Below are 53,661 nucleotides of genomic sequence, written 5' to 3'. Positions count from 1 at the left end.
GAAGATAACCTCCCGGCCCAAGGGACAGGCCGACGCGCAGTACTTCGAGCTCATCGTCGACACCGATACGAACGAGCCCGAGATCAGCGTCGACGAGTCCACCTCCTGGGAACGCCCCCACGGCACCCGCATCGAGCTGGAGATGGAGGCCAACATGCGGGCCCGGTCGAGCCTGCAGGACTACATTCAGGACACCGCTGTCGTCAACCCCCACGCCCGCATCGAGTTCAAGGAGCCGGGCATGGAGACGTCGCTGAAGTTCGAGCGCGCCGAGGGCGCGGACCTCCCGGCCGAGACAGAGGAGATTCGCCCGCATCCCCACGGCGTCGAACTGGGGACGCTGCTGAAGATGCTGGACGCCACCGACTCCTACTCCATCTCCGGGTTCATGCAGGGCGAGTTCACCCGCGTCGGCGCCAAGACCGCCGACAGCGTCATCGCCAACTTCAACGACCGCCACTTCGGCCGCGGGATGGCCTGGTCGCCCCCGGCGAACCACGAGGAGGCGGACGTCGAGGCAGCCGTCGAAGACGCGGTCGTCAACAAGGGCGCGACCGCCACCGCCGAGTTCGCCGCGGCCGTCTCCGACGCCATCGAGGAGCGTGGCCGGGTCGCCCACCACGACATCGTCGCCATCGTCGAGTCGGCGGCCGAGGACGCCAAAGCGGACCACGACACCACGTTCGGCTCGACGGTCAGGGCGAACGCGGTCGAGGCGGCCTGGGCCGCCGTGACCGCCGAGCGGTCGAGCGACCTCTACGAACTCGTCGACGCCGCGACGACGGTCCGGAAGGACGACGCGGCCGTCGAGGGACTCGCCTCCCGCCTCGCCGAGAAGTTCACAGCGCCGGCCGACGCCGAGGGCGACGACGAGCGCCGCCACCGGCTGACACGCGAGGGGTTCCGCGAGTACGTCGACCGCGCCGCGGACATGACCGAAGACCAGGACGACGTGACCTTCGGCGAGACGGCGAGAGAGAACATCGTCGACGAGCTGTGGGGCGTCGCCGGCGGCGTCCCCGACGACCCGCCCACGGTCAGCGAGGTCGCGGACGACCGCGACACGGCGAGTGAGTTCCTGACCGCGATGCGCGAGACGGACATCATCGCGCCGCCGACGGACTGTCTGGCACCCATCACCTCGGAGCTCGTCGAGTCCGGCCTCCGCAAGGAGTACGACGCCGACTTCTATGCCGCCTCCACCCGGGACGCGGCGGTCCACGGCGGCGACCCGTTCATCGTCGAAGCCGGTATCGCCTACGGCGGGGACCTCCCGGCCGAGGGCGGCGTCGAGGTGCGCCGCTTCGCCAACCGCGTTCCGCTGGTGTACCAGCGGGGTGCCTGTGCCACGACGGACGTGGTCAAGTCCATCAACTGGCGCAACTACAACCTGGACCAGCCCGGCGGGTCGGGCATCCCGAACGGGCCGGCGGTCATCATGGTCCACGTCGCCTCCACGAACGTCCCCTTCACCAGCGAATCGAAAGACGCCATCGCGAACGTCCCCGAGATGGAAGACGAGATAGAGCTCGCCATCCGGGAGGCCGCCCGCGAGCTCAAGAGCTACCTCAACAAGCGGCGCTCGATGCAACAGCGCCGGGAGAAACAGGACAAGCTGGCGACTATCCTCCCCGAGATGGCCGAGAAGCTCACCGAAGTGACGGGGAGCGACGAGCTGAACATCGACGACTCCATCGCCCGCATCATGAACAACGTCCTGGTCGAGCGGGAGGTCGAGGGCGACACGGTGAAACTCGTCGTCGAGAACAACGACGACACCAACGCCGAACTGGACGTGACCGACATCGTCAGCGTCGAGCCCCGGAAGACCAACGGCGCACAGGTCCTGGAGATGGACGGCGAGTGGTTCGTGAAGTGGTCGCCGACCGTCCCGGCCGGCGAGCGAGCGGTACTGGAGTACAGCGTGGACGACGAGGCCGAGTTCACCGTCTCGGTCGACGGCATCGAAGCGGAGAAACTGACGGTGGACGCCTGACCTATGAGTTCAGAGACAAAGACACAGGAAGAGGTGGCACGCGAGAAGCTCATCGACCTCGCGTCGGAGTTCTACGACCAGTTCGCCGAGGGGGACGTGCCGACGATGTCGATTCCCACCCGGACGAAATCCAACATCGAGTACGACGAGGAGAAATCGGTGTGGGTGTACGGCGACCGGAAATCCACCCGGTCGGCCAAGACCGTCTCGGGGGCCGAGAAGCTGCTGAAAGCGACCTACGCCATCGACTTCCTCGCACAGCAACTGGAGGAGGACCGCTCGTCGACCCTGCGTGAACTGTACTACCTCTCGGAGTCGTGGGACCTCGAAGAGGCGCAGTTCAACAGTCAGGACGAGTCCAACGACCTCATCGAGGACCTCGAAATCGTCTCGGACGTGACCCGCGAGGACTTCCACATGCGCCCGGAGGAGTCCGGTGCGACCATCATGGGCCCGCTGAAACTGCGCGAACAGACCCGCCGGGGCGAACGCGAGATTCACTGTCAGAAAGACGTCGGCGAGGGTGGCTACCAGATTCCCAACAACCCCGACACCATCGAGTTCCTGGAGAACGACGCCGACTTCGTGCTGTGCGTGGAGACCGGCGGGATGCGGGACCGGCTCGTCGAGAACGGGTTCGACGAGGAGTACAACGTCATCGTCGTCCACCTGAAGGGCCAGCCGGCCCGGGCGACCCGGCGCATCACCAAGCGGCTCCACGACGAACTCGACCTCCCCGTAGTGGTCTTCACTGACGGTGACCCGTGGTCGTACCGAATCTACGGTTCGGTGGCCTACGGCTCCATCAAGTCCGCACACCTCTCGGAGTATCTGGCGACGCCCGAAGCCCAGTTCGTCGGCATCCGCCCCGCCGATATCGTGGAGTACGACCTCCCGACGGACCCGCTCGCCGACTCCGACATCAACGCCCTGGAGTCCGAGCTGGAGGACCCCCGCTTCCAGACGGAGTTCTGGAGAGAGCAGATAGAGCTGCAACTCGACATCGGGAAGAAGGCCGAACAGCAGGCGCTCGCCTCGCGCGGGCTGGACTTCGTGACGGACACGTATCTTCCTGAGCGACTGACCGAGATGGGCGTCATCTGACACGCATCGAGGTGTCGCGACTGGAAGAATCCCGGAACGGCTCACTGAGATGGGCGTGCTGTAGGGTCGCTGTCTCGTGAGACGGTGCCGCTGCGTTACCGACCGGCCGACTGCACAGAGTGCCGTTCCGTCCGCAGTTCGCTGTCGATGAGGAGATCCGAGACGCTCTGTCCGTTCGGTTCGATGCGCCCCTGTGCCGTGTCGTAAGTGAGCGTCCCCGAGTCGGCGAGTTTCGGGAGGTGAGTGTGGTGGAGCGACACCCTGACGGACTCGACCGCGACGACGCTCGGTCGGGTCCTGGAGTCGGTATCCTCCCACATCGCGATTCGCTTCGCCAGTGTTTGCACGCTGACAACTCCGTTGCTGTCCTGAAGCAGGTGGAGTACGTACCGGCGCCGCGGGTGGCTGAGCAGTTCGAAGAGCTCCGAAAGGGTTCTGGTATCGGCGACTGACATCAAAACGGACTCGGTGACGAACACGCATTAGTGTTGTTAGTCAGAAACAATTAACTTTTGAGTAATACAACTGTTTTGTCAAGAACTGTGTAAAATCCTGCGTGCCGGACGTGAGATGTACGCTACAGCGTGCCGGTAGGTCGAGGTTCTCAACCGGCAGCTGTGGTAGTGTCCGAAACGGGAGGGTAGCCCCTACGTATCGGAGTCGATGTCCGTGTCCTCCATCCGGGCGAAGTGGTTCCAGGGCTGGACCGACTCGTAGGAAAGGATGTCACTCCGAACGATACGGAGGTCCTCGGCGTCGAGCTGCTCGGATATCTCCTCGATTCGGGTCGTGCTCTCCGCGACGGCCTGGATGTGGAGGTTCTGTTCGCCCGAGAGCAGTTGCTTGACGTTGACGACGCCGCGCACGTCGAGCGAGCGTTGCGCGTGGCGCTCCCGGTCGGCTATCGGCGCCGTACAGATGAACAGCACGACGAGCGGGTAGCCCGCCATCTCGTAGTCGATTTCCGGGTGGTAGCCGCGGATGATGCCGCCCTCTTCGAGGGCGTCGAGACGATTCGCGACGGTCGTGCCGGAGACGTTCAACTCCTTGCCGATATCCGTGTCGGTGCGCCGGCGCGCGTCCACCTGGAGGATGTGGAGAATCTCTCGGTCGAGGTCGTCGAGCTGGTCGGTCATCCGGGGGGGATTTAGTTGTCGATACAAATGAATTTTCAGAATTAGAGATATGTCGGGAAACAGAATAGATGCGCCCGAGCGCTACTGCTCGTCAAGCACGACCGGCACGCCCCGTTTCGCCACGTCCTCTGCGAACGCACCCGAATCGGCTTCGAGCGCCTCGAACGTGTTGTAGTGAATCGGGAGCACCAGGTCCGGGTCGAGCGCCTCGGCGAGGTCGGCGGCGTCGTGGCGGTCCATCGTGTAGCTGCTCGCGATGGAGGGGACAAAGAGCGAGACGTCGAGCTCGGCGTGGCCCGCCAGTACGTCGGTGTCGCCGGGCCAGAACACCCGGGTGTCGGCGAGCGAGAGGAGGAAGCCACAGCCGATGCCTTTCGGGTGTATCGGGTCCCCGTTGGCGTCCACGTTCGGCCCGTCTTCGCGGTTGTACGCCGGCATCGTCCAGATGGGCACGTCGTCGACGAGACACTCGTCTTCCATCGACACCGTCCGGACCTCGTAGTCGAGGTCGGCGAGCCGGTCCAGGTCGCGGTCGGTGGCGTGGACGTTGATACCATCGAACGCGACGACGGTGGCGTCCTCGCTCGCGACCCGTCGGATTGCGTCCGGGTCGTAGTGGTGGACGTGTGTCACGCAGACGATATCGCCGTCCCGGGGCGCGTACTCCCGTGCCGGCGGATGGCCGATATCCGGTGAGTCGGGCGCCCACTCCCCGGTGAGCACGCCGTAGCGGCCGGGGTCGAGATAGACGACGGTGTCGTCGCTCGCCAGTCGGAGCGTCGCGTAACCGAGCCACTCGGCGGTGATATCGTCGTGACGGATGGTCATGGGACGCAGTAGGAGACAGCCGACTAAAGGTCTACGCACCTGCGCCGTCCGAACGCCTGCGTCGCGCCCAGACCCGGCCCGTCGAGGAACAGTCTCGGCGACGTGGCTGGCACTGGCCGTCGACCGGGATGATATTTAAACGGCCGGAGGATTACGGGTCAGGGACTTGCGGAGCGATGCCCGACCGGATGCAGACCGTCACATCGGGAGAGCGGGCCACGTCGGTGTCCAGTCGGCCTCCGAAGCAGTCGCCGCCGCGCTCGACGACCTCTGGGCGTGAGGCGGTCCCCCCGCTGACGCGAGCAGCCCTCCCCCGCTGCCTACTCTTCTTCCCGTAGCGTGACCTCGATAGACGTGAACTCGCTCTGGCCGGCGGCCGCGTACGGACGGTCGGTGTCGCCGGGCCGCTCGAAGTCGTAGTCCAGCTGTCGGTTGTCGTTGGTGTCCTGATGGGCGACGAGGACCAGCGGCTGACCGTCCGGCGGTTGTTTGTCGAGTGTGATCTTCACGTCCGAATGTGAGCCCGCTTCGAGGTACGAGGAGACGCCGATGACCTCGCCGTCCGCGTCCTGTGCGTGGACGACGACGAACCCGCCACTGGACATCGAGGTCGAGTCGACGGTCAGCTGACCGTCCGAGACGCTCGCGTCCTGGACGGTCATCGAGGCCACCGGCGAAGACAGCAGGACGAACGCGACGTACGCGATGCCCAGCAGGACGGCGGCGTGTTTCGCCCCGTCTTTCAGGCTCCCCTCGCCGAGCTGGCCGCCGATAAAGCCGGTCAGGACGGCCTGAATGAGCGCCGTGTGGAAGAACACCATCGTGTACGCGGCCTTGTCCACCTGTCCGAGCCGGGCGAACTGGTCGACGTTGACCGCGAGCCGGTTCGTGGAATCGGGCGTCGGCACGGAGGAGGGCAGCGCCGGGACCAGCACCTCCTGGACGGCCACGATGATAACCAGAAAGACGAAAAAGGAGATGTAGATGACGACCAGATACGTCAGCATCTGTTGGCGCCGCCGGTTGCGGAGCCGGTGGTCGGCACGGGCCTGCGTGGCCGCGATTCGCAGCACCGACCCCAGCTGGCCCGAGGCGTGCATCGCGTTCGTCAGCAGCGTCACCACCCGCGAGATCGACGTGGTGCGGATGCGGCGGCCAAAGCGTACCAGCGCGTCGTCGACGTTCGCTCCCATGCTGATGTCGGCCCAGATGCGGTCGACCTCCGGGGAGAGCACGCCGACGTCGCTGCCGCGGACCCGCCGGAGGCTCTCGACGATGGTCATGCCGGCCTCGTTGAGGCTCGCGAGCCGTTCGAGCAGTTCGGGCGTCGCCGATTCGATCTTGCTGACCCGCCGGCTGTAAATCGTCCGGACGACCGCAAACGAGCCGAGCACCACCAGCAGCGACTGGACCATAAGGTCATCGAGCAGCCGGATGTTGACCGAGCTCGTCTGGAAGGCCTCGGGGACCCGGACGGCAAACAGCAGGAGCGCGACGGGGACCGAGAGGTAGAGCACCCGGGACGGGTGCCAGACGAGCGCCCGTGCCGGCGACCGGGCCATCGCCTTCACCGACTCCAGCCTGTCGTGGAACCGGAGCCGCGCCCAGTTGGGGTCCGCCTCCCGAACGGTGCCGCCGTCGGCCATCCCGGTCGGGGAGGTGGCGTCCGCGGGCCGCCCGAGCGTGGCCGTCTTCGCCCGGTCGAGCGCTGTCGTCGTCCCGGTGTCACCGATGCCCAGCGCGGACAGCTTCTGGGTCAGGTACACCATGAACCCGAGGTTCGCCAGCGGAATGGCCAGATAGCCGAGTAACTGGAGAAAGGCGAGCGTGTCCGTCGTGGTCAGCCCGAACACCAGCAGGATGGTGATGAGAAAGAGGACGCCGGCGACGAAGATGGTGACGTAGGCCTCGGCAATCGTCGCCAGCGACTCCAGTAAGTCCTCCTGGCGCTCGGCGGCCTCCTCCTGGTGGCGCTCGTACTGGTTGTGGAGAAACGACGAGAGCGACTGGCCGCTCTGCAGGACACTGGAGAGGTTCTCCGAGAAGGTCTTGAACCGTTCGCTGGGGGTCCGCGCGTTCATCCGCTTGATGCCCGTTATCATGTCGCGACCGAACAGGTCCATCTCCCGGACGGCGACGCCGAACTCCCGCGCGTTCTCCCCGTATATCTCCTCGTTGTCCGCCAGAACCGCCATCACGTCGGGAAACGACATCCCGCCCCGGGAGAGCGCGTACATGAACGCGATGGTCCGGGCCATCCCCGCGTCGATGTTGCGCCGGCGGACAGCGGCCCTGTTTCTCGGCCGCTCCCAGCGCATTACGTAGGTGAGTCCGGCGGTGATGCCGCCGAAGACGACACCGCTCGCGACGAGGATAGCCAGCGTCTGGGTGCTGGAGAGGACGAGCTCGAACCCCCTGATTCCGAGGGCGTTGACCATCGTCCGGGGCAGCCCCAGCATGAGGTCGACGATGGTGGGGACCAGCAGCAGGAACCCGCCGACAGCGTAGGCGCCGGCGACGGCGCCCCCGACCGCGCCAAGCCCGGTAAAGAGGTACGTCCGGGCGGCGTACGCCCGGTACGACTGGCCGATGTAGGCGGCCTCTAGCTGGCGCTCGCGCTCGGCCGAGGGCGTGACGTATCGGCCGAACAGCCGCCGGGCGATTCGCGTGAGCCGGCGGTCGACCGCGTCGCTGGCCGACGCCAGAAAGGCCAGCGCCAGCACGCCGACGACGAGGACCAGCGGCGCCAGTCCCAGCGGGTTCAGCGCCATCTTACACCGTCTCGGCGGAGCCGATTCGGGCCATCACCTGCTCCTTGTCCGCGTAGTACTTGTTGACCATCGCGGTAAAGCGCCGGTAGTCGTTGACCCCCTGCTCGCGGAGGTACGTCAGGAAGCGCTCGCGGTCGTTGATTTCGGTGAGTAGCCGGGACTGGCTCCACCCCCGTCCCTCGCGGATTTCGTCGAGCAGTTCGCTGTTTCGCTCCTGGAACCGGTCGCCCGTGGCCTGCCAGGCGTAGGTCGTGGAGTAGTCGAGCTCGCCGGTGCGCTGGTCGATGCCTTCGATTTCGGCCAGCGTCTTCGCGCGCCGGACCCGCTCGTCGCCCGAGCGAGCGAGCACCTGCACACAGAGGATGTCGAGGCTCTGAACCATCGGTCTGGGGACGTTGATGGGCTCGTTCTCCAGCCGGTTGATGACCGTCTGGACCGAGTCCGCGTGCATCGTCGAGAACGTCGTGTGACCGGTGTTCATCGCCTGGAACAGCGTGATGGCCTCCTCGCCGCGGACCTCGCCGACGATGATGTACTCCGGTCGGTGCCGCAGCGCCGACCGAAGCAGGTCGTACATCGTGATGTCCGAGTCGTCGAGCCGTTCCCGGGTCACCGAGGAGAGCCAGTTGTCGTGGTACAGCGACAGCTCGCGGGTGTCCTCGATGGTCAGGACTTTCGAGCGCGGCGGGATGAACATCGCCAAGGCGTTCATCGACGTGGTCTTGCCGGCCGCCGTCCCGCCAGCGAAGAGGAGGGACTTGTTGGACTCGATGGCCAGCCAGAGGTAGGCGAGCATCTCCAGGGAGAAGGTGCCAAACTCGAGGAGATCTATCGGAGTGAACGGTTCGTCGGCGTACTTCCGGATAGTGAAGGCCGAGCCGCGGGGGGTGACCTCCTCGCCCAGCGCCAGTTCGATCCGCGACCCGTCGGGCAACGTCGTCGAGACGACGGGGTCCGAGATAGAGACGTGCCGACCCGACCGCTGGGCGAGCTGGATGACGAAGTTGTTCAGCTCCGCCTCGTCGTAGACGATGTTCGTCTCGATGTCGGTGTAGGCGTCGTGATAGACGAAGATGGGGAGGTCAGACCCGTCACAGGAGATGTCCTCGATATCCGGGTCGTACATCAGGGGGTCGATGAGCCCGTACCCCTGAAACGAGCGGTAGAGATAGTAGAACAGCCGGTAAAACGTCTCGGCCTCGATGACCACGCCGTACTCCTCCAGCCGGTCGCGCAGTTCCTCCCGCAGAGCCGTCTCCGGGTCGGCATCGACCGCCTCCCGGTAGATGAGAGGACCGCGGATATCCTCGTAGAGCCGGTCGAGCAGTTCGGACTCGAACTCCGCGAGGGTGGGCTCGACGACTCGATAGCGCTTCTCGTCGGTCTCGGGGTCGCGGTTGATAGAGGCGAAGGCGAAGGGGGCGTTGAGCCAGTACCGGTCTAGCTCCTCGTACCCGTCGAGGCCGTCGAACTGCGTGAGTGTCCCGTGGCGACCGGGGTCGTAGTTGGACTCCGGGACCGCGGTCCCCGACAGGACCGTCGCCGTCCGGGAGAGCCAGTCCTGTATCCGACCCAGCGGGTTCCGGACGCTGTCACCGGGGTCGGGGGTCTCGTGGTCAGACATCGGTCGAGAGATGGAAACCGTGGATGAACACGCTTTGGTGGCCACCTACTTAAAATTCGCTCGCCAATTCTCAGTTGTGTAACTGCGAGTTCCGTCACCCGACACGCCGGTCGCGCCACACGAGTACACGAGCCCGAACTGGCGCTGTCACGCCCGGTCGACGGTGAGCAACAGATACGAGAGAACGGGCGCGAAGAGCGCGCCGACCGGGACCGTCGTCCCGGCGAACCCGCCGGTGAGGTTGAGGAAGACCGTCCCGACGACCGTGAGGAGGCCGACGAGTCCGAGCAGGCCGCCGAACAGTCGGACAGGGTCGAGGGGCAGCGCCGCCGCGAAGCGTTCCTCGCGGACGTAGTAGACGACGCTGGCGAGGAAGGCGACGGCGAACACGGCCAGCCCGACGGTCCAGAGAAGGCCGGCGAGCACGGTGTAGTTCTGCTCGACGACGGCCGTCCAGAGGTACGCGGCGAGTGTGGTGGGTCCCTGCTGAATCGTCGCGGCCTCCCACGCCCAGAGGAAGGTGAGTTCGTTCGGCACCGAGATACCGAACAGATACTGCAGTCGGAAGGGGAGAAAGCGGAAGACGACGCCCGTGAACTGGCCGCCGCCGAAGAGGGAGACGGACCAGGGGGCGATGGCCACGAGCCACGTCGACAACACCGCCAGTTCACCGGCGTACTCGGATTTGACCCACGCCATGCTGTTTGCACGAGTACCGGCGACTGTGTAAAAGCTACCGGTCAGCGGCCAGATAGTGACAGCGCCGATACGTTCTTTGGGACGGCCATCCAAGCACCGACAACCGAATGAGGCGCGACTACTTCACCATCGACGTCCGGCCGGAACCAGGCGATGACGGTATCCCCACGGTAGCGATCGAGTATACGGGCCCGTCGGGCGGTCTCCGGGACCGCCTCACCGAGACGGCGGAAGCGACCCTCGAATCGAGCGAGTTAGACGTCGCCTTCCGCCACCAGGCCGACAGCGAGACCGGGGTCCTCTCGCTGACGGACCGGATGACCGGCGAGTTCATCTTCGAGGTGGCCGCGCCCGTCAGCGAGGTCGACGCGCTCGTCACTGCCGCCCAGCGCCACGACGGCGACGGCGAGTACGAGGTCCGGCTGACCGACAGCGGTGGGAAGTCGCTGGTCTACGAGAAGGAGGTGCTGCTGGTGTACGACGACGAGGGCGGCCTGTTGCGCCAGCGGAGCCTCATCCCGGGCAGCGTCGAGCTCTAGAGCCGGTCCGCGATAGCCGGGAGGACGGCCGTCACGTCCGCCCGGAGCAGGTAGTCCGCGTCCCCGTCGCGGGGCGTTTCCTCGAAGTTGACGACCGCTAGCGTCGCGCCCGCGTCGACGGCGATTCGGGGCAGGAGCGCTGCGGGTCGCACCGACAGCGAGGAGCCGACTGCCAGGAACACGTCGCTCTCGCGAGCGAGCCGCTGGGCGCGGTCGAGCGCCGCGTCGGGCAGCGACTCCCCGAACAGCACCACGTCGGGCCGGTAGACGCCGCCACAGTCACACCGCGGTGGCAGCGAACTCGATTTCGGGCCCGTGGCGTCGATTTCCTCCCGCACTCGCTCGAACACTGGCTCGGCCGGTTCGGTCACGCCGCAGTCGTCACAGCGCACCCGCCGGTTCGTGCCGTGGAGTTCGACGACGCGGTCGCTCCCGGCGGCGGTGTGGAGGCCGTCGACGTTCTGCGTCAGCACGGCATCGAGCTGCCCCCGCGCCTCCAGCGTCGCCAGAGCAGCGTGGGCGGCGTTCGGTTCCGGGTCGTCGCCCGACAGCGCCGACCGGAGGTCGCTGCGGTCCCGCCAGAACCCCGCCGGGTCGGCGTCGAGACGCCGCCGGTGGAAGGCGTCGGGGTCCCACTCCTGCCAGATACCGTCCTCGCCGCGGAAGGAAGGGATGCCCGAGGCCGTCGAGACGCCCGCGCCGGAGAGCGCCACGGTGCTGTCGGCGGTCCGGATGTCGTCGGCGAGGGCATCGAGCGCCTGTTCGTCCATAGCTGTAGCTGTGACAGGACGGACAAAACCGTGACGGACAGCCGAGCACAGCCCCGAGACGGTAGTGTACACCGACGACCACCACGGGAAAATTGGGGTTATAAGGTTGGATGGCCTACAGTTTCACGCTCCAATGGATCGCGCCAAACACGGTGTCTCGGCGTACACCAACGACACGTCCGACGACGGGCCCCGGTACGGCGAGATAACCGAGTGCGAGCTCTGTGAGAACGAACGCCTCTGTACGGACCGGTACGGCATGTGTACCTGCCGGCGCTGTCAGGCCGACTTCCTGCCCTGAACGCGCAGGCAGTTCGGCGGGGATTTACCTTTTCCCGGTCCGTAGCGGTCTCCGATGTGTTTCGACCGGCTCACTGACGACGACACAGCCGAGGCCAGCGTCACCGAGGTCCTCACCGCTGAGTGGTTCTGTGCCCTCCGCAACGGCGCGCTGGCCGCCGCTATCGTGCTCGCCGTGTTGCTGGCCCAGGGGACCCCAGCGTGGGTTGTCTTCGCGAGCGCCGTCGGGGCCGTCGTACTCGGATCGGTACTGCATCAGGCGCTGTTGCTCGTCGGCTGGGGCGTTTTGCGGGCCAGAGCGCGCTGGGGCGACGGCCGGGACCGTTCCGCGGCGTAACTCCGAGTCATCGTCACGAGGACGGTAGTTCCGTATCAGAACGTTCGGTTCTACGCCGTATTTCTGTACGAACCTCGCATCTCCACTGGCGGCCAGCCCGTCCGCGAAAGACGGATTTAAACCGCGCCGCCCCGCCCATCAGCATGACATGCGATTGCATGAATACCAGGCGAAACAGGTCTTCGCCGACGCGGGCGTCCCCACACCCGCGTCCACGTTGGCCGAGACAGTCGACGACGCCGTCGACGCGGCCGAGGATATCGGCTATCCGGTCGCTATCAAGGCACAGGTACACGTCGGCGGCCGCGGGAAGGCCGGCGGCATCAAACTCGTCGACGACGCCGACGAGGCGCGCGAGGCCGCAGAGTCCATCCTCGGGATGGACCTCAAAGGGTTCCACGTCTCGAAGGTGCTCGTAGAGGAGGCCGTCGACTTCGTCAACGAACTGTACGTCGGCGTGACGATGGACCGCGGCGAGGGCCGGCCCGTCGCCATGGTGTCGACGAAAGGCGGCGTCGACATCGAATCGGTCGCCGAGGAGACCCCCGAGGCCATCGCGCGGGAACACATCGACCCCGCCTTCGGGATGCACCCGTTCCAGGCCCGCAAGGCCGTCTACGACGCCGGTGTCGACCGCGAGGTCGCCAACGACGTGGCGAGCGTGCTGGGCACGCTGTACCAGCTCTGGGACGACCGCGACGGCGCCGACGTCGAGGTCAACCCCCTGATGATTACGAGCGACGGCGACGTGGTCGCGGCCGACGCCGTCATGAACATCGACGGCGACGCGCTGTTCCGACAGCCGGAGCTCGCCGAGATGGGCGAGGAGGCGAGTGAGGGCGACGCGCTCGAACAGAAGGCCGACGAGTACGGCTTCGACTACGTCCGCCTCTCGGGGAACGTCGGCATCATCGGCAACGGTGCGGGCCTCGTGATGACGACGCTCGACCTCGTGGACTACTACGGCGGCGAGCCCGCGAACTTCCTCGACGTCGGCGGCGGCGCGAAGGCCGACCGCATCGCCAACGCGCTCGATATGGTGTTCTCCGACGACAACGTCGATTCGGTCGTCTTCAACATCTTCGGGGGTATCACCCGCGGCGACGAGGTGGCAAACGGCATCAATCAGGCCCTGGAGCAGTTCGACGAGATTCCCAAGCCCGTCACCGTCAGGCTGGCCGGGACCAACGCCGAGGAGGGCATGGAGATTCTGAACAAAGACCTCGTGACGGTCGAACACACGCTGGAGGACGCCGTCCAGCGGGCGGTCAGCTACGCGGAGGAGGAAGAAGAATGAGCGTTCTAGTCGACGAAGACACACGGGTCGTTGTACAGGGAATCACCGGCGGCGAAGGGAAGTTCCACACCGAACAGATGCTCGACTACGGCACCAACGTCGTCGCCGGCGCGGTGCCGGGCAAGGGCGGGCAGGAGGTCGCCGGCGTGCCGGTGTACGACACCGTCGAGCAGGCGGCCCGCGAGGAGGACGCCAACGCCTCCGTCGTGTTCGTGCCGCCGGCCTTCGCCGGTGACGCGTGCTTCGAGGCGCTCGACGCCTCCGGCGTGGACCTCGTCGTCGCCATCACCGAGGGCATCCCGACCCAGGACATGGCTCGCGTCTACCGCAAGCTACAGGAGACCGACACGCATCTGGTCGGTCCCAACTGTCCCGGTCTCATCACGCCGGGCGTCGCCAAGCTCGGCATCCTGCCGGGCAACATCTTCTCGTCGGGCAACGTCGGTCTGGTCTCCCGGTCGGGGACGCTGACCTACCAGGTCGTCGACAACCTCACCGAGCGCGGTCTCGGCCAGTCGACGGCCATCGGTATCGGCGGCGACCCCATCATCGGGACGGACTTCGTCGACGCCCTCGAACTGTTCGAGGCCGACCCCGACACCCACGTCGTCGCCATGTGCGGTGAAATCGGCGGCGAGGACGAGGAGGAGGCCGCCCGCTACATCGGCGAGCACATGGACACGCCGGTCGCCGGCTTCATCGCCGGACGGACCGCGCCGCCGGGCAAGCGGATGGGCCACGCCGGCGCCATCGTCTCCGGGTCGGGGACGGGCACCGCCGAGTCGAAGATATCGGCACTGGAAGACAACGGCGTCGCGGTCGGCGACACCCCTGAAGAGGTAGCCGAACACGTGGAAGACCTACTATAGGTCGGCGGCGCCCGCTGGCCGGTTGTATCCGGCCAGCGAGCAGAGCCGCCGACGTATTGCTATAAACAGACGGCGCCCGCTGGCCGGTTGTATCCGGCCAGCGAGCAGAGCCGCCGACGTATTGCTATAAAGAGACGGCGCCCGCTGGCCGGTTGTATCCGGCCAGCGAGCAGAGCCGCCGAAGACCCCCTCTGTCCGGCCGACGGATTCTTTACCCAGGTTTCTAATTGGTAAGGGAATGAGTGGATGGGACCCAGACCGGCACGTGATAGTGACAGGGGTGGACGCCGCCGACATGGGGTCGCTGGCGGCGACGCTAGAGGCAGCAACCGGACTCGAAGCCGTCGCCGTCGCCGCCGGTGAGCTGCTGGGAGACGGTGTAGCCGACGCCGACGCGCTCGTCGTCGTCGACAGCCCGCCGGAACACGACGGTATCGAGACGTTCAGGCGAGTCCGAGCCGACGGGTGGACCCTGCCCGTCTTGCTGGTCAGCGAGCGCGTGGCCCCCGAGCGCGTCGAGCGGGCGCTGTCGGCCGGTGTCACGGAGTACCTCGCGGCGTGGACTGACGACCGGGCCGGCGAGCTCGGCGCTCGCATCCGGGCCCACGTCAGGACGCCGGCGATGGACGGGGCCGTCCAGGCCGAGCGCTGGAAGACGATCGTCGGGGCGCTCGCCCACGACGCGAAGAACCCGCTGAACGTCGTCACCGGCCGCCTCGAACTGCTGGACGACGACGGACCCCACAGCGACGCCATCCAGCGCTCCGTGGAGCGGGTGGAGTCCCTGCTCGCGGAGCTGTCGACGGTCGCGACGGTCGCCGGCCCCATCGAGGGCGTCGAGACCGTCGACCTGGCCGAGATGGTGAGTCAGGTGTGGTCGGAGCTGGGGGGCCGGGCGACACAGCTTCGCGTCGAGGTGACAGAGACCGTCGAGGCCGACCCCGACTGCCTGCATCTCGTCCTCGAACGGCTCTTCGAGAACGCTCTGACCCACGCCGGGGACGACGTGACCGTCACCGTCGGGAGCACGGAGCGTGGCTTCTACGTCGCCGACGACGGCCCGGGCATCCCGGACGGTGAGTACGAGCGGGTGTTCGAGCAGGGGTACGGGACGGCCCGCGACGGCGAGGGCTATGGCCTGTTCGTCGCCGCCAGCGTCGCGACGGCTCACGGCTGGGATATCGTCGCCGGCGAGAGCGACGCGGGCGGCGCAAGGTTCGATGTCAGGCCCACGTGACCACGGGTAGGGTAACCGAACCGGTATCCCGGATGCAGTTGCCGCCCGAGAACTGGGCGGAGTTGATGCAACCGTGCCGATAACAAAGCGTTTCTCGCGGTCCGGGACGGCGTTCTGAACGTTCCGGTGTAGCTATAAGGGCGGAATATGAACATTCTGGTATGCCCCACACCTGCCGGAACTGCAAGCGGACGTTCAGCACGGAACTGCAGCTCGAACTCCACCTCGATACGTGCTCTGCGGGCCAGCTGTATTGCGACGAGTGCGGCGGTCGGTTCACCGAGCGGGCGGCGACGGAGGACGGATGGCACTATCGATGCCCGAACGACGACTGCGACGGGAGCGGTATCGACGACGACATCCACCAGGTATCTGACGCGAGAGTCGCCAAGCAGTAGTTCTCGACGGTCTCAACTGTTCACGTTGGCCAGCGGAGCGGCCGGCGAGCGCGCCGACGTGTCCACAGGCCCGCTGGCACACGGGCACGTAGCCGACAGCGGCGGGCGGGAGCTCGAACCCGACGACGGCGCCGGCAGGGTGGGCCGCCGCGAAATGTCCGGTGGCGCGGCGTCGGGCCACGTCCACCGGTAGTTCTCACACGACGGTATCTCGAAGGGAGCCGGACGGTCTCGACCGGAGCCGCGACGAGCCGGCGACCATCGGGCGTCCGTTCGGGGCGTAGGTGGTCCCGACGAGCGAGCGAAGTATTATCAGAACGGATAGAACGGTACCAAAGTATAGGTTAGTCCGGTCATAATCGCTTGCCAGATGATCGAAGCCCGCGACCTTCGCAAGGAGTACGGCGACTTCCTCGCCGTTGAGGGGAGCACGTTCTCGGTCGACCAGGGCGAGGTGTTCGGGGTCATCGGTCCCAACGGGGCCGGGAAAACGACGACCCTGAAGATGCTCGCGGGGCTGCTCGAACCGACGGGGGGCACCGCCGAGATAGCCGGTCTCGACACCGAGACGACGGAGATGCGCCAGCAGCTCGGCTTCCTCCCCGAGGAGTCACCGTTGTACGAGGAGATGACGCCCATCTCGTATCTGCAGTTCTTCGCGGACCTCTACGACGTGCCCGGCGACGTGGCCGACGAGCGGATGCACGAGACGCTGGACGAGCTCCAGCTCGAACACAGGGAGCGCAAACTCGGCGACATGTCGAAGGGGATGAAACGGAAAGTCGCCATCGCCCGCTCGCTCATCAACGACCCGGACGTGCTCATCTACGACGAGCCCGCCTCCGGGCTGGACCCCCTGACGACCAACTACGTCATCGAGTTCACCGAACAGCTCGCAGAAGAGGGCAAAACCATCGTCTTCTCCGCGCACAACCTCTTTCACGTCGAGTCGATCTGTGACCGGGTCGCCATCATGAACGAGGGACAGATAGTCGCCCGGGGCGACCTCGACGAACTGCAGGCCGAATACGGCGAGACGCGCTACACCGTCTACACCACTGTCGACGTGCCGGACGCGGTCAAGGAGAACGGCAACTACCGGCGGGTCGTCGAGAGCATGGACGCCGTCGAGGCGACCCGCACCGCCGCGGAGAGCGCGGGCGGGCGGGTGGTCGATATCCGAACCGAGGAGTCCAGTCTCGAAGAGGTGTTCCTGAACGTGGCCGAGGCCGGCACCCGCGGGACGCGCTACGTCGGGGAGGACGCCGAGTAGATGCAGCCGTCGAAGCTGCTGCGAGTCGCGAAGTGGGAGGTGACCAAGAACGCGGGTGGCGTGGACAAACAGACCATCGTCGTGATGGTCCTGGCTATCCTCGCGATGGGGAGCGTCGCGGCCGTCGCGGCCAGCGGGAGCGGCTCCGGGCTGGAGGCTGACATCTACCGCGTCGGCGTCGAGGAGTCGAGCCCGTACTACGCGGTGGCCGACGCGGACCCCAGCTTCCGCGCCCAAGAACCCGATCCGAAGGCGCTCCGGCGGGGCGACCAGGACCTCACCTTCTACGGGACCGGGCTGGTCGGCGCCCCGGAGACCGGGAAGCAGGCCGCGGCGCTCGAAGCCTTCCGCGGGAGCGCCGAATCGTACAACGACCGCACCCTGGCCCGCGAGGCCAACCAGACCGCGGCGTTCCCGGTGTCGGTGACGCTCGTCTATCAGGAGCAAAACGGGACGAGCCCGCTGGACACCCGCACCGCCGACGGGGGTGACGGCACGACGACCGACGGGGGCAGCGAGACGACGCCGTCAGCGGGAGCGGACGGCACCGGTGGGACCGAGGCCGGCGGTGCGGGCGGGACGGACGGCCAGGCAGCCACCCCCGCCGGCGGTGGCGGGGCGAGCCTCGGCGGCATCGGCGCCCGGCTCACCGGCGACGTGCAGGGCGGGACGCCGGGCGATATCTCGCCGCCGTTCCCGTTCGAGTCGCTCGTGCTCGCCTTCCTCTACATCGTGCCGATGAACTTCGTCATCCAGGCCTACGGCTCCTCGATGCTCTCGGAGCGGCTGAACCGCCGCGGCGAACTGCTGCTCGTCACGCCCGCCTCGCGCGGTGACATCATCGGCGGGAAGACGCTCCCGTACTTCCTCGGCGCGATGGGAGTCGCGACGGCAATCACCGCCCTGTTGCGCTTTTCGGGCGTCGCCCCGAGCGGGAGCCCGATAGCCGTCCTCGCGGTGTTGCCCATCGCGCTGCTGTTCCTCTCGGCGACGTTCTGTGGCGCGATGTTCGCCCGCTCGTTCAAGGAACTGACCTTCGTCACCGTCACCATCACGGTGACGCTGACCTCCTATGCCTTCGTGCCCGCCATCTTCACCGACGTGACGCCCATCGCGCTCATCTCGCCGCTGACGCTGGTCGTGATGGACCTCACGGGCCGGCCGATAACGCTCGGCGAGTTCGCGTTCTCGACGATTCCGCCGCTGGTGACCGCGCTAGTGCTGTTCGGGCTGGGCGCGGGCCTGTACCGCGAGGAGGACATGTTCACGCAGCGCTCGATTCCGCTGAAGGTGCTCGACGCGCTCGCGGGTCGCATCAAGACGCGACGGAGCGCGCTGAAGATGAGCGCCCTGCTCATCCCGTTCGTCATCGTCGCCGAACTGGTCGCTATCGCGTTCCTGTTCGTGCTGGACTCCGTGACGCTGAACGTCTTCGGGACGAACCAGTCACTGGGCATCGTCCTCGTGTTGGGCGTCGTCGCCGTGGTCGAGGAACTCGGCAAGAGCCTCCACATCTACGCCGGCTACGCACACGCACGGTACGAGCGGACGCTCCGGTCGGCTATCGGACTGGGCGCGCTCTCCGGGCTGGGCTTCTTTATCGCCGAGAAGGGGCTGCTGATCGTCCGGCTCTCCGACCTGGAGAGCCTCCCGATCGGGAACGCCGCCGTCCAGGGGGCGACGCCGCCGGCCGGCGTCCCGCTGTGGGCCGTCGCGCTCCTGTTTCTCTTCGCCCCGCTCGCCTTGCACGCGGTGACCGCCGCTATCTCCTCGGTGGGCGCCCGGCGGGGTCGCTGGCCCTACGTCGCCGGCGTCGGGGTGGCGGTCGTCGTTCACTTCGGCTACAACCTCACGGTGGTGAGCGCCCTTGCGTGACGACCGCCCGTGGTATCGGGACCCCCGGCTCGTCGTCGCCCGCAGGGACGTGCGCTCGCTCTCCCGGGAGAAGACCATCGTGCTGGCCCTGCTCATCCAGCTGTTCGTGGCCGGCTTCTCCTCGTTTCTCGTGGTCGGGCTGACCTCGCTGTACGACCCCGGCTCCGTCTCGACCGGCGAGGTCGAGATGGCCGTCACCGGCGACGCCCGCGACGAGCTGCTCGAAGCGGCCGCCGAACACGAGAGCGCCGCGACCACGGCGTACGAAGAGCCGGAGACGGCACAGCTCGCGTTCGAGCAGCGCCGCGCCGACGCCCTGTTGAACGCCAGATACGTCCCGGGCGAGGACGGTGGGGAGCGAATCGAGGTGACGGCTCGCATCCCCGAGGGCTCCATCCGCTCTACGCTCATCGTCGTCAACGTCCGGCGAGTGCTCGAAACGCTGGAGCGCCAGGAGCGCTTCGAGCGGACCGGCTCGCTGGAGAACGACCCCGTCCCGCTCCCGCCGGAGATCAGCGCCAGCCCCTACTTCGGGTTCACCTACACGGTGTTGATTCCGCTCCTCCTCTTCCTCCCGGCGTTCATCAGCGGGTCGGTGGCCGTCGACACCATCACCGAGGAGATGGAGCGCGGAACGCTGGAGCTGCTGCGCGTCGCGCCCGTCTCCCTGCTCGACATCGTCGACGGGAAGGCCCTCGGGATGGCGCTGCTCGCGCCGGCCCAGTCGCTGCTGTGGATACTGCTGCTGTCGGTCAACGGCATCCGCGTGGCGAACGTCTCCGTCATCCTCCTGTTCGTCACCGCCGTCGCGGCGCTGGTCGTCACCATCGGCGTCGTGCTGGGCGTCGCCACCGGCAAACGCCGGCCCGCACAGCTGCTGTACTCGGTGCTGACGCTCGTGGTGTTCGGTGCCGCGGTGGTGCTGCCCGAGCATCCGGCGACGACGGTCGCCAAACTCGCCGTCGACAGCCCGACGCTGTCGACCTACGCGACCGTCTGGGGCACGCTGGCGGTGGCCCTTCTCGGCTACGCAGCGGCCCGGAAGTACGTCGGGAGCGTCGACGCCAGCGCGTTCTGACCCCCGTCGGTCCGCGACGGGCCGGGAGCGTTTTGGGACCGACACCTGTGTGGTCCGTATGGACCGACGCAAGTGGCTCGGGCTCGTCGCGAGTGCGGGCTGTGCCGGTGTCGCCGGCTGTGGCGGACTCGGTGGGCCGACAGAGCTGTCGGACCCGTCGACGGACTCGGAGCCCGGCGAACGCGTGCTGGAGTGGAGCGTCGACGGTGAGTTTATCTGTGCGTTCGGTGTCTCCGCGCGGGTGAGTGGAGACACACTCGCCCTCTCGACCGAGATTCCGCACCGAGACGGGACGAGAGTGAACACGGTTTCGCTCAGGCTGTGGCTGCCCGAGACCAGCTCGTCGACGGAAATAGCGCTCGTCGCGCCGGTAGAAGGCGACAGCTCGCCACCGCCGTCGGTGACACTGTCGTATCCCGACCAGCGGCCGGGAATACTGGTCGAGGTCACCGACCTGGACGACCTCGCAGACGAGACGATCAGCACGCTCGACTTCCTCGTCAGGCCCCGGGACCCCGCGTCTGAACTCGCGATAGACGCGACGGTCGGCCTGACCGACGACGGGTTGCTGGCTACCGACTACCGCCTCACCGGGGAGCTACGGTTGCCGATACCGGACCTGTCCGGCGAGTGAGCCGCCTGTCCGGGGAGGTAGTCCCGTACGCCGTCGTCGGACTGTAGTTTTTTCTCCGCGGCAGCCGCTTTTGGACCATGGAGTACACCACACTCGGTTCGACCGGCGTGGAGGTCAGCCGCATCTGTCTCGGCTGTATGAGCTTTGGCACCTCGGAGTGGCGCGACTGGGTGTTAGACGAGGACGAGAGCCGCGACATCATCGAACGGGCCATCGACCTGGGTATCAACTTCTTCGATACCGCGAACATGTACTCGATGGGCGAGTCAGAGCGCGTCGTGGGGAACGTGCTCGGGGACTACGACCGCGACAGTCAGGTGGTGGCGACGAAGGGGTACTTCCAGATGGACGAGGACGACCCCAACTCCGGGGGGCTCTCCCGGAAAACGATGGAACAGGCGGTGTCGAACTCCCTCGACCGACTGGGGATGGACACCGTCGACCTCTACCAGATTCACCGCTGGGATTACGACACGCCCATCGAGGAGACCCTGCGAGCACTCGACGACATCGTCCGGCGGGGCCAGAGCCGTTACGTCGGGGCCTCCTCGATGTGGACCTACCAGTTCGCCGAGTCCCTGCGGGTGAGCGACCTGCAGGGGCTCGAACGGTTCCAGACGATGCAGAACCACTACAATCTGCTCTACCGTGAGGAGGAACGCGAGATGCTGCCGCTCTGTGCGCGGGAGGGTATCGGCGTCGTGCCGTGGAGCCCGCTGGCCCGCGGCTACCTCGCCCGACCGCACGAGGAGTTCGAGGCGACGACGCGAGGGCAGACCGACGACTACGCCCGCGAGCACCCCTACTTCGCCGGCGGCGGCCGCGAGGTCAACGAACGCGTCGAGGAACTGGCCGACGAGTACGACGCCACGATGGCCCAGATAGCGCTGGCGTGGTTGCTAGACAAAGAGTGGGTCGACGCCCCCATCGTCGGCACCACGAGCGTTCAGCACCTCGAAGACGCCGTCGCAGCGCTCGATATCGACCTCGCCGACAGCGACGTCGCGTATCTGGAGGAGCCATACCAGCCGGTGCCGGTTTCGGGACACGAGTAGAGGGGTTTGCGGGAGCGTAGCGACCGCAAACCTCGACGGAACGGTGAGCGGAGCGAGCCGTGGAGTAGGGGGAGACGTCGAGCGAAGCGAGACGTCTCCGACATGCGAGCGGCGATAGCCGCGAGCAGTAGCGAACGAAGCGAGACGTCTCGACGGAACGGTGAGCGGAGCGAGCCGTGGAGTAGCGAGGTGCCGAGCGAAGAGGCACCTCGAAGTGACGCAGTGACCGGTGGGAACAGCTCCGGCACGCGAGCGGTGACGGCGAAACTGTCGCCGGGTTATGACGAAAACATGTCAGACGTAGTTAATACCTCTCGGACTCTACAGTTGGCATGTACGACGTACCGTTCAGAACAGACATCGACACCGGCTTCGCCGACAGCGTCGTCAGCGCCGCCCGGACGAGCCTCGGGGACACGCTCCGGAGCGTCATCTACTTCACGCCGTCTGAGATGGACGTGCTCTACGTCCGACAGGACCTCTACGAGTCGCGGGCGCGGGCCGTCGAGGCCAAGGCCCGACTCGTCGAGTTCGAGCGCATCGGGTTCGCGGAGGCGCCGATTCGGACGGCGCTCTCGCCGCCCACCGACCCGGACAGCATCGGCTCGTACGACTTCACCGTCCGGGTCCACGGCGAGGGGTTCGTCGTTCGGGTGCTGGCCGACGACGACGGCGTTCTCCTGACGACCGACGACATGGACGTCGACGCCTTCGAGGACGCGGCCGTCGCCATCAGGCGGTTCCTCGACGGGCAGTAGTCAGGGAATCCGCCCGCCCGCAGTGCCGGGCTGGTCGGTCCCGGCCTGCTCGTGGGTGTGGTGGAAAAAACGGACCAGCGGGGTCCCCGCGTCGTCGCTGACCGGCTCCAGACAGACCCGCTGGTAGCGGTCGTTGTCGCGCATGTTCACCATCAGCCCCTCGTCGTGGACTGAAACAGACGCGAAGTCGGCGCCACAGACTGGGCAGATGACGGGGCCGTCGCCGTCGGGGGTCCCTCCCCCTTCGCCGTCGGCGGTCGGGTCACCCTCACTCACGCCCCTACCTCCGCCGCCACGTCCCGCATCCGCTCGAACTCGTCGTCGTCGTAGGCGATGAGGGACACGTCGGCGAGCGAGTCGGGCTCGAAGGCGTCGATTTCTTCGCAGATGATACGCACGCCGGCCTCGAAGTCGAAGCCGGCGATGCCACAGCCCAGCGCGGGCACGACCAGCGACTCGCAGTCGAGCGCGTCGGCCTCTATCAGCGTGTTCTTCGCCGCGTCGCGGATGCTCTCGGCCGTCGACTCGCCGCCGGCGGGCATCGCCGCGGCGTGAATGACGTACTCCGCGTCCAGTGCGTAGGCGTCGGTCGTCGCGACACCGCCCAGTTCCACCGGTCCCTTCGCGACGGCCTCGTCGTCGATGCCCGACCCCGCCGCCCGCTTGAGCGCGCCGGCGACCCCCGACCCCATCCGGAGGCTCGTGTTCGCCGCGTTGACCAGCGCGTCGGCGGACTGGGCCGCGATGTCGCCCTGAATGACGTCGAACTCCATAGGCGACGGTGCGAGCCTCGGCCCCATAGGCTTACTGGCACGTGGTGGCAGGGCTCACGCCAGCCCGAAAGCGGTCCAGTCCCCAGCCCGGGTATGGACCTCCTCAGAATGGACTGGCGCGACGTGGGCTTTCTCCACTGGCCCGTCGACCCCGGCGTGGTCGCGGCGACGCTGCCAGACGGGCTCACCGTCGATATCAGAGACGGGCAGGCGTGGCTCGGCGTCGTCCCCTTCGAGATGCGCGACATCCGACCGCGAGGCAGCCCAATCGGGCGCTCCTTCGGCGAGCTGAACCTCCGGACGTACGTCACCGACGGGGACACGCCCGGCGTCTACTTCTACAATCTGGACGCCGACGACCGGCTGAGCGTCGCGCTGGCCCGGCGGCTGTTCGAGCTGCCGTACTACCGCGCGTCGATGACCGTTCGGCGAACTGGCGACGGTGTCCGGTTCCGGAGCCGGCGGACCGACGACCGCGCGCCGGCTGCCGACTTCGACGCCACGTACGGCCCCGTGGACGACGAACCTCACGAACCGGCGCCGCGGTCGCTGGAATCCTTCCTCGTCTCGCGCTATCGGTTCTACGTCGCCGACGACGCGGGGACCATCTACTACGCCGACATCGACCACGAGCCCTGGCCGCTGCAGGCCGGCGAGGTCGACATCCGCGAGAACGACCTCTTCGCCGCCAACGGGTTCGACCGGCCGGCGGGCGACCCGGTGGTGTACTACAGCCCGGGCATCCACGTGCGGGCCGGACGACTGCGACGGCTGTGACCGACGCCACGCTGAAGAGGGCACGGTCCTGAGAGCGACTGTGTCATCGAGGAAGCCACTCACGGTCAGCGTCGAGGACGTCTGTTTCTGCCACTGGCCGGTCGACCCCGACGCCCTGAACCGGGCGCTGCCGGCGTGGCTCACCGCCGAGGCGGCGGCCGGCGACGCGTGGGTGACCGCCATCCACCACACGGTCACCGGCGTCTCGTCGTTCGGCATCGACCTGAGCGACCCCGCCGAGTCGGTCACGGTCCGGACCTACGTCAGCGGGCCCGACGGCCAGCGCGGGCTGTACTTCTTCGCGGCGTTCACGACGGACACGCTGGCGTCGGCCGCCGGCCCGCTGCTCCGACTCCCGTATCGGGACGGACGGGTCGCCCGGCGCGACGGCGACACCGAGTACCGGACAGAGCGGACCCTGGACGTGGCCAATCGACGTGCGCTCACCGTCCGGTACACACCCGGCGACGGACCGGCGACGACGGCCCCGGCGGACTCGCTGCCGTCGTTCTTCGTCGAGCGGTTCCGCGTCTTCGCCACCGGTCCGCTGGGGACGAAACTGGTCGCGGGCGTGGGCCACGAGCCGTGGCCGCTTGGAGCGGTCGAGGCCGCTGTCGACGGTGACCTGCTGCGGGTGCTCGACCTCCCCGAACCGGTCGGCGAGCCGCTGGTCCACTACAGCCCCGGCAACGACATGAGCGTGGCGCCGCCGGTCCCGCTGTGGCTCGACTGAGCCGGCCCAAACCCTACAACACGCCGCCGCTTTGCTCCACGTGAGATGAACGACGCAGGCCGTGTCGCCAGTAGCGCGGGCCTCGTCGCGGTCGGTGTCGCGGCGGTCGCCATCGTCGGCGCGGTCCTCGCGTCGCCGTCGTTTGCGTTCTCCGGCAACGCCCTCTCGGACCTCGGCCAGCCCGGCAACGCCGCCGCGACGCCGCTGACTACGCTGCTGTTCGACGGCGGGCTGATCACGGCGGGAATCGTCGGGCTCCCCTTCGGGGTCCGCCTCTGGAGCGGGAGCGACCACCCGCTCGAACGGGTCGCCGCCGTGCCGTTCGTCACGGCGCTGCTGGGAATGGCCGGCGTGGGCCTGTTTCCCGCCGGACAGGCGCTGCACGTCCCGGCGGCGCTCACGCTGTATCTCGGCTCGATGGTGGCCATGGCGTGTTACGCCGCCGGCAACGCGGCGGCCGGTGCGCGTCGCCGAGCGGCTGGCACCGCCACACTGGTCGCGGCCCACGTCGCCGTCTGGTGGTGGTGGGCCGCTGGAGGCAGCGTGACGCGGCCGGGACTGGCCGTCCCCGAGACAGTCGGTGCGGTCATCTTCGCCGGGTGGGTGTGCTGGACCGCCCGGCGCGAGGGGTGACGGGGCCGAACAGCTAAAGGGCCGGCTGGTCGGTAGTTTCTGGATATGGCCGCTATCGAGACGACGAACCTGACGCGCCGGTTCGGCGAGGTCACGGCGCTCGCCGGGCTCACGCTCGCCGTCGAGGAGGGCGCGCTCTTCGGACTGCTCGGGCCCAACGGCTCCGGGAAGACGACGACTATCGAACTGCTGACCGGGCAGCGTGCGCCCACCGACGGGTCGGCCACCGTCGTCGGACACGACCCCGTCACCGAGCCGATGGCCGTCAGGGAAGCCATCGGTATCCTGCCCGAGCGGGAGGACCCGCCGAGCTTCCTGACGCCGCGGGAGTATCTCACCTTCGTCGGCGAGGTCCGCGAGGTCGACGACATCGACGGGCGCATCGAGCGCTGGGCCGAGCGCCTGGAGTTCGACGGCGTGCTCGACGCGCTCGCGACGGGGCTCTCCGAGGGCGAACGCCAGCGGGTGATGCTGGCTGCGGCGTTCCTCCACGACCCCGACCTGGTGTTCATCGACGAGCCGCTGGTGAACCTCGACCCCATCATGCAAGAACAGGTGAAGGCGGTGCTGTCGGACTACTGCGAGCGGGGGAACACGCTCTTTCTCTCGACGCACTACGTCGACGTGGCCGCCGAGCTGTGCACCCACGTCGGCATCGTCGAGGACGGGGCGCTCGTCGCCGACTGCGACCCCCGCGAGATGAGCGAAGACGAGCTCCTCTCGTATTTCATCGCCGAGGTCGGCGGCGAACCGCCCGAGGTGCGGGCGTGACCGGGACGCTGTTTCGGTGGATGGTCCGCGAGGAGTGGCGCCTCCACAGCCACCTCTTTGGCGGCCCGCGCTTTGCCGCCTTTCCGCTCGTCGTCGCCGCCTTGACCGGGCTGGGGACGTGGTTGCTGTCGCTGACGGGGACGCCCCCGTCGGCCGTCGCCGGCGGGCTCGTCGCGCTCGTCGGCTTCTTCGGACTCCAGGTCGGCACCATCGGTCTCGTCGGCCGCGACGCCTTGCAGGACGTGCTCGGCGACACGACGCTGCTCGTGTTCTCGGCGCGGACGCTGCCGCTGTCGTGGCGCCGGCTGCTCGCGACCTTCCTGCTGAAGGACGTCTGCTACTACACCGGGTTCGTCCTCACCCCGGCGGTGGCGGGCTACGGCGCCGTCGCCGTCGGCTCGGGCGCCGAGCCGGGCCGCGTCGGGCTCCTGTGGCTCGCGGTGGTCGCGGCGTTCGCCTTCGGCGCCGCGCTCTCGCTCGCGCTGGTCGCACTCGCGAGCCGAAGCCGGATGGCGCTGCTGAGCGCCCTCGCCGCCGGAACGCTCGCCGTCGTCGGCCTCGGCGTCGACCCCGTCTCCTACACGCCCTACGCGCTGTACGCGACCCCGTCGGTCGGCGCCGCGCTCCGCGGGCTGGTCCCGACGGTCGCGCTCGCGGCGGTCGGAGTCAGCCTGTTCGAGCCGGTCGAGGGCGACAGCTCCGGGCGCCACCGGGCGACCGAGCGGCTCTTTACGGGCGTCTCGGACCCGCTGACCCGCCGGTCGCTGTTGTCGGTCGCGCGCTCCTCGGGCTCGGTCGGGAAGGTCGTGTTCTCGATGGGCGTCCTCTTTGCCGTCACCGCGCTGTTGCTGGGGCGAATCACGGCCGCGACGGGCGTCCGGCCACAGCCGGGCGTCGCCTTCGGGACCCTGCTCGGCCTCGGCGCGTTCACCACCTACAGCTGGGTGACCCAGTTCGACGCCCCGCGGTCGTATCTGCGCTATCCGGTTCGCTACGCCGACGTGTTCGCGGGGACCGTGCGGGCGTCGCTGGTGCTCTCGCTGTCGACGACGGTCGGCTATCTCGCCGTCGCCGCGGTGTGGTACCCCATCGCCGAACTCGCGGTCGGCGTGGCCGTGGTGCCCGGCGTCGCCGCCTACGTCTTCGGCGTCTCGGCGTATCTCACGGGCCTGTCCCCCAACGAACTGCTGTTCGACACCGCGCTGTTTGCCGTCTTCGGGGCCGCGCTCGCGGCGCTCGCGGTCCCCTTGCTGGTCGCCGCGCTGGTCGTCTCCGTCGCGCCGCTGCTCGCGGTCGGCGGGGCCGTGGCGCTGTCGACAGTCGCCGGCGTCGCCGGCTGGTGGCTGAACCGCCGCGCGGGCCCGCGCTGGGAGGAGCGCTTCCGGCAGTGATGTCCTCCACGCCGTGAGCGGAGTGAGGTGCGCCCCCGAGCAGTCAGGTGCCCTCGACGCCGTCGCTGCCCGCGTCGAGCCGACGGACGTGGCAGTTCGGGACTGAGCCATTTTTACTGCTGGTCCACATAGCGGGGACGATGACACTCCGGGGCGTCCTGCTGGACCTCGACGGAACGGTGTACCACGACGACAACCCGCTGCCCGGCGCGCCCGAGGCTGTCGGCCGGCTGCGCGACCGCGACCTCTCGCTGTGTTTCTTCTCGAACAACCCGCTGTACGGCGGCGAGGCCTACGTCGACCGCCTGCAGTCGATGGGCGTCGACGCGCGGCCGGGCGAGGCCTGCTCCTCGGCCGTGGTCACGCGGGAGTACGTCGACCGCCATCACGCCGGCGACGACGTGTTCGTCATCGGCTCCGCCTCGATTCGCGACCGCATCGACGACGGCGACGCCGACGTGGTCGAAGAGCCCGCGGGCGCCGACGTGTTGCTGGCCTCCTGGACCGACGACTTTCACTACAGCGACATGGTCGACGCGCTCCGGGCGCTGGACACGGGGACGGCCTACCTCGGGACGGACCCGGACCCGACGTTCCCGGGTCCGGACGGCCACCCGGTCCCCGGCTCGGGGGCGATACTCCGGGCCATCACGGGCGTCACCGAGCGCGACCCCGACCGGGTGCTCGGCAAACCCTCGGACGTGGCCGTCGAGGCCGCGCTCGACCGGCTGGACCACGACCCCGGCGAGATTCTCGTCGTCGGCGACCGGCTGGAGACCGATATCCTGCTCGGCGAACGGGCCGGGATGGAGACGGCGCTCGTGATGACCGGTGTCACCGACGACGCCAAACTCGCGGCCAGCGACGTGCGACCGGACCACGTGCTCGACTCGCTCGCCGAGGTCGACAGCGTCCTGTAGCTCAGGCCGTCCGGACGCGGTGGACCGCGCCGCCCGAGCCCCCGGTCGAACAGACCAGCAGTTCGCCGGCCGGCGTCTCCCCGAACGCGAGGACGTTCGGCTCGACACCCGAAATCGGGAGCGCCGTCGTCGACCAGCCGTCGTCGCCCTCGGTCGCCACGAACAGCTGGCCTTCCGCGAGGTAGTCGGCGAAGACGTATCGGCCCCGCAGCGCCGGGATTTCCTGCCCGTCGTACAGGTATCCCCCGATGACCGAGATACCGGTTATGCCGTCCCCGTCGTGCGGATACTGGATTGCGGGCTCCCGCAGTGGCTCGCCGTCCGGCCCGGTCGACGGGCACTCCTCGGCCCGGAAGCAGGGTTCGCCCTCGCGGACGTTCCAACCGTAGTTGCCGCCCGCCACGACGACGTTGACCTCCTCGTAGCTCGACTGGCCCACGTCGGCGACGAACAGGCGCCCGTCGGGACCGAAAGAGAGCCGCCACGGGTTCCGAAAGCCCCACGCGTACTGCTCGTCGAGCCCCTCGCGGCCGACGAGCGGGTTGTCGTCCGGGACGCCGTAGGGGCGGCGGCTGCCCCCGCCGTCCACGTCGATGCGGAGGACGCTCCCCAGCAGGTTCTCGGTCACGTCCTGCCCGTTGCCGCCGGCGACCGCGTCGTACCAGTCGTCGACGTGCCCCCGACCCTGGTCGTTGCCGCCGCCGCCGTCACCGACGGCGACGTAGAGATAGCCGTCCGGCCCGAAGGCGACGGCCCCGGCGTTGTGGTTGGACTGTGGCTCCGCGATTTCGAGGAGGACGCGCTCGCTGTCGGGGTCGATACGACCGTCGGACAGCTCGAACTCCGAGAGGACGAACGTGTGGGAGTAGTCCGAGGGCATCCGCTCGCGCAGTGGCGCGCTGTAGCGCAGGTACACCCGGCCGGAGCCGTCGTAGTCGGGGTGGACGGCCAGCCCGAGCAGCCCCTTCTCGCCGCCGGGCGCGACCATCCGGTCTGTCAGGTCGACCGCGGTCGTCGGCGACGCGTCCGCGCCGTCGAGCGCCGACACCGTCCCCGTCTGGTCGGCGACGAAGTACTCGTCCGGGCGGGGAACGGCCACGTCCACGGGCGAGGGGACGCCCGAGAGTAGCTCGTCCCCGGAGAGCCGGAGTCCGCTGGGTGTCCCCGTCGGCGTTCCGGGGCGCGATTCCGAACTCGTACAGCCGGCCAGCGAAGCCACCGAGAGCCCTGTCGCTGCGAGAAAGCGCCTGCGAGTCGGCGTGTGCATACAACTTCCGCGGGGCCCGTGAACAAAGAAGCGTCGGGACGAATAAACTCAGAACAACGGAAAAATGTACAGCTGTCGAACCCTTTATTGGTCGGGTTGTGCAACTCGTAATACAACCGATGGTCGACAAAGCACAACTCCGCGAGCAGTTCACCGAGGCGTTTCAGGACGCTGACTACCCCATCTCCAGCCCGATGGACCTCGTACCGGCCCTGCCCAGCGGCCCCTCGACGAAGTTCGAGTCGGGCGAGTTCTCGATGACCGCGATGGAGTTGAACACCAAACTCAACGGGGAGTTCCCCTACGAGAGCGTCGACGAGTTCGTCGACGACGTGATGGCCTCGCTCGAATCTCAGGACCTCATCTAGGCCCGGCGACGGCGAGTACGCCGACCGTTACCAGCACGCCCAGTCCCAACAGCGCGTAGTTCGCCGCTCGATTGTCCGCGTAACACAGCCCGACGGTGTAGTGTCGGTCGGAGACCGGCCAGAAGGGCGTGATACCCATCGGCGTGATGACGTCCGCGAGCAGATGCGAGACAATCACGGCCGTGCCGACGACGAACCCGACAGTCGCGAGTTCGGCCGCGGCGCCGAGCCCGGCGTCCGCGCCGAGGGCCCACCCGAGCGCGCCCACCACCAGCCCCACAGTGACCGCAAAGGCCAGCGTGTGGGTGACGCCGCGGTGTGCGACCAGTGGAATCCGCTGGTCGACGTCGGGCAGGGGGGCGAGCGCGAGCGTGACGCCGCCGCCGACGACGGCGAGTGTCGGCCGCCCGGCGAGCAACAGCGCGAGCCCGAGCGGCGCGTAGACGATAAGCGCCGCCCCGTAGTGACCCAGACGGTACATACACCCCTGTTGTCCGCCGAAGGCATGTATACTGTCGGGTCGAGAGCGGAGCCTTGCGGTTTATGTAGCGAGCGCGGGAAGTAGGGGTATGCTACTGCCGTCGGTGGTCGAACTACTCGTCTCGACGTTCGGCCCCTTTCTCATCCCGGCGACGCTGTTCGTGCTGGGTGCGATCGGCTACCTGTTCCTCTATCTCCTGACCCGAGCCCGCCGCGAGACGTACGCTGACGACGGCGCGTGACCGCCCAGTGTTGTTTTGTTCCGCCACGTTTTTGCGTTAGACGCGTCTAAACCGTCCCATGTTGAGCGCGAAGATGGAGGACTACCTGAAAGCCATCTACCGGCTGGAACGGGAGGGCGAACCGCCGGTGGCGACCTCGACCATCGCGGAGATGCTGGAGGTGACCCCGCCGACGGCGACGAGCATGGTCGAGAAGCTCGCCGACCGCGGGCTCGTCGAACGCGAGAAGTACAAGGGCGTCACCCTCACGCCGGAGGGCGAGACGGTCGCGCTGGAGGTCATCCGCCATCACCGCCTGCTCGAAACGTTTCTCACCGAGGAGCTGGGCTACGACTGGTCGGAGGTCCACGAGGAGGCCGAGATTCTCGAACACCACATCAGCGAGGTGTTCGAGCGGCGTCTCGCGGCCGCGCTGGACGACCCCGAGGTGGACCCCCACGGCGACCCGATTCCGAGCGACACGCTGGACCCCATCGACGACAGCCCGGCGTCGGCGCTGGCCGACCACGTCGAGGGCACCCGACTCCTCGTCGCCCGCGTCCGTGACCGAGACCCCGAGGAGCTCACCTACCTCGACTCGGCCGGCATCACGCCGGGGACCGAGCTCGTCGTCGAAGAGGTCGCCCCCATCGGCATGGTGACGGTGCGCCTCGACAGCGGCGAGACGGTGTCGCTGCCCGACGACATCGCCGACGCGATACAGGTCCGAAGCCCCGAGGAGGTGAGCGAAGTGTGAGCGAGGTCACGTGGCTCGGCGTCGTCGTCATCGCCGCCGGTGCGCAACTGGCCGTCCTCCCCGGCGAGAAGGTCCAGTTCATCATCGCGGGCCTCTCGACGCGGTTCAATCCGGCGATGGTCGTCGCCGCGGCCGGCACCGCTTTCGCCGGCTGGACGGCGCTCGAAGTCTGGCTCGGGAACGCCGTCACGGAACTGCTCCCGGGCATCTATCTCGACGCCCTGACCGCCGCCCTCTTCGTGCTGTTTGCCGCCCTGCTGGTCCGGACCGCCCCCGGGAAAGACGCACCCGACAGGGACGCCGCCACAGGCGTGTTGACGGACGGCGGCGAACTGGACGTACGCGTGCCGTACGTCGACTGGCAGGTCCCGAACAAGCTGGGCGGGTTTCTCCCCATCTTCGCCATGATGTCGTTCGGCGAGTTCGGCGACAAGACCCAGCTCATCACCATCTCGCTGGCCGCTCAGTACCCCGCCTTCGGGACGGCCATCTGGACCGGCGAGATGCTCGCTATCATCCCCGTCAGCATCGCCAACGCCCTGTTCTTCCACCGGTTCTCCAGCCGCTTCGACCTCCGGAAGGCCCACTTCGTCGGCGCCGGCCTGTTCCTCTTTTTCGCGGCCGACTTCGCGCTCAAGACGCTCGTGGGATTCTCGCTGTGGGAGACGGTCGTCACCGCGGCGGCGAACGCGCTGCCGTTCTGAGGGGTTATCGAACGAATTTTCCCGCCGACTTTCGCTTTGGAATCGAAGATTTACACCGCGGTTCATCTATCAATCACAGACACAAACCGCATCAAAGAGCAGGCCGTACGAAGAGACAAGATGACCAATCGAACCGTCCGCCTGGAGCTGACCGGGATGAGCTGTGCGAACTGTTCGGGGACTATCGAGGACCGCGTCGGCGAGCTCGACGGCGTCTCGTCGGTCGACGCGAACTACGCCACCGACGAGGGGAGTGTCACCTACGACCCCGACGCGGTGTCGCTCGGGGATATCGTCGCGGCCGTCCGCGACGCCGGCTACGGCGTCGACACGGAGACGGTGACTATCGGCATCACGGACATGACGTGCTCGAACTGCGCACAGACGAACACCGAGGCGCTCGTCGGCGTCGCGGGCGTCGTCTCCGCGGACGTGAACTACGCGACCGACGAGGCGCAGGTCACCTACCTCCCGTCGGTCGCGTCGCTGTCCGAACTGTACGACGCCGTCGAGGAGGCCGGCTACTCGCCGGTCCGGGACGACGAGGGCGAGGACGGACAGGAGCTCTCCGCTCAGGAACGCCGCGATACCGCCCGGAACGAGGAAGTGCGCAAACAGCGCCGGCTGACGCTCTTCGGCGCGGCGCTCTCGCTCCCCCTGCTCGTCTTCATGGCCGACCACCTGCTGTCGCTCGGGCTGTTCGAGGCGACGCTCTTCGGCGTGCCGCTTGGCTGGGCGCAGTTCGCGCTCGCGACGCCGGTCCAGATAGCGCTGGGCAAGCCCTTCTACGAGAACGCCTACAAGGCGCTCGTCAAGAACCGCCGGGCCAACATGGACGTGCTCATCGCGCTGGGCTCCACGACGGCCTACGGCTACTCGGTCGTCGCCCTGCTCGACCTCGTCGCGAGCACGGGGCTGTACTTCGATACCGCCGCGTTCATCCTCGTGTTCATCACGCTCGGTAACTACCTCGAAGCGCGCTCGAAGAGCCAGGCCGGCGCGGCCATCCGAGAGCTGCTTGAGATGGAGGCCGACACGGCGACGGTCGTCCGCGAGGACGGGAGCGAAGCGGAGATTCCACTCGACGAGGTCGCGGTCGGCGACCGGCTGAAAGTCCGCCCCGGCGAGAAGATTCCCACGGACGGCGTCGTCAGAGACGGCGGCAGCGCCGTCGACGAATCGATGGTCACGGGCGAGTCGGTCCCCGTCGAGAAGGGCGAGGGCGACGAGGTCATCGGTGCGACCGTGAACCAGAACGGCGTCCTCGAAATCGAGGCGACGAAGGTCGGCTCGGAGACGGCGCTCCAGCAGATCGTCGAGCGCGTCAAGGCCGCACAGTCACGACAGCCCGACATCCAGAACGTCGCCGACCGTATCTCCGCGTACTTCGTGCCGGCGGTCATCGCCAACGCCCTGCTGTGGGCGGGCGTCTGGGCGCTGTTCCCCGAGGCGCTCGCTGCGTTCGTCGGCACGCTCCCCGTCTGGGGGCTCGCCGCCGGCGGCCCCGCGGCCGTCGGCATCACCGAGTTCGCCGTCGTCGTCTTCGCCTCCGCCGTGCTCATCGCCTGTCCCTGCGCGCTGGGGCTGGCGACGCCCGCGGCGACGATGGTCGGGACGGCCACCGGCGCGCGCAACGGCGTCCTGTTCAAAGGCGGCGACGTGCTCGAAACGGTCCGGGACATCGACACCGTCGTCTTCGACAAGACGGGGACGCTGACCGAGGGCGCGATGGAACTGACCGACGTAGAAGTCGTCGGCCCGGCCGCGGACGGTGGTCGCGAGAAGGCCGCCACCGACGGCGGAGCGCTCGAAGAGCGCCCCGAACTCACCGACGAGTTCGTCCTCGAACTCGCCGCCAGCGCCGAGAGCGGGAGCGAACACCCGCTGGCCGAGGCCATCGTCGAGGGCGCTCGCGACCGGGGCGTCGACTTCGCCGACGCCGACGAGTTCGAGAACGTCCCCGGGCAGGGCGTCCGAGCGACGACCGAACACGGCGAGGTGCTCGTCGGGAACCGGAAACTCCTGCGGGACAACGGCGTCGACACCGACCCCGCCGAGGAGCGCATGGACGCCCTCGAACGGGAGGGGAAGACCGCGATGCTGGTGGCGCTCGCGGACGGTCGGCCGGGCGAGGCCGACCGGTCGCCGGACCAAGAGTTCCGCCTCGTCGGCGTCGTCGCCGACGCGGACACGGTCAAGGAGAGCGCGAAGCGCGCGGTCGGCGACCTCCGAGAGCGCGGGCTCGACGTGTGGATGATCACCGGCGACAACGAGCGGACCGCCCGCGCCGTCGCCGAGCAGGTCGGTATCGACCCCGACGACGTTCGGGCCGAGGTTCTGCCCGAGGAGAAGGCCGCCGCGGTCGAAGATATCGAGGCAGACGGGAGCCGCGCGATGATGGTCGGCGACGGCGTCAACGACGCCCCCGCGCTGGCGACGGCGACCGTCGGCTGTGCCATCGGCTCCGGGACGGACGTGGCCATCGAGGCCGCCGACGTGACGCTGCTGCGTGACGACCCCGCCGACGTGCTGAAGGCCATCCGCATCTCCGAGGCCAGTCTCTCGAAGATCAAGCAGAACCTCTTCTGGGCGCTGGGGTACAACACGGTGATGATTCCGCTGGCGTCGCTGGGGCTGCTCCAGCCGGCGCTGGCCGCCGGGGCGATGGCGGCCTCGTCGGTGTCGGTGCTCGCGAACAGCCTCGCGTTCCGCCGGTACACGCCCGAGAAGGACTACGAGTTGCTGGGGAAGCTACGGCCGTAACTCCTTCCAGTACGTTCATCTGGCCGGAACCCTGAACGCCGGTAGTGAGCGAGTCGCAGCCAGAGAGGGACAGCGGGTCCCTCGGGAAGTCGGCGCGCAGCGCCGACGACGTCGGAGGAAGACAGTCGTCGCAGGGTCACCAGCCGTCCGGCCTGGGCGTCCGCCTGCGAGCCCTGTGGCGCGCCATCGTGGTCGCCTGGCAGTTCGTCCCCTTCGTCTGGGCGTGGGCCCGGGACCGCAAGCGGTTCCTGTTTTTCGGCCGCTCGCGCGAGGTCACGAGCGGGCAGCGGACCGAGCGAGCGCGCCGGCTCAAGATCACCTTCGTCGAGCTGGGGCCGGCGTTCATCAAACTCGGGCAGATGCTGTCGACGCGGCCCGACGCCCTTCCGGGGGAGTACATCGAGGTGCTCTCCGAACTCCAGGACAGAGTGCCGCCCGAACCGTGGTCGGCCATCGAGCCGCTGCTGGAGAGCGAACTCGGCGCGCCCGTCGAGGAGCGCTTCGACGAGTTCGATACGACGCCAATCAGCGGCGCGTCGCTGGGGCAGGTGTACGAAGCGACCATCGACGGCGAGCGCGTCGCCGTCAAGGTCCTCCGGCCCGGGATTCGGGAGCGCGTGGAGTCCGACCTGCGAGTGCTGGAGACGCTGACGCCGGTTCTGGCCCGCGGCGCCGACCCCGGTCAGGCGTACACACTCGAGAACCTGAGCGAGGAGTTCGCCGCCACGATACGCGAGGAGATGGACTACGCCCACGAGGCCCGTATGCTCCGGGAGATCGGCGCGAGCTTCGCCGACCGCGACGACGTGGCTATCCCAGAGGTCGTCGAGAGCCACTCGACGAACCGCGTGGTGACGATGACGTATCTCGAAGGCGTGAAAATCGACGACGTGGCCGGCATCGACGCGATGGGCGTCGACCGCGAGGCGCTCGTCCAGCGCCTCGAAGAGGTGTACATCCAGATGATAGTCGAGGACGGCCGCTTCCACGCCGACCCCCATCCCGGGAACCTGGCCGTCCAGGCCGACGGGACGCTCGTCTTCTACGACTTCGGGATGACCGGGCGTCTTGGGCCCCGGACCAGAGACCAGCTGATGGAGTTCTACGTCGGGCTGGCGACCGACGACGTAGAGCGGGTGATGGACGCCTTCGTCGCCATGGGGGCGCTGGACCCGAGCGCGAACCGCGAGGTGATGGCCGAGGCCTTCGAGATCGTCATCGAACAGTTCCGGGGCGAGGACATCTCGGAGTACCGGGTCGAGCAACTGGTCGACCAGTTCGAGAGCCAGCTCTACGAGTTCCCGATGCGCCTGCCACAGGACCTGGCGCTCGTCGTTCGGGTTACCACCGTGCTGGAAGGGGTCTGTCGGACGCTCGACCCCGAGTTCGACTTCATCGATATCATCACCGACTACGTGATGGAACAGGGTGGGGCGGACGCGGGGTCAGCTATCCGAGAGGAGATTCAAGAGACCGTCACCAGCGGCGCCCGGTCGCTGGTGACGACGCCTCCGAGAGCCGAGCGGGCGCTCGACATCGCCGAACGCGGGGAGCTGACACTGGAGACGGTGCTCAAGGACGGTGACGGCCTCGCCCGGCAGATGGCCCAGCGGCTGCTTCTGGGGTTCGTCGCGGCCGCCGGGATTCCGGTCGCGGCCTTCTTCTACGTCGACGCGACGCTTCCGTCGACGGCGCTTGCGCTCGGCGTGACCGTCGCGTCACTCCTGGTTCTCGGCTGGTCGTTCGGGCGGTCTCGGGGGAGCGGTCTCGGGACGCCCCAGTTCACGCGCCACGAGATGCGCCGACGCGAAGACGAGGGACAGCACCGCTAACCGGGGCCACCGGGACGGCAGCCCCGAAGACGGACGAGACAGCGTGAGCGCAACGACTTTTCCGGCCGCGGCGCGGAGGATGAGACAATGCCCGAAGCCAGCCACAGCTCTCTCGAAGCGGACGTACAGCGCGCGGTCCTGTTCGACCGCGTGCACGGTCTGACCGGCCGCGACCGCACGCGTGGTCGACTGCCGGTCGACGGCGACGGCAACAGCTCCCACCGCGTGTACGCGTCTCGTGAGCCGGGAGGCATCGCCGACCAGACGCAGTGGTACCGCGACGACGACCACGCCGAGCGGGGACCGCTCGGCCGCGAGTTCCGGGCTAACGTCGGTGAGCCTGCGGGATGAGCGACGACGGAGAGCGGGTCGACGGCTCGTTCGACCCGAGCGACGAGCGCGAACGGCGCCTCGGCGTCGGTCTCTTCGAGCAGGAGATGGGGCCGAGTTCCTCGATGGCGCACCTCTATCGGGCCGAGGTCCACCGGATGACACGCTGGCGCGAACGGCTCGACCGAACCACGAACTGGGCGGTGACGGTCATTGCCGCCATCCTCACCTGGGCGTTCTCCGACCCCACGAACCCACACTACCTGGTCCTCGTGGGGCTGGTCACGCTCGGCGTGTTTCTGGGCATCGAAGCCCACCGCTATCGGGGCTTCGACGTGTGGCGCTCCCGCGTCAGGCTCATACAGGAGAACGTCTGGGCCCCGGGACTCGACCCCAGTCGCGACGTGACGGACCACGACTGGCGACGCAAGCTCAGCGAGGACTACAGCCAGCCGACGGTGAAGATTCCCTTCGAGGAAGCGCTGGCACACCGGCTGCGGCGGGTGTACCTCGCGCTCTTTACGGTCGTGAACGCGGCCTGGGTGATTCGCGTCACGTCGTTCGCCGACGGGGCTGACTGGCCGTCGAGCGCGGCCATCGGGATGGTGCCGGGCGTCGTCGTCACCGCGGCCGTCGCACTCGTCTACCTCGCCGGCGTCGTCGTCACGCTCAGACCGCGGAAGTGGCACGCCCGGTCGGAGCTACGGACCGAGCGCGTCGACGATTGGCAGTAGCGATATTCCGCTCCGGTCGGAATCTCGGAACGCGCGAGGGTGACTCACGGGACCTCTGACAGTACGAGCGTCGAGGCCGCGAATAACGACGGTTCGGCCGCTACCCGTCACGAACCCACGTCCGAACTAGATCGGTGTCGGCGACGGGACACCGGCGAATGGGTGGTGTTTTCACACTGCGCCCGTCAGAGCGACGTATGACAGGCAGACTGAACCGGCGGGCGTTCCTCGGAACCGCGGCCGCCGCGAGTGTGGGACTGCTGGCCGGATGCGGCGGCTCCGACGGTGCCGTGCCCGAGGCGACCGGCACCCCACAGGTCGCGGTCGACCAGTACCTCAATGAGACCGACAACTACGACGGGACGATTCAGGACGAGACCGGGAGCGGCGGCGCCACCGTCGACGTCGGTGCCCTGGGTAACGGCGGCAACTTCGCCTTCGCCCCGGCTGCCGTCCGCGTCGACAGCGGGACGACCGTCACCTGGGCCTGGACCGGGGAGGGCAACGGACACAACGTCGTCCACGAGAACGGTGACTTCGAGAGCGACCTGACGGACGAGGAGGGCCACGAGTTCGAGCACACCTTCGACGACGCCGGCGTCTACTTCTACTACTGCGCGCCCCATCAGGGCTTCAACATGCGCGGCGCCGTCGTCGTCGAGTAACGGGCGGTCCCGATGGCGTAACCCGCTCCGCCCGTCGGCACTCTACACGGGCGTGGCGGGACTGAGCGAAACCGGAGGTTTCGCGATGGTCGCCACGCGCGTCGAGTGAGTGTCACGAACGAGACGGGCGTGGCGGGATTCGAACCCGCGCTCTAGGGGTTAGGAACCCCTCACCCTCGTCCACTAGGCCACACGCCCCCGTCGGGACAGCCGAAACGTCCGAAAAGGCAGTTCAGTTCTTGGAGTCGCTCGTCGTCTCCTCGGTCGTGACGGACTCGCTCTCGGTAGCCGACGTCGCGGTGTCGTCAGCGGCAGTCGTCTCGCCGTCCGCGGCCGCCCCGCCCTCCCGCATCTCTTCGAGTTCCTGTTCGACTTCCTCGCGCCCCTTCTGGAACTCACCCATCGCCTCACCGGTCGAACGAGCGAGTTTCGGAATCTTGTTCGCGCCGAACAGGAGCACGGCGATGAGGAGGATGACTAGCAGCTCCGGCCCACCGGGTATCCCCGGGAACAGCGGTACGATGGTCCCTGACATTGTGATGGGAATTTACGCGGTTGCTATTATAGTCTTTTTGCCTGCCCCTGGGTTCGCGAACGGTCTTTTAGAGGGGCTGAAATAGCTAATATCGACGTTTCGGGCTGAGACGAAAACCGACCGATATCAACCTTTTGTCGCCGGCCCGCGCGAGCACGCCCTACTGTTGGACGAGTCGGGCAGTCACGTCGTCCAGCCAGTCCGGAACGTCGAGGTCAGCCAGCGCACCGTCGCGCCACGTCGTCACGACCTCGGTCTCGCCGCCCCGGGTGAGGTCGATCTGCCACTTCCGGCCGTCCTCGGCGGTGATGTTGAAGCGGGCGCCGCCGTTGGCGAGCGTCGAGACGTGTTCGACCGTGACCTCGATGCCTGTGTAGACCTCCATCGTATCGGGCATGGCTGTCCCTTTGGGCCGGCTGGTACTTAAACAACCGCGCGACTCGCGGGCCGGACCACCGCACTAATCTGTTTCGGGGCCCCAGCCAGCGATATGGTTTCAGTCGGCGACGAGGCCCCGGATTTCACCGCACCGCTCGCAAACGGCGACGTAGCCGAGATGACTCTCTCCGACGCGGTCGCCCGCGGGCCGGTCGTGCTGGCCTTTTTCCCCGGCGCGTTCACGAGTGTCTGTAGCCACGAGATGGAGTCGTTCGACGACCGCCTTGACGAACTCGCCGACGCGGGCGTCACCGTGTACGGCGTCAGCATCGACACGCCGTTCGCCCAGAACGCTTTCCGGGACGAACTGGGACTCGGTTTCGAGCTCGTCAGCGACAGCGACCGCGAGATCATCGACGCGTACGATATCGCGATGGACTTCACTGCGCTGGGCGTCCACGACCTCGCGAAGCGAGCGGTGTTCGTCGTCGACGAGGACCGGACCGTCACGTACGCTTGGGTCAGCGACGACCCCGGGGTCGAGCCCGACTACGACGAAGTGGTCGAGGCCGCACAGACCGCCTGAGACGGACCGCTTACGGGCAGTGCCGGACACCGCCGGCCCCGGGGCGGCGACTACCGGCAACGCGCCACGGCAAGCCGTCTGAAAGCCCGGGTTTTTCTCGCTGGCCGCACTTGCTATGGCCATGAGTGAGACCGACGACGAGGCGGCCGGCCGCATCTACGACCCCGACGGCGACCACGCGTTTCCCGACGGACGGGTCAACGCTGTCCTCGGTATGCTGGCCGACGACGAAGAGGTGCAGGCGTATCTCGAAGCCCAGAACGTCAATCCCGTGGCGCGCAAGCGCTACAACGACCACGGGACGAAACACATCAGTATCGTCCGGAACCGAGCGCTGTGTCTCTACGACCTGCTCAAACAGGGCGGCGTCCAGTTCAACGGCGCAGCCCAGCAGGACCTAGACGAGGCCGACGAGGCGGTCATCATCGCGCTCGCCGCGACACTGCACGACATCGGCCACGTCGTCCACCGCGACGAACACCCCTACTACTCGATTCCCCTCGCGGCGGACCTGCTGGACCGGCTGCTGGAGGACCACTACGACATCGCCGAGCGCGTCCGGGTGAAAGGCGAAGTGCTCCACGCCATCCTCTGTCACCACACCGAGGAGCAACCCCTCACCCTGGAGGCCGGGGTGGTCCGGGTGGCCGACGCGCTGGACATGGAACGGGGCCGCTCGCGTATCCCGTACGAACGCGGCGGCCGCGGCATCAACACGGTCTCCAGTCAGGCCATCGAGACGGTCACGCTCAGCAGCGGCGACGACTACCCCGTGCTGGTCGAGATCGAGATGAACAACGCCGCCGGCGTCTATCAGGTCGACAACCTGTTGAAGGCGAAACTCGACGACTCGGGTCTCGAAGAGAGTATCCGTATCGTGGCGCTCAACAGCCACCAGAACGGCAACCAAATAGTCGAGCGAATCGAGCTCTGAGCGGCGCAAACCTGTAGGCGACGCAACTGTTTAGTAGCGCCACACCCTACCCATGCGCATGAGTCTCATACCCCTCGACGAGCCGCGGGGTGACGGTCCGACGGCACCCCGGACGGGACCGGGTGAGGACACTCCCATCCGGCGGTTTCTCTCCGGGCTGAAGTCGGCGCTCCGAGCGATTTTCGGCGCCGGGACGCCGGCCGACGGCCAGTCCGGCGAGACGGCCCAGCCCGACGGGGCGTCGGAACGCGGCGTGACGCGAGCGCAGGCCACCGAGCGGCCCGCCGAGTTGCCAAGCGGGCCCGCGAGTGACAGCGGTCGGGTCGAACTGGTCAGTACGGAGACCGAGGACACGCTCACCGTCGCCGTCGCCGACAACCCCGACGCGACCATCAGTTCGGACACCTGGGAGTCGGTCGAGCGGTAGCGGCCCCGATTCTCTCGGCGGTAGTGTCTCCGGTTCGACGGGTGCTCCCGTATGGCTCGCAGAATGCGGCGGCCGGGAGTGAGCGAAACCGGAGGTTTCGCGAGCCTCGACGGACGGAGTCCGTCGGTGTTTGAACCACGCGAAGACGGTTGTGCTCGCTCACTCCGTTCGCTGCGCGCACTGCGACTCGTAGGGTTCAAATCTCTCTGTTCAGCATTTGCTGCTCGCGATTTGCTCGCAGCAAAATGCGGCGGCCGGGATTTGAACCCGGGCCATGAGCTTGGAAGGCTCAGGTCCTACCACTAGACCACCGCCGCGCTCACTTCGTTCGCACAGCGAGGCTCGCAGTTCCTGCGGAACTGCTCACCACCGCCGCTCATCGCATTCGCGGCGTCGTTCGCAACTCGTTGAGTTGCTCACCACCGCCGCGCTCACTCGGTGATAAACGGAACGTGATTAAGGACCTTTCCCTTCGGACCGGACCACGGCGTAGCAGTTGCCACTCGATAGCTCGAACGACACCGTCGCCAGCCCGCTGTCGGCGAGCTCGCGCTCGAACTCCGCTGGCGCGTAGATGTGGTAGAATCTGGGCACTCGCTCGCCGCCGGGGAGCGTCCAGTCGACGGTGGTATCGAACCCCGTCTCGGCGTCTGCGGGGGCGTCGAAGCGGTCGTGGGCCGTGCTCCAGACGCTGACGAGGGCTCGGCCGCCGGGGGCGAGCACGCGAGCGAGTTCGGCGAGGCTGGCCTGCCGGTCGGCGGCCGAGGGGAGGTGATGGAGCGTCGCGACGAAGACGGCGAGGTCCACGCTATCGGCGGCCAGCGGGAGCCGGGAGGCGTCGCCCAGCACGAGGGTCGTGCTGTCACCGAGGCGCCGCCGGGCCTCGGCGAGCAGCGCGCGGCTAGCGTCCAGCCCGACGACGCGGTCGGCCACGTCGGTCAGGAGCGCGGCGTGGCGGCCGTTGCCACAGCCAAGGTCCAGCGCCGTCTCGCAGCCGGCGGCGTCGTCGACGAACGCTTCGACCTCGGGCCAGGCGTACTCGCGGGTCTTCGAGAAGTGGTCGCCGATGCGCTCGTACGTTCGGCGGACGCCGGCCCGGGAACGCTCTTCCATACGGTGTCGTGTGCGAGGGCGGCGCTTACCCCTTTCCACTCACTGCCGGGCGACGGCCGAGCGGACGGGTTCGATATCCGGCGTCTCGGCGGTTTCAGGGTCCGCCCACGCGAACTGGACCCGACAGCGGCCGTCGACGAGGAAGGCCGCACGCCGGGTCGAGCCGTCGGAGCGCTGGACGCCGAACTGCGCGTCGACGCCGGGGTGGTCGGCGAGCAGCGGGAAGGGCAGCTCCAGGTCGGCGGCGAAGGCCCGGTGGTCGTCGATACTGCCGGGCGCCACCCCGAGGACGGCGATGGCGTCGGTCAGCGCGGCCCAGTCGGTGTCACGGAGCGCTTCGAGATACGCCCGGCACCGCGGCTCGAAGTCCGCGGTGTAGAACGCGACGAGGACGGGCGCCCGCTGGGCCGCTGCCGAGAGTCTGTACGCGCCGACCGTCTGGCCGTCGGTCCCGTCGAGGTCGAAGTCGGGGGCTGGGTCACCAGCGTCGAGCATACCGGACCGAGCGCACGCGGCGAGAAAAGTGGTGGGTCAGTCTGCCATCGTGTCGGCGGCGGTGCCCTGCTCCTCGCCAGTTGCTTCGGCCGTCGCGGCCGTGTAGGCCCCGTAGAGGCCCAGCACGACCAGACCGGCCAGCACGAGTCCGGTCCGGACGGCCGGGTCGACCGCCGGCGTCGCGAGGACCGCGCCGGCCTCGTTGGTCAGGGGCGCCGCCCCGTAGGGTTTGCCCGCGAGTAACTCGACGACGCCCAGGCCGACGATGCCGAGGGCCACGAGTCCGCCGCCCAGTGCCATTGCCGCTTTCTCGATGATGTCAGTCATGTCTTGGTCACCCCAGTATGTACCGGAGTTTCGGGTGTCGTTTGACCAGCTTGGTCCCTTCGATGACGCCGTCCAGCCCGTAGTACCGGCCGGCGCCCACGACGAGGACCGTCGCGAACAGCAGCAGGCCCATCAGGTCGGCGTTGACGAGGCCGTGGCCGAACTCGGCGTTGCCGATCCAGAACAGGGTCATGAAGAAGACCCCGCCCGCGGCGGCCAGCCGCGTCAGCACACCGGCCATCAGCGCCAGCCCGATGAACGTCTCGCCCAGGGGGACGCCGGGCTGGATGAGCCACGCGAGGTTGTTGCCCATCCAGACCGGGATGGGGCCAAGCACCGTCCCGGTCATCCCCTTGAGGTACGCCGGGCCGTAGGTGAAGGCCAGCCCGTCCTCGATGAGCTTGGTCACGCCGGCGTGGAAGAACCACCAGCCGGTCACGAGCCTGAGGACGGCCAGCCAGTAGGCGGTCCAGGGCCCGTCCAGTTCGAGTTCGACGGTGTCGGTCAGGGGAGCAGTTTGGTAGTTCATCGGTGCCTCACATGTGAACATCCGGGAGGAAACGGCAAATAAACCGGACCGAATTCTCAGCCGCTGGGAACCGGGCCAGTCGACGCCCCCGTCTGCGGGATGAGCCGGCCCGTCGGCGAGACGGTTCGAGTAGCAGTGCCACCGTGAGGTTCAAACGGCCGTCCGGACTACCTCCGACAAGATGCCAATCGAGCTGGAGGGCGCCCACACGACGGCGCGCGTGATGGTCGACGACGAGTCGCTGGTAGAAGAGGGGTGTATGTCGCAGATTCAGACCCTCATCGACCACCCTGCGTTCACCGAACCGGTGCGCATCATGCCCGACACCCACTGGGGCGCCGGCGCGCCCATCGGCTTCACGATGCCGCTGGCCGACCGCGTCGTCCCCAACATCGTCGGCGTCGACGTGGGCTGTGGGATGGCCGCGACGCGGCTGGGCGAGGCGCTTCCCCTGGCCGACGCCGAGCGCGAGCGGCGCGTCCGCGAGGCCGTCCCGATGGGACGGGACGTCCACGACTACGGCGACGCGCCCCATCTGGTCGAGGAGTTCCCGTTCGAGCGTGCCAACGAGGTGTTCGAGCGCTTCGACGCGGCCTTCGCCGACCGGTTCGGCGAGCGTATCGACCCCATCGAATTCGATTTCGACGGCTACGACGGCGACTACTTCGAGTCGCTCTGTGAGCGCGTGCTGGCCGACCAGCGCCAGGGAGTAGACCACGTCATCAAGAGCGCGGGGACGCTGGGCGGCGGGAACCACTTCGTCGAGTTCGCCCGCGGCCGCGAGTCGGGCGACTACTGGGTCATCGTCCACAGCGGCTCCCGGTATCTGGGGATGTCGGTCGCCCAGTACTGGCAGTCGACGGCGACGGACCGGCGTGCCATCGGTGACATCCGGGAGTCGATTCCCGACGAGTACACCGAGTTCCTGAAGTTCGACCCGGACACCGTCGAGTCCCGCGACCTCTACACCTGGGTCACCGGGGGGATGGGCGAGTCCTACATCGACAAGGAGCGCCTCCGCCGCGAGCTATCGGGCAAGGACATCGAGGACGCCTTCGACAGACTCGGTCGGCTCCAGCAGGCGGTGCGGGACGACCTCGGCGACGACGACCGGAACACGGACCTCGACTGGCTCGAAGGCCGGGAGGCCCACGGCTACTACGTCGACATGCTGTTCGCCCAGCAGTACGCCCGCTGGAACCGCGAGCTGATGAGCGACGCCATCTGTGAGGCGCTCGGCGTCGAACCGGTCGAGCGCTTTCAGAGCGTCCACAACTACATCGACTTCCGGGACATGACCATCCGGAAGGGCGCGACGCCGGCCCGTGAGGGGCAGCGCCTCGTCGTCCCCTTCAACATGGCCGAGGGGTCAGTCATCGCCCGGGGGAAGGGCAACGACGAGTGGCACCAGACCGCGCCCCACGGCGCGGGTCGGGTGATGAGCCGGACGCGCGCCCACGACATCGTCGACATGGACGAGTTCGCCGCGGCGATGGACGGGGTCTACTCCGAGTCGGTCGTCGAGGGAGTGCGCGACGAGGCGCCGATGGCCTACAAGGACGCCGACCGTATCGCCGCCGCGCTGGAACCGACCGCCGAGGTCGTCGAGTGGCTCGACGCCGTCCACAACCTGAAATCGACGGACTGACCCGTTCTAGACGGTTCCGTCGGGAATTTCGTTCGTCCAACAGAACTAAGTGGGTGTGTAAAGTGGACTTTACTGTAAAGCGCGCTTTACACTCATGGCGATGACTGATTCCCCCGCGACGACGAGGCTCTCCAAGCGGCGGACGTATCGGCGACTGATGTACGGCTCGGTGCTGGGCGGGACGGCAGTGTCGTTGCTCCTTCGCTACTTCGACTATCCCCTGGTCGGCGAGGCGGTGTACTGGGTCGGCCTCTTAGCCTTTTTCGTCATCTGGAAAGGGTCGGACGTCCAGCTGATGGACGAGCGCGACTGGGCGCTCGAACGCCGCGCCAGCCTGACCGCCCTGCAGTTAGTCGTCGCCGTCGCGGTCCCCGGCGCGGCGGCGCTGCGCCTGCTGACCTGGCTCACCGACTACACAGCTCCCCCGATAGTACGGGGCGCGTTCTACGGCTACATCGGACTCTTTATCGCCTTCGGCCTGTCCTATCTCTGGCACCGCTCTCGTCTATGAAAAACGAACTCGACGTGTACCGGAGTCGCGACGGGCTGAGCCAGGGCGAGCTTGCGGAGACGGTCGGCGTCAGCCGCCAGACGATCAACGCCATCGAACGCGAGCGCTACGACCCGTCGCTCGAACTGGCGTTCAAGCTCGCGGCGCAGTTCGACTGTTCGGTCGCGGACCTGTTCGACCCCGATATCGACGCGTCCGAGTAGTTGTTAGATAAACAATATTTGTTGGCGGGCCCTACACGCCGTATGACCATTCTGGTCGCAGTCGCTGACGACGAGGCGTCCAGCCGTGTTCTCGAAACGGCCGTCACGCTCGGCGAGGGGCTGGCGACACCGCTGTACGTCGTCCATCTCGTCGACGACGCCGACGCGGACCGGGCCGCAGAACGGATGCGCGACGCGCTCTCGGACCGGCTGGCCGACGAGCCGGTGGAGGCGACGGTCGCTCTGGAGTACGTGGGTCGCCACAGCCGCCGGCCGGGCGCCCGTATCGCCCGCGAACTGCTCGAAATCGCCGAGGACGTGGATATCACCCACATCGTCATGGGCCACGAACCGAAGGGGCTGAGCGGCCGGCTCCGCAGCGGCGACGCCGCCGTCGCCGTGGTCAACGAGACGACGGTCCCGGTCACCGTCGTCCCGCGGCTCGACGAGCACTGAGTCAGAGCCCCAGCTCACGGCCCAGGACCAGCCGCTGTATCTCGCTGGTCCCCTCGCCTATCTCCATCAGCTTCGCGTCCCGGTAGAAGCGCTGTGGGGCGTATTCGGTGAGGTAGCCGTAGCCGCCCAGCACCTGCACGGCCGCCTCGCCCACCTCGCGGGCTGTCTCGCTGGCGTCGAGTTTGGCGAGCGAGGCCATCCGAGTCACGTCCGCTCCCCGGTCGTACATCGTCGCGGCCTTGTGTGTGAGCAGCCGCGAGCGCTCGATTTTGCGGTCCATCGCCACGATCTTGTCCCGGACGGCGTCGAACTTCGAGATGGGGCGGTCGAACTGCTCGCGTTCCGTGGCGTAGGACCTGGCGGCTTCGTAGGCCCCCTGAGCGAGCCCCACCGAGAGCGCCGCGATGGAGATCCGCCCGCCGTCCAGCGTGGCACGGGTCTGTGCCCAGCCGTCTCCCTCCTCGCCCAGCAGCCGGTCGGCCGGGACCCGGCAGTCGTCGAACTGGAGCTCACAGGTCGGCGAGGCGTTGAGCCCCAGCTTCTCCCACTCCTCGGTTACCGCCCAGCCGTCGTCCTCCGGCGAGACGACGAACGTGGAGATGCCGTCGTACCCCGCCGACGGGTCGGTGACCGCCTTCACGAGGACGGCGCCCGCGACGGAGCCGTTCGTGATGAACTGTTTGATACCGTCGATGACGTACTCGTCGCCGTCGCGCTCGGCAGTGGTGTCCATGTCGCTGGCGTCGCTCCCGCTGCCGGGCTCGGTCAGCGCCCACGCGCCGAGTTGCTCGCCGGTCGCCAGCGGTTCGAGCCACCGCTCGCGCTGGGCGTCGGTCCCGAAACGCTCGATGGGCTTGCACGCCAGCGAGGTGTGCGCCGCCACGGAGAGCCCGATGGCGCCGGAAACGCGGCCCAGCTCTTCACAGACGAGCGCGTACATGAGCTGGTCGCCGCCCAGCCCGCCCCACCGCTCGTCGACGGGGACGCCGAGCATGTCAAGTCGCCCCAGCGCCTCGAAAATCTCGGCGGGGAAGCGGGCCTCGTCCTCGATGTCCTGCGCGATGGGGGCGATCTCCCCCTCGCAGAACTCCCGCACAGCGGCCCGAATCTGTCGGTGTTCGGCCGGGAGCGTGAACTCCATACCGTAGTTATGTCCGCTGTCAACAAATACCGTGTGGGACACAACGCCTATCAGTCGGCCTCACCTCCCTCAACTCGTGGCGTTCCGACGGCTCCTGCGCGGGACGGTCCCGTGGTCGCAACTCGAAGGTGTCAGCCGCGCGGTCCTCGACCGGTACGACGAGCCGGCCGGCCGCGTCCGCTTTCTGGAGGCCGACAACTGGCTCTCGACGCCGATGGTCGTCGACGACCGCTGGTTCGTCAAACTCATCACCCCGCAGAACTCGATGGTCCACGCCCTGTTGACCACCGGGCGCAACATCGGTGCGTTCTCCTCGGGCACCGCCGGCTTCTTCGAGCACTTCGGCACGCCATACGAGATGGCCGAACACGAGCTCGCGGCGACCCGTCGAATGCGCGAGCTGGGCGTCAACGCACCCAGACCCATCGAGGCGTTCGAGTACGAGGGGATGGGCGTGCTCGTCCTCGAGTACCTCCGCGAGTTCCGGACCCTCGACGAGCTCCCGCGCGAGACCGTGACGCGCCACGCCGCCACCGTCTTCGATTTCCTCCACCGGATGCACGACGACGGGCTGGCCCACGGCGACTTCCGCTCGGAGAACGTCCTCGTGGCCGACGAGCAGTTGTACTTCATCGACGCCACGAGCGTGCGGGCCGAAGCGATCGCCGACGCGCGGGCCTACGACCTGGCCTGTGCGCTGGGGGCCCTGGAGCCGCTCGTCGGTGGCCACGCGGCCGTCGACGCGGCGAGAGCCCACTACACCACGGCGGAGCTACTGGCAGCGGAGGAGTTCCTGGACTTCGTCAACATCCGCCCGGACCACGACTTCGAGGCGACGATAATCCGGGGCGCTATCGAGCGGTGGGCGGAGTGATACGGCCGGTAGCGGGCCGGCTTACTCGGCGTCCGCCGGCGTGTCGAAGTCGTGGAAGTGTTCGCCTTCCTCCTTCGAGAGGATGTCGAGCGCGGCCGCTCCGCCGTCGCCCGCGGAGATGATAGCCTGCCACTCCTGGTCCCGGACCATCGCCCCGGTGGCGTAGGCGTCCCCGACGCTGGTCTCCATCGAGAGGGTCACGTCGACGAGGTCGCCGTCGAACGCACAGCCCAGTTCCTCGGCCAGCGAGCGGTCGGCGCCGGTCGCGAGCACCAGATAGGACGCTTCGGCCTCGCCGTCGTCGGTTGTGACGGCGAACCCGTCCTCGGTCTCCTCGATGCCGGTGACTTCGCCCTCGTGGATATCGACGCCGAAGCCCTCGACCTGCTCGCGTGAGACCTCCATGAACTCCGACCCGTCCATCGAGTCGATGCCGAGGTAGTTGAACAGGTGGGCCTTGTGCATCCACGTCTCGTCGGTGTCGTAGACGGCTGTGTCGAGGCCGTTCTTCTCCGTGAACAGTGCAGCGCTGAGGCCGGCGGGACCGCCGCCGACGACGAGTACGTCTGTCATACAGCACCTCTTCACGACCGACACTGAAAGGCCTGTCCGAGGGCGCAAAAGTGCCCCCGGCCTACGCTTCCAGTAGCTCCCGTGTCTTTCGGTGACGAAAGCGAAACATCGGTTCCATCCCGACGAACCCCAGCGGCCCGGCGAGCCGGCCAAGCGGGCCGCCGGGGAGCTCGTACTCCACGCGGTCGTGGACGACGGTCGCGAGGTCCCCGGCCGCGTGGAACCGGTGAGTGTGTTCCCACTCCGGAAACGGCCCCTCGGTCATCACGTCCCGGAACATCGCCTCCGTCTCGCCCTCCTCGCGGGCGACGATTTCCGAGACCCATCGCTGGCGCGGCCCGACACCGAAGGGCTGTATCGAGGAGACGACGACCGAGCCCGGTTCGAGCGCCTCGGGGTCCGGTTCCCCGTCGGGGCCCCGGGTCTCCTCGACCTGTAGGTGCATCCAGTCGGGGGTCAGAGCGACCAGACCGTCCGCTGTCGCGTGGAACTCCCAGACATCGTCGAGTGGCGCCGACACGCGAACCTCGCGCTCGAAGACCGGCATGGTATCCTGTTGGAGCGAGCGGAACAAAACTCCGGCGGTCAGCGCAGGCTGGAGTGTCCCCGTTAGATTTGCTACTCTACCGATAGAAAATAATTTGTGTCATCTGGCCATCTGGAGTTGATATGCAACCATCAAATTGGCTCTCCCGTCGAGAGATATTGGTCTCGGCTGTTGCGGGTGCGACTGGCGCCCTTGCTGGCTGTGCCGGTACAGAAGACGAACTTCCGCCATCCAGAGCGGCGTCAATGATGCGAACACGGAAAGCGTTGGAGACACTCACCGTCCCGGCCGAGACTAAGACGAACGTTTCACCGCCATCGCTCCGGACGCTCAAGAGCACGCAATCCACCACCCTCCGCTTCGAGAACGGTGGGACAGCGCCTCCCGAATCCGAAGTTTACGAGTGCATCGTCTGGGAAGAAACTGGTAGTCTCGTCATCGAGGACGGAGCTACCCTCGGTATCACAGAGACAGTATGAGTAACCAAATAGAACTTCGGAACGAGAACGGTGAAATAATTGCACTCGACAGTGAGGGAAACAAGATTCCGGTCAAATTCGAAGATGGGAAGTTTGATTCAGTAAATACAGGCAAACAGGTCATTGGTGGAGATATATACCTTGGCGGTGGGGGTAATCTCCGCGAGAAAGTTCTAAGTGCATTAGAAAATGGAGCCAGCCGTATATTTGTTGCTGAACCAATTGATAATCAATGGACGTGGGATAGTCAACTCACAATCGACCCGAACGTACACGAAGGTTTCGAACTCCGCATTGCAGAACGGGCCGAAATAGAGTGTTCGGCGACTGGGTGGGCGTTGTCGATAGACGAGTCGAATTCGGTCGACGGGGCCAATGCGTCGCGATGGACAACGACTATCATGGGCGGGAGTTGGCACTCTACAGAGTCTTCAAACAATGGCTGGTTACAACTCAAAGACACGACTGACGTTCACATCGGGCCCCGCACAGTCCGGGATTTTACTGTCGGAATCTCAGTGGAAAACCACGAACTGTTCTGTGAGAATACACAGATAACACGAGGGGAGTATCGAGTTACTGACATCGGAATCCAGTTTCTCCCGGCGAGCGTTACTGGTGGCAGTGGTACTCCATCATTTGTTGATACGGAGATATCGCCAGAGTCTGTGAAGTATGGCAACATCGGGATGAGATTGCAGGGAGATCTCGGTAATGCTGTCATCATGCAACCCGCAATGTTTCCGACTGGAAATAATTCGGTCGCATTTGAATTATCTGGCTTGCTCGAAAATGCAGTGATGACAGCTCCGCGGATTGATGACCCACTGAACAACTACACGGGCACAGTCGCGTTTAAAACGACTGCAGACTACTCGAACAGCGGGCCATTAGTACAGCAATATCGGCTCAACAATATCGACACACTCGTCGAACTGAACGACGTTGATGCGGACAGAATCCAATTCGACAGCGTATCTGGCCCATATCGGCAGTTAGGCGACCTCGGGAAGGACTACGTCTCAATCAAGGACGGCAACATCCGCACTTACGATGAAAAAGGTACAGTCGGTTTTCGTGTCAACTCAAAGGGGCAGATATTCGATATTCTTAATTTCGACACTGGTAGCAGTGTACAGTTCGCGTCTGGTCTGAAATCCACAGGCGGCGGGACTTACGACAATGGAGTAATAGAGATGGGTAGCAACGGTGCGCGTCTTGAGGTAAATGACTCGGGAGAGATTGTCGTTGTTGACGAATCGGGTGATGAAACAGTACTATCGTAAGATTTTGAGAGTGGACCCATTGGTAAGCACGGGTTCGGACCGCTGAAACAACAGCACGTGCCTGCATGTGTTTTTTACGGGCGGTTCGTGTGCCGAGATGAAACGATACATTGGGAACCTCCCCTTCAGCTTGGCAACTACGGCCAGATACCGCCTTCCTCGGCGGCGTTGACGACGCGCTCGATGGCGACGACGTACATCGCCGTCCGGAAACTCGGCGCGTCGGTGCGTTCGTAGGTGGCGACGAGGTTCTCGAAGGCGTTCGTGATGATAGTCTCCAGTTCGTCGTTGACCCGCTCCTCGGACCAGTAGAACCGCTGGCGGTTCTGCACCCACTCGAAGTACGACACCGTGACGCCGCCGGCGTTGGCGAGGATGTCGGGGAAGACGGCCACGTCCCGGTCGGTCAGGACATCGTCGGCTCGGGGGGTGAGCGGGCCGTTCGCCGCCTCGACGATGATGTCGGCCTCGACGTTCCGGGCGATGTCGCCGTCGATGGCGTTTTCCAGCGCCGCAGGGACGAGGAGGTCCACGTCCATCGTGAGCAGTTCCTCGTTGGACCCTTGATCGGTGGCGCCCTCGAAGCCCGCCAGCGAGCCCGTCTCGCGCTTGTGGTCTTTCGCCGCGCGGGCGTCGAAGCCGTCGGGGTTGTAGATGGCGCCCGAGGAGTCCGAGGCGGCGACGATTTTGGCCCCGAGGTCGTCGATGAGCTTCGCGGCAACGGAGCCGGCGTTGCCATAGCCCTGTACCGCGACGGTCGCGTTCTCGATGTCCCTGTCGAGATAGTCGAACGCCTCCCGCGTCGTGAGCATCACCGACCGGCCCGTCGCCTCGACCCGACCCGCGCTGCCGCCCGATTCCGGGGCCTTACCCGTGATAACGCCGGGCTCGGTCGTGTTCTCCAGCGTCTCGTAGGTGTCCTTTATCCAGTTCATCTCCCGCTGGCCGGTGTTGACGTCGGGCGCGGGGATGTCCTTGTCCACGCCGATGAACGGCCGGAGCTCTTTGGCAAAGGAGCGGGTGATACGCTCCAGTTCGGCCGCGGAGTAGCGCCGCGGGTCGAGTCGGATACCGCCCTTGCCGCCGCCGTAGGGGATGCCGACGGCGGCGCACTTGTACACCATCCACCCGGAGAGGGCCTTGACTTCGTCCCGGGAGACCTGCGGGTGGTAGCGGATGCCGCCCTTGTACGGGCCGCGGTCGCCGTTGAACTGCGAGCGGAAGGCCGGAAACACCTCGATGGAGCCGTCGTCGAGCTCGACGGAGAGGTTCGTCTCCAGCACTCGCTCGGGGTGTTTCAGCCGTTCCAGCACGTCGGTTGGGTATTCGAGGTAGGCGGCGGCGTCGTCGATCTGCTCCTGCAGACTCTCGAACGGGTTCACCTCGTCAGACATACCGTATAAATCAGCGAGCGCGGACAAAAGGGTGCCGCCGGACATGGACGTGCCGTGGCCAGTCAGCCGCCGTGGAACACGTCGTCGGCGCGAATCCGGAGCACGACCCGCTCGCTCTGGATAGGCTGGGGGTACTCGTCTTCGCCCATGTATCGCCCGGCGAGTTCGTCGATGTGCTCGCGGGCCCCCTCGGTCGTCACCTCGTCGACTTCGCCGGTGACCGAGAGGAACCGGTAGGGGTCGTCGGGGTCGGTCATGCTGACGGAGACAGTGGGGTCCTGTGCGACGTTTTTCGCCTTCCGGCGGTGTCGCTCGGTGTTGACGAGCAGCCGGTCGTCCGCGGCGTCGTAGTCGACCCACACCGGCGTCGTGTGGGGACGACCGTCGGGCAGTCTCGTCGTGACGTGGGCGAACGTCGCTTTCTCGAAGAGGTCGTGGTACTGCTCGGGGACGGAAGCCATATGTCAGCTACCGGGACGGAGGTAGTTAGTAGTACGCCGCGGTCGCGTGACCGCCGGCGAGTGGTTC

At 67.2% G+C, this 53,661-nt stretch carries 63 protein-coding genes and 2 tRNA genes (1 of these 65 running past the window's edge); 41 read left to right on the top strand and 24 right to left on the bottom strand.

What is annotated here, in order from left to right; genetic code table 11:
- Positions 1 to 1,996, top strand: partial view of a DNA topoisomerase VI subunit B gene (locus NDI56_RS03315; RefSeq protein ID WP_310918002.1) — the 3' portion only. The gene continues 419 nt to the left of window position 1, outside the view; 1,996 of the gene's 2,415 nt are visible here — the last part of the coding sequence; its start codon lies beyond the left edge, outside the window; its stop codon occupies positions 1,994 to 1,996.
- Positions 1,997 to 1,999: 3 nt separating this feature from the next.
- On the top strand, positions 2,000 to 3,100 hold the full coding sequence (locus NDI56_RS03310; protein ID WP_310918001.1) for a DNA topoisomerase IV subunit A: 1,101 nt from the start codon (positions 2,000 to 2,002) through the stop codon (positions 3,098 to 3,100).
- A 95-nt stretch (positions 3,101 to 3,195) separates the two neighbouring features.
- Here NDI56_RS03310 and NDI56_RS03305 read toward each other — a convergent pair whose 3' ends face one another.
- The 6 genes from NDI56_RS03305 to NDI56_RS03280 all read right to left on the bottom strand — a co-directional run bounded on the left by NDI56_RS03305 (position 3,196) and on the right by NDI56_RS03280 (position 10,158).
- Entirely contained in the window at positions 3,196 to 3,555 is a 360-nt protein-coding gene (locus NDI56_RS03305; RefSeq protein WP_310918000.1) for a DUF7344 domain-containing protein, read from the bottom strand.
- A gap of 192 nt (positions 3,556 to 3,747) precedes the next feature.
- Entirely contained in the window at positions 3,748 to 4,236 is a 489-nt protein-coding gene (locus NDI56_RS03300; protein WP_310917999.1) for an Lrp/AsnC family transcriptional regulator, read from the bottom strand.
- 81 nt (positions 4,237 to 4,317) lie between these two features.
- On the bottom strand, positions 4,318 to 5,064 hold the full coding sequence (locus NDI56_RS03295; protein WP_310917998.1) for an MBL fold metallo-hydrolase: 747 nt from the start codon (positions 5,062 to 5,064) through the stop codon (positions 4,318 to 4,320).
- A gap of 320 nt (positions 5,065 to 5,384) precedes the next feature.
- Positions 5,385 to 7,835: a type II secretion system F family protein gene (locus tag NDI56_RS03290; protein WP_310917997.1), complete on the bottom strand. Its 2,451-nt coding sequence runs from the start codon at positions 7,833 to 7,835 to the stop codon at positions 5,385 to 5,387.
- A gap of 1 nt (position 7,836) precedes the next feature.
- Positions 7,837 to 9,459 (bottom strand): type II/IV secretion system ATPase subunit, encoded by a 1,623-nt coding sequence (locus tag NDI56_RS03285; RefSeq protein WP_310917996.1) that lies wholly within the window; start codon positions 9,457 to 9,459, stop codon positions 7,837 to 7,839.
- Between the two features lie 147 nt (positions 9,460 to 9,606).
- Complete coding sequence (locus tag NDI56_RS03280; protein ID WP_310917995.1) at positions 9,607 to 10,158, bottom strand: DUF7549 family protein; 552 nt, start codon at positions 10,156 to 10,158, stop codon at positions 9,607 to 9,609.
- 107 nt (positions 10,159 to 10,265) lie between these two features.
- On the opposite strand from NDI56_RS03280, the gene NDI56_RS03275 reads away from it, so the two are divergent.
- Positions 10,266 to 10,697: a DUF5793 family protein gene (locus tag NDI56_RS03275; protein WP_310917994.1), complete on the top strand. Its 432-nt coding sequence runs from the start codon at positions 10,266 to 10,268 to the stop codon at positions 10,695 to 10,697.
- Here NDI56_RS03275 and NDI56_RS03270 read toward each other — a convergent pair.
- Complete coding sequence (locus NDI56_RS03270; RefSeq protein WP_310917993.1) at positions 10,694 to 11,467, bottom strand: NAD-dependent protein deacylase; 774 nt, start codon at positions 11,465 to 11,467, stop codon at positions 10,694 to 10,696. The two genes, NDI56_RS03275 and NDI56_RS03270, sit on opposite strands and share 4 nt — an antisense overlap.
- A 133-nt stretch (positions 11,468 to 11,600) precedes the next feature.
- On the opposite strand from NDI56_RS03270, the gene NDI56_RS03265 reads away from it, so the two are divergent.
- From NDI56_RS03265 to NDI56_RS03205, 13 genes are all read left to right on the top strand, one after another.
- Entirely contained in the window at positions 11,601 to 11,768 is a 168-nt protein-coding gene (locus NDI56_RS03265; protein WP_310917992.1) for a hypothetical protein, read from the top strand.
- 54 nt (positions 11,769 to 11,822) lie between these two features.
- Positions 11,823 to 12,104 carry a hypothetical protein gene (locus NDI56_RS03260; protein ID WP_310917991.1) on the top strand — a complete coding sequence of 94 codons (282 nt, stop codon included), beginning with the start codon at positions 11,823 to 11,825 and terminating at the stop codon, positions 12,102 to 12,104.
- Between the two features lie 148 nt (positions 12,105 to 12,252).
- Positions 12,253 to 13,401, top strand: a complete 1,149-nt coding sequence (sucC, locus tag NDI56_RS03255) for an ADP-forming succinate--CoA ligase subunit beta (RefSeq protein WP_310917990.1) — start codon at positions 12,253 to 12,255, stop codon at positions 13,399 to 13,401.
- Positions 13,398 to 14,270: a succinate--CoA ligase subunit alpha gene (sucD, locus tag NDI56_RS03250; RefSeq protein WP_310917989.1), complete on the top strand. Its 873-nt coding sequence runs from the start codon at positions 13,398 to 13,400 to the stop codon at positions 14,268 to 14,270. Before sucC ends, sucD begins: the two co-directional genes overlap by 4 nt.
- Positions 14,271 to 14,508: 238 nt before the next feature.
- Positions 14,509 to 15,507 carry a sensor histidine kinase gene (locus tag NDI56_RS03245; protein ID WP_310917988.1) on the top strand — a complete coding sequence of 333 codons (999 nt, stop codon included), beginning with the start codon at positions 14,509 to 14,511 and terminating at the stop codon, positions 15,505 to 15,507.
- A gap of 161 nt (positions 15,508 to 15,668) precedes the next feature.
- Complete coding sequence (locus tag NDI56_RS03240; protein WP_310917987.1) at positions 15,669 to 15,905, top strand: HVO_2901 family zinc finger protein; 237 nt, start codon at positions 15,669 to 15,671, stop codon at positions 15,903 to 15,905.
- Between the two features lie 25 nt (positions 15,906 to 15,930).
- Positions 15,931 to 16,098: a hypothetical protein gene (locus NDI56_RS03235; RefSeq protein ID WP_310917986.1), complete on the top strand. Its 168-nt coding sequence runs from the start codon at positions 15,931 to 15,933 to the stop codon at positions 16,096 to 16,098.
- Positions 16,099 to 16,275: 177 nt separating this feature from the next.
- Positions 16,276 to 17,178, top strand: coding sequence for an ABC transporter ATP-binding protein (locus NDI56_RS03230; protein ID WP_310917985.1), 903 nt, complete (start codon positions 16,276 to 16,278; stop codon positions 17,176 to 17,178).
- Entirely contained in the window at positions 17,179 to 19,053 is a 1,875-nt protein-coding gene (locus tag NDI56_RS03225; RefSeq protein ID WP_310917984.1) for a PrsW family intramembrane metalloprotease, read from the top strand.
- Positions 19,046 to 20,131, top strand: a complete 1,086-nt coding sequence (locus NDI56_RS03220; protein ID WP_310917983.1) for an ABC transporter permease — start codon at positions 19,046 to 19,048, stop codon at positions 20,129 to 20,131. The genes NDI56_RS03225 and NDI56_RS03220 overlap by 8 nt, the downstream gene beginning before the upstream one ends.
- 58 nt (positions 20,132 to 20,189) lie before the next feature.
- Complete coding sequence (locus NDI56_RS03215) at positions 20,190 to 20,765, top strand: DUF8121 family protein (protein WP_310917982.1); 576 nt, start codon at positions 20,190 to 20,192, stop codon at positions 20,763 to 20,765.
- Between the two features lie 77 nt (positions 20,766 to 20,842).
- Positions 20,843 to 21,820 carry an aldo/keto reductase gene (locus NDI56_RS03210; protein WP_310917981.1) on the top strand — a complete coding sequence of 326 codons (978 nt, stop codon included), beginning with the start codon at positions 20,843 to 20,845 and terminating at the stop codon, positions 21,818 to 21,820.
- 332 nt (positions 21,821 to 22,152) lie between these two features.
- Positions 22,153 to 22,578: a DUF7522 family protein gene (locus tag NDI56_RS03205; protein WP_310917980.1), complete on the top strand. Its 426-nt coding sequence runs from the start codon at positions 22,153 to 22,155 to the stop codon at positions 22,576 to 22,578.
- On the opposite strand, the gene NDI56_RS03200 is transcribed toward NDI56_RS03205, so the two are convergent.
- Together NDI56_RS03200 and NDI56_RS03195 are read right to left on the bottom strand one after the other, a co-directional pair.
- Entirely contained in the window at positions 22,579 to 22,854 is a 276-nt protein-coding gene (locus NDI56_RS03200; RefSeq protein WP_310917979.1) for a DUF8145 family protein, read from the bottom strand.
- A complete protein-coding gene (locus NDI56_RS03195; protein ID WP_310917978.1) occupies positions 22,851 to 23,351 on the bottom strand; it encodes a macro domain-containing protein in 501 nt (166 codons plus the stop codon). The genes NDI56_RS03200 and NDI56_RS03195 overlap by 4 nt, the downstream gene beginning before the upstream one ends.
- A gap of 93 nt (positions 23,352 to 23,444) precedes the next feature.
- Between NDI56_RS03195 and NDI56_RS03190 the strand changes: the two genes are divergently transcribed.
- The 6 genes from NDI56_RS03190 to NDI56_RS03165 all read left to right on the top strand — a co-directional run bounded on the left by NDI56_RS03190 (position 23,445) and on the right by NDI56_RS03165 (position 28,576).
- A complete protein-coding gene (locus tag NDI56_RS03190; protein WP_310917977.1) occupies positions 23,445 to 24,128 on the top strand; it encodes a YqjF family protein in 684 nt (227 codons plus the stop codon).
- 40 nt (positions 24,129 to 24,168) lie between these two features.
- Positions 24,169 to 24,861: a DUF2071 domain-containing protein gene (locus NDI56_RS03185; RefSeq protein WP_310917976.1), complete on the top strand. Its 693-nt coding sequence runs from the start codon at positions 24,169 to 24,171 to the stop codon at positions 24,859 to 24,861.
- Between the two features lie 45 nt (positions 24,862 to 24,906).
- Positions 24,907 to 25,494 (top strand): DUF998 domain-containing protein, encoded by a 588-nt coding sequence (locus tag NDI56_RS03180; RefSeq protein WP_310917975.1) that lies wholly within the window; start codon positions 24,907 to 24,909, stop codon positions 25,492 to 25,494.
- A gap of 45 nt (positions 25,495 to 25,539) precedes the next feature.
- Entirely contained in the window at positions 25,540 to 26,265 is a 726-nt protein-coding gene (locus tag NDI56_RS03175; RefSeq protein ID WP_310917974.1) for an ABC transporter ATP-binding protein, read from the top strand.
- A complete protein-coding gene (locus NDI56_RS03170; RefSeq protein ID WP_310917973.1) occupies positions 26,262 to 27,656 on the top strand; it encodes a hypothetical protein in 1,395 nt (464 codons plus the stop codon). Before NDI56_RS03175 ends, NDI56_RS03170 begins: the two co-directional genes overlap by 4 nt.
- Positions 27,657 to 27,796: 140 nt before the next feature.
- Complete coding sequence (locus NDI56_RS03165) at positions 27,797 to 28,576, top strand: HAD-IIA family hydrolase (RefSeq protein ID WP_310917972.1); 780 nt, start codon at positions 27,797 to 27,799, stop codon at positions 28,574 to 28,576.
- 1 nt (position 28,577) lies between these two features.
- Here the strand turns inward: NDI56_RS03165 and NDI56_RS03160 are convergent, their stop codons facing one another.
- Positions 28,578 to 29,843, bottom strand: coding sequence for a PQQ-dependent sugar dehydrogenase (locus NDI56_RS03160; protein ID WP_310917971.1), 1,266 nt, complete (start codon positions 29,841 to 29,843; stop codon positions 28,578 to 28,580).
- A 119-nt stretch (positions 29,844 to 29,962) separates the two neighbouring features.
- Here NDI56_RS03160 and NDI56_RS03155 point away from each other — a divergent pair, with 119 nt between their 5' ends.
- Entirely contained in the window at positions 29,963 to 30,211 is a 249-nt protein-coding gene (locus NDI56_RS03155; protein WP_310917970.1) for an MTH865 family protein, read from the top strand.
- Here NDI56_RS03155 and NDI56_RS03150 read toward each other — a convergent pair.
- Positions 30,204 to 30,692 (bottom strand): metal-dependent hydrolase, encoded by a 489-nt coding sequence (locus NDI56_RS03150; protein ID WP_310917969.1) that lies wholly within the window; start codon positions 30,690 to 30,692, stop codon positions 30,204 to 30,206. The two genes, NDI56_RS03155 and NDI56_RS03150, sit on opposite strands and share 8 nt — an antisense overlap.
- 88 nt (positions 30,693 to 30,780) lie before the next feature.
- On the opposite strand from NDI56_RS03150, the gene NDI56_RS03145 reads away from it, so the two are divergent.
- The 8 genes from NDI56_RS03145 (at position 30,781) to NDI56_RS03110 (ending at position 38,697) form a co-directional block, all read left to right on the top strand.
- A complete protein-coding gene (locus tag NDI56_RS03145) occupies positions 30,781 to 30,933 on the top strand; it encodes a hypothetical protein (RefSeq protein WP_310917968.1) in 153 nt (50 codons plus the stop codon).
- A 58-nt stretch (positions 30,934 to 30,991) separates the two neighbouring features.
- The gene (locus NDI56_RS03140) at positions 30,992 to 31,669 is read left to right on the top strand and encodes a metal-dependent transcriptional regulator (protein WP_310917967.1); all 678 of its coding nucleotides are present in this window, start codon (positions 30,992 to 30,994) and stop codon (positions 31,667 to 31,669) included.
- The gene (locus NDI56_RS03135; RefSeq protein WP_310917966.1) at positions 31,666 to 32,373 is read left to right on the top strand and encodes a TMEM165/GDT1 family protein; all 708 of its coding nucleotides are present in this window, start codon (positions 31,666 to 31,668) and stop codon (positions 32,371 to 32,373) included. Before NDI56_RS03140 ends, NDI56_RS03135 begins: the two co-directional genes overlap by 4 nt.
- A 120-nt stretch (positions 32,374 to 32,493) precedes the next feature.
- Complete coding sequence (locus NDI56_RS03130; RefSeq protein WP_310917965.1) at positions 32,494 to 35,136, top strand: heavy metal translocating P-type ATPase; 2,643 nt, start codon at positions 32,494 to 32,496, stop codon at positions 35,134 to 35,136.
- 44 nt (positions 35,137 to 35,180) lie between these two features.
- On the top strand, positions 35,181 to 36,968 hold the full coding sequence (locus NDI56_RS03125; protein WP_417935939.1) for an ABC1 kinase family protein: 1,788 nt from the start codon (positions 35,181 to 35,183) through the stop codon (positions 36,966 to 36,968).
- Positions 36,969 to 37,055: 87 nt separating this feature from the next.
- A complete protein-coding gene (locus NDI56_RS03120; RefSeq protein WP_310917964.1) occupies positions 37,056 to 37,319 on the top strand; it encodes a hypothetical protein in 264 nt (87 codons plus the stop codon).
- Entirely contained in the window at positions 37,316 to 38,032 is a 717-nt protein-coding gene (locus tag NDI56_RS03115) for a DUF2270 domain-containing protein (RefSeq protein WP_310917963.1), read from the top strand. The genes NDI56_RS03120 and NDI56_RS03115 overlap by 4 nt, the downstream gene beginning before the upstream one ends.
- A 197-nt stretch (positions 38,033 to 38,229) precedes the next feature.
- Complete coding sequence (locus NDI56_RS03110; RefSeq protein WP_310917962.1) at positions 38,230 to 38,697, top strand: halocyanin domain-containing protein; 468 nt, start codon at positions 38,230 to 38,232, stop codon at positions 38,695 to 38,697.
- Between the two features lie 124 nt (positions 38,698 to 38,821).
- Here the strand turns inward: NDI56_RS03110 and NDI56_RS03105 are convergent.
- The 3 genes from NDI56_RS03105 to NDI56_RS03095 form a co-directional block, all read right to left on the bottom strand.
- Positions 38,822 to 38,895, bottom strand: a tRNA-Arg gene (locus NDI56_RS03105).
- Between the two features lie 34 nt (positions 38,896 to 38,929).
- Positions 38,930 to 39,232 (bottom strand): twin-arginine translocase TatA/TatE family subunit, encoded by a 303-nt coding sequence (gene tatA, locus NDI56_RS03100; RefSeq protein WP_417935938.1) that lies wholly within the window; start codon positions 39,230 to 39,232, stop codon positions 38,930 to 38,932.
- Positions 39,233 to 39,392: 160 nt separating this feature from the next.
- Positions 39,393 to 39,629, bottom strand: a complete 237-nt coding sequence (locus NDI56_RS03095; RefSeq protein ID WP_310917961.1) for a hypothetical protein — start codon at positions 39,627 to 39,629, stop codon at positions 39,393 to 39,395.
- 93 nt (positions 39,630 to 39,722) lie between these two features.
- On the opposite strand from NDI56_RS03095, the gene NDI56_RS03090 reads away from it, so the two are divergent.
- The 3 genes from NDI56_RS03090 (at position 39,723) to NDI56_RS03080 (ending at position 41,557) form a co-directional block, all read left to right on the top strand.
- Complete coding sequence (locus NDI56_RS03090; protein ID WP_310917960.1) at positions 39,723 to 40,196, top strand: redoxin domain-containing protein; 474 nt, start codon at positions 39,723 to 39,725, stop codon at positions 40,194 to 40,196.
- Positions 40,197 to 40,317: 121 nt separating this feature from the next.
- Positions 40,318 to 41,130, top strand: a complete 813-nt coding sequence (locus NDI56_RS03085; RefSeq protein WP_310917959.1) for an HD domain-containing protein — start codon at positions 40,318 to 40,320, stop codon at positions 41,128 to 41,130.
- A gap of 58 nt (positions 41,131 to 41,188) precedes the next feature.
- Positions 41,189 to 41,557 carry a hypothetical protein gene (locus NDI56_RS03080; RefSeq protein WP_310917958.1) on the top strand — a complete coding sequence of 123 codons (369 nt, stop codon included), beginning with the start codon at positions 41,189 to 41,191 and terminating at the stop codon, positions 41,555 to 41,557.
- Positions 41,558 to 41,803: 246 nt separating this feature from the next.
- On the opposite strand, the gene NDI56_RS03075 is transcribed toward NDI56_RS03080, so the two are convergent.
- The 5 genes from NDI56_RS03075 to NDI56_RS03055 form a co-directional block, all read right to left on the bottom strand.
- Positions 41,804 to 41,874: transfer RNA gene (locus NDI56_RS03075), tRNA-Gly, on the bottom strand.
- A gap of 139 nt (positions 41,875 to 42,013) precedes the next feature.
- Positions 42,014 to 42,670 (bottom strand): class I SAM-dependent methyltransferase, encoded by a 657-nt coding sequence (locus NDI56_RS03070; RefSeq protein WP_310917957.1) that lies wholly within the window; start codon positions 42,668 to 42,670, stop codon positions 42,014 to 42,016.
- A gap of 39 nt (positions 42,671 to 42,709) precedes the next feature.
- A complete protein-coding gene (locus tag NDI56_RS03065) occupies positions 42,710 to 43,165 on the bottom strand; it encodes a redoxin domain-containing protein (RefSeq protein ID WP_310917956.1) in 456 nt (151 codons plus the stop codon).
- Between the two features lie 36 nt (positions 43,166 to 43,201).
- Positions 43,202 to 43,492: a hypothetical protein gene (locus NDI56_RS03060; protein ID WP_310917955.1), complete on the bottom strand. Its 291-nt coding sequence runs from the start codon at positions 43,490 to 43,492 to the stop codon at positions 43,202 to 43,204.
- Between the two features lie 7 nt (positions 43,493 to 43,499).
- Positions 43,500 to 44,021 (bottom strand): DoxX family protein, encoded by a 522-nt coding sequence (locus NDI56_RS03055; protein ID WP_310917954.1) that lies wholly within the window; start codon positions 44,019 to 44,021, stop codon positions 43,500 to 43,502.
- A gap of 181 nt (positions 44,022 to 44,202) precedes the next feature.
- Here NDI56_RS03055 and NDI56_RS03050 point away from each other — a divergent pair, with 181 nt between their 5' ends.
- From NDI56_RS03050 to NDI56_RS03035, 4 genes are all read left to right on the top strand, one after another.
- Positions 44,203 to 45,669, top strand: coding sequence for an RtcB family protein (locus NDI56_RS03050; protein WP_310917953.1), 1,467 nt, complete (start codon positions 44,203 to 44,205; stop codon positions 45,667 to 45,669).
- A gap of 100 nt (positions 45,670 to 45,769) precedes the next feature.
- Positions 45,770 to 46,180, top strand: coding sequence for a DUF2178 domain-containing protein (locus tag NDI56_RS03045; RefSeq protein WP_310917952.1), 411 nt, complete (start codon positions 45,770 to 45,772; stop codon positions 46,178 to 46,180).
- Positions 46,177 to 46,383, top strand: coding sequence for a helix-turn-helix transcriptional regulator (locus NDI56_RS03040; protein WP_310917951.1), 207 nt, complete (start codon positions 46,177 to 46,179; stop codon positions 46,381 to 46,383). The genes NDI56_RS03045 and NDI56_RS03040 overlap by 4 nt, the downstream gene beginning before the upstream one ends.
- A gap of 42 nt (positions 46,384 to 46,425) precedes the next feature.
- A complete protein-coding gene (locus NDI56_RS03035; RefSeq protein WP_310917950.1) occupies positions 46,426 to 46,839 on the top strand; it encodes a universal stress protein in 414 nt (137 codons plus the stop codon).
- Position 46,840: 1 nt separating this feature from the next.
- Here NDI56_RS03035 and NDI56_RS03030 read toward each other — a convergent pair whose 3' ends face one another.
- Positions 46,841 to 47,980 carry an acyl-CoA dehydrogenase family protein gene (locus NDI56_RS03030; protein ID WP_310917949.1) on the bottom strand — a complete coding sequence of 380 codons (1,140 nt, stop codon included), beginning with the start codon at positions 47,978 to 47,980 and terminating at the stop codon, positions 46,841 to 46,843.
- Between the two features lie 76 nt (positions 47,981 to 48,056).
- On the opposite strand from NDI56_RS03030, the gene NDI56_RS03025 reads away from it, so the two are divergent.
- Positions 48,057 to 48,854, top strand: a complete 798-nt coding sequence (locus NDI56_RS03025) for an RIO1 family regulatory kinase/ATPase domain-containing protein (RefSeq protein WP_310917948.1) — start codon at positions 48,057 to 48,059, stop codon at positions 48,852 to 48,854.
- A gap of 21 nt (positions 48,855 to 48,875) precedes the next feature.
- Here NDI56_RS03025 and NDI56_RS03020 read toward each other — a convergent pair whose 3' ends face one another.
- Together NDI56_RS03020 and NDI56_RS03015 are read right to left on the bottom strand one after the other, a co-directional pair.
- Positions 48,876 to 49,427 carry an NAD(P)/FAD-dependent oxidoreductase gene (locus NDI56_RS03020; protein WP_310917947.1) on the bottom strand — a complete coding sequence of 184 codons (552 nt, stop codon included), beginning with the start codon at positions 49,425 to 49,427 and terminating at the stop codon, positions 48,876 to 48,878.
- Between the two features lie 61 nt (positions 49,428 to 49,488).
- Positions 49,489 to 49,974 (bottom strand): SRPBCC family protein, encoded by a 486-nt coding sequence (locus NDI56_RS03015; protein ID WP_310917946.1) that lies wholly within the window; start codon positions 49,972 to 49,974, stop codon positions 49,489 to 49,491.
- Between the two features lie 122 nt (positions 49,975 to 50,096).
- Between NDI56_RS03015 and NDI56_RS03010 the strand changes: the two genes are divergently transcribed.
- Positions 50,097 to 50,453 carry a hypothetical protein gene (locus NDI56_RS03010; protein ID WP_310917945.1) on the top strand — a complete coding sequence of 119 codons (357 nt, stop codon included), beginning with the start codon at positions 50,097 to 50,099 and terminating at the stop codon, positions 50,451 to 50,453.
- The gene (locus tag NDI56_RS03005; RefSeq protein WP_310917944.1) at positions 50,450 to 51,739 is read left to right on the top strand and encodes a hypothetical protein; all 1,290 of its coding nucleotides are present in this window, start codon (positions 50,450 to 50,452) and stop codon (positions 51,737 to 51,739) included. Before NDI56_RS03010 ends, NDI56_RS03005 begins: the two co-directional genes overlap by 4 nt.
- Positions 51,740 to 51,876: 137 nt before the next feature.
- Here the strand turns inward: NDI56_RS03005 and NDI56_RS03000 are convergent, their stop codons facing one another.
- Positions 51,877 to 53,133, bottom strand: a complete 1,257-nt coding sequence (locus NDI56_RS03000; protein ID WP_310917943.1) for a Glu/Leu/Phe/Val family dehydrogenase — start codon at positions 53,131 to 53,133, stop codon at positions 51,877 to 51,879.
- A gap of 62 nt (positions 53,134 to 53,195) precedes the next feature.
- Positions 53,196 to 53,594, bottom strand: coding sequence for a pyridoxamine 5'-phosphate oxidase family protein (locus NDI56_RS02995; RefSeq protein WP_310917942.1), 399 nt, complete (start codon positions 53,592 to 53,594; stop codon positions 53,196 to 53,198).
- Positions 53,595 to 53,661 lie beyond the last annotated feature (67 nt).

Origin of the sequence: Halomicroarcula saliterrae, assembly GCF_031624395.1 — an archaeon.
GTDB lineage: Archaea > Halobacteriota > Halobacteria > Halobacteriales > Haloarculaceae > Haloarcula > Haloarcula saliterrae.
This window is presented reverse-complemented; position numbering and strand designations above follow the sequence as displayed.

Bases quoted from the DNA above. Each gene is read 5' to 3' on its own strand.
- NDI56_RS03310 (WP_310918001.1), top strand. From the start codon at position 2,000: ATGAGTTCAGAGACAAAGACACAGGAAGAGGTGGCACGCGAGAAGCTC.
- NDI56_RS03305 (WP_310918000.1), bottom strand. From the start codon at position 3,555: ATGTCAGTCGCCGATACCAGAACCCTTTCGGAGCTCTTCGAACTGCTC.
- NDI56_RS03300 (WP_310917999.1), bottom strand. From the start codon at position 4,236: ATGACCGACCAGCTCGACGACCTCGACCGAGAGATTCTCCACATCCTC.
- NDI56_RS03295 (WP_310917998.1), bottom strand. From the start codon at position 5,064: ATGACCATCCGTCACGACGATATCACCGCCGAGTGGCTCGGTTACGCG.
- NDI56_RS03290 (WP_310917997.1), bottom strand. From the start codon at position 7,835: ATGGCGCTGAACCCGCTGGGACTGGCGCCGCTGGTCCTCGTCGTCGGC.
- NDI56_RS03285 (WP_310917996.1), bottom strand. From the start codon at position 9,459: ATGTCTGACCACGAGACCCCCGACCCCGGTGACAGCGTCCGGAACCCG.
- NDI56_RS03280 (WP_310917995.1), bottom strand. From the start codon at position 10,158: ATGGCGTGGGTCAAATCCGAGTACGCCGGTGAACTGGCGGTGTTGTCG.
- NDI56_RS03275 (WP_310917994.1), top strand. From the start codon at position 10,266: ATGAGGCGCGACTACTTCACCATCGACGTCCGGCCGGAACCAGGCGAT.
- NDI56_RS03270 (WP_310917993.1), bottom strand. From the start codon at position 11,467: ATGGACGAACAGGCGCTCGATGCCCTCGCCGACGACATCCGGACCGCC.
- NDI56_RS03265 (WP_310917992.1), top strand. From the start codon at position 11,601: ATGGATCGCGCCAAACACGGTGTCTCGGCGTACACCAACGACACGTCC.
- NDI56_RS03260 (WP_310917991.1), top strand. From the start codon at position 11,823: ATGTGTTTCGACCGGCTCACTGACGACGACACAGCCGAGGCCAGCGTC.
- sucC (WP_310917990.1), top strand. From the start codon at position 12,253: ATGCGATTGCATGAATACCAGGCGAAACAGGTCTTCGCCGACGCGGGC.
- sucD (WP_310917989.1), top strand. From the start codon at position 13,398: ATGAGCGTTCTAGTCGACGAAGACACACGGGTCGTTGTACAGGGAATC.
- NDI56_RS03245 (WP_310917988.1), top strand. From the start codon at position 14,509: ATGAGTGGATGGGACCCAGACCGGCACGTGATAGTGACAGGGGTGGAC.
- NDI56_RS03240 (WP_310917987.1), top strand. From the start codon at position 15,669: ATGCCCCACACCTGCCGGAACTGCAAGCGGACGTTCAGCACGGAACTG.
- NDI56_RS03230 (WP_310917985.1), top strand. From the start codon at position 16,276: ATGATCGAAGCCCGCGACCTTCGCAAGGAGTACGGCGACTTCCTCGCC.
- NDI56_RS03225 (WP_310917984.1), top strand. From the start codon at position 17,179: ATGCAGCCGTCGAAGCTGCTGCGAGTCGCGAAGTGGGAGGTGACCAAG.
- NDI56_RS03215 (WP_310917982.1), top strand. From the start codon at position 20,190: ATGGACCGACGCAAGTGGCTCGGGCTCGTCGCGAGTGCGGGCTGTGCC.
- NDI56_RS03210 (WP_310917981.1), top strand. From the start codon at position 20,843: ATGGAGTACACCACACTCGGTTCGACCGGCGTGGAGGTCAGCCGCATC.
- NDI56_RS03205 (WP_310917980.1), top strand. From the start codon at position 22,153: ATGTACGACGTACCGTTCAGAACAGACATCGACACCGGCTTCGCCGAC.
- NDI56_RS03195 (WP_310917978.1), bottom strand. From the start codon at position 23,351: ATGGAGTTCGACGTCATTCAGGGCGACATCGCGGCCCAGTCCGCCGAC.
- NDI56_RS03190 (WP_310917977.1), top strand. From the start codon at position 23,445: ATGGACCTCCTCAGAATGGACTGGCGCGACGTGGGCTTTCTCCACTGG.
- NDI56_RS03180 (WP_310917975.1), top strand. From the start codon at position 24,907: ATGAACGACGCAGGCCGTGTCGCCAGTAGCGCGGGCCTCGTCGCGGTC.
- NDI56_RS03175 (WP_310917974.1), top strand. From the start codon at position 25,540: ATGGCCGCTATCGAGACGACGAACCTGACGCGCCGGTTCGGCGAGGTC.
- NDI56_RS03165 (WP_310917972.1), top strand. From the start codon at position 27,797: ATGACACTCCGGGGCGTCCTGCTGGACCTCGACGGAACGGTGTACCAC.
- NDI56_RS03160 (WP_310917971.1), bottom strand. From the start codon at position 29,843: ATGCACACGCCGACTCGCAGGCGCTTTCTCGCAGCGACAGGGCTCTCG.
- NDI56_RS03155 (WP_310917970.1), top strand. From the start codon at position 29,963: ATGGTCGACAAAGCACAACTCCGCGAGCAGTTCACCGAGGCGTTTCAG.
- NDI56_RS03150 (WP_310917969.1), bottom strand. From the start codon at position 30,692: ATGTACCGTCTGGGTCACTACGGGGCGGCGCTTATCGTCTACGCGCCG.
- NDI56_RS03145 (WP_310917968.1), top strand. From the start codon at position 30,781: ATGCTACTGCCGTCGGTGGTCGAACTACTCGTCTCGACGTTCGGCCCC.
- NDI56_RS03140 (WP_310917967.1), top strand. From the start codon at position 30,992: ATGTTGAGCGCGAAGATGGAGGACTACCTGAAAGCCATCTACCGGCTG.
- NDI56_RS03130 (WP_310917965.1), top strand. From the start codon at position 32,494: ATGACCAATCGAACCGTCCGCCTGGAGCTGACCGGGATGAGCTGTGCG.
- NDI56_RS03120 (WP_310917964.1), top strand. From the start codon at position 37,056: ATGCCCGAAGCCAGCCACAGCTCTCTCGAAGCGGACGTACAGCGCGCG.
- NDI56_RS03115 (WP_310917963.1), top strand. From the start codon at position 37,316: ATGAGCGACGACGGAGAGCGGGTCGACGGCTCGTTCGACCCGAGCGAC.
- NDI56_RS03110 (WP_310917962.1), top strand. From the start codon at position 38,230: ATGACAGGCAGACTGAACCGGCGGGCGTTCCTCGGAACCGCGGCCGCC.
- tatA (WP_417935938.1), bottom strand. From the start codon at position 39,232: ATGTCAGGGACCATCGTACCGCTGTTCCCGGGGATACCCGGTGGGCCG.
- NDI56_RS03095 (WP_310917961.1), bottom strand. From the start codon at position 39,629: ATGCCCGATACGATGGAGGTCTACACAGGCATCGAGGTCACGGTCGAA.
- NDI56_RS03090 (WP_310917960.1), top strand. From the start codon at position 39,723: ATGGTTTCAGTCGGCGACGAGGCCCCGGATTTCACCGCACCGCTCGCA.
- NDI56_RS03085 (WP_310917959.1), top strand. From the start codon at position 40,318: ATGAGTGAGACCGACGACGAGGCGGCCGGCCGCATCTACGACCCCGAC.
- NDI56_RS03080 (WP_310917958.1), top strand. From the start codon at position 41,189: ATGAGTCTCATACCCCTCGACGAGCCGCGGGGTGACGGTCCGACGGCA.
- NDI56_RS03070 (WP_310917957.1), bottom strand. From the start codon at position 42,670: ATGGAAGAGCGTTCCCGGGCCGGCGTCCGCCGAACGTACGAGCGCATC.
- NDI56_RS03065 (WP_310917956.1), bottom strand. From the start codon at position 43,165: ATGCTCGACGCTGGTGACCCAGCCCCCGACTTCGACCTCGACGGGACC.
- NDI56_RS03060 (WP_310917955.1), bottom strand. From the start codon at position 43,492: ATGACTGACATCATCGAGAAAGCGGCAATGGCACTGGGCGGCGGACTC.
- NDI56_RS03055 (WP_310917954.1), bottom strand. From the start codon at position 44,021: ATGAACTACCAAACTGCTCCCCTGACCGACACCGTCGAACTCGAACTG.
- NDI56_RS03050 (WP_310917953.1), top strand. From the start codon at position 44,203: ATGCCAATCGAGCTGGAGGGCGCCCACACGACGGCGCGCGTGATGGTC.
- NDI56_RS03045 (WP_310917952.1), top strand. From the start codon at position 45,770: ATGACTGATTCCCCCGCGACGACGAGGCTCTCCAAGCGGCGGACGTAT.
- NDI56_RS03040 (WP_310917951.1), top strand. From the start codon at position 46,177: ATGAAAAACGAACTCGACGTGTACCGGAGTCGCGACGGGCTGAGCCAG.
- NDI56_RS03035 (WP_310917950.1), top strand. From the start codon at position 46,426: ATGACCATTCTGGTCGCAGTCGCTGACGACGAGGCGTCCAGCCGTGTT.
- NDI56_RS03030 (WP_310917949.1), bottom strand. From the start codon at position 47,980: ATGGAGTTCACGCTCCCGGCCGAACACCGACAGATTCGGGCCGCTGTG.
- NDI56_RS03020 (WP_310917947.1), bottom strand. From the start codon at position 49,427: ATGACAGACGTACTCGTCGTCGGCGGCGGTCCCGCCGGCCTCAGCGCT.
- NDI56_RS03015 (WP_310917946.1), bottom strand. From the start codon at position 49,974: ATGCCGGTCTTCGAGCGCGAGGTTCGCGTGTCGGCGCCACTCGACGAT.
- NDI56_RS03010 (WP_310917945.1), top strand. From the start codon at position 50,097: ATGCAACCATCAAATTGGCTCTCCCGTCGAGAGATATTGGTCTCGGCT.
- NDI56_RS03005 (WP_310917944.1), top strand. From the start codon at position 50,450: ATGAGTAACCAAATAGAACTTCGGAACGAGAACGGTGAAATAATTGCA.
- NDI56_RS03000 (WP_310917943.1), bottom strand. From the start codon at position 53,133: ATGTCTGACGAGGTGAACCCGTTCGAGAGTCTGCAGGAGCAGATCGAC.
- NDI56_RS02995 (WP_310917942.1), bottom strand. From the start codon at position 53,594: ATGGCTTCCGTCCCCGAGCAGTACCACGACCTCTTCGAGAAAGCGACG.